Source organism: Bifidobacterium sp. LH_416 (assembly GCF_056357055.1).
The window spans coordinates 241,729-299,399 of sequence record NZ_JBKEVJ010000003.1 but is presented as its reverse complement, the minus strand read 5'-3'; the positions used below and the strand labels follow the sequence as shown (position 1 = coordinate 299,399).

Sequence of the window (57,671 nt, the reverse complement as noted above, 5' to 3'; positions counted from 1 at the left end):
CGGCAGGCACGTGGTGCACAGTACCGTCTGCGAATCGGAACCAGCAATCATCCATACCATCAGGCTTAAGGAAGACGAATGTGCGCCTGCCTGCTCCAGAAGGAGCGATGACGGTAACCGGCTGTGCAGTGGCCGCGAGCAGCGTGACGCCATCAAGATCCATGTTGAACGGAAGGATGCAGTTCTCGCCTTCCGCCAAGCCGATACCGTCGAATTGCACGGTTTCGCCAGAAGCCAGGGTGATGGCAATGGTTTCGCCATGTTTGGCCGGCATGGTGGCATGGTCCTGGAAATTGTTGAGGAATACGAAGCCATGCTCCCCGTCGGTACGCACGCACCAGCGCAAGGTGCCCATATCGGTAGGCGCAATGGATTCCTGCCCCTCCGGCACAACCACGCCAAGCGGGCATAGCCGGTCAGCAAAAGTTGTTGCGAAGTAGTGCACAGCTTTCATGCGGCGATATGATTCACGCGTCTGGCCGAATTCGCCGAGCGCCGCCTGGAAATCATAGGAGATTTTCGGCAGCTGACTTTCGTTCAAATAGATGCCGTCGCCGATGGGATTCGAACCGCCTTGGAACATGTAATAGCCCAGGAAATTGCAGCCGGATGCCATTTTGATATTGCTCATGGCATCCACGGATTTCATGGGAAGCACGAAGCGATAGTTGTAGGAGCTGAACATACCGCCGCCCATCTCACAGCAGGCATACGGCTTGGTTTCCGGCTCGTAGGTCGGCGCGAATTCCTCGCCGCGCGGACAATCATTGGCATGGAAGTTGCGGTACACATATTCATCGGTGACCGGATGCTCACCAGGGCCGGCGTAGAACAACCATGGACGGTATGCGTAGCCGCCCCACAGCGGTAGCACATCGTCAGGGACTGGTGAGCCGCCCCAACCGGTGTTGGTATAGAACGGCACCGAAATGCCTTCCTCTTCGGCGATGCGGCGCAACGCGTGCACATAGGCAAACCCATCGTGGCCACCCGGCACCCATTCATTGGTAATGCCGGTGGTCATCTCCCATGGCGATGAGGAATGCATGTATTCGTTGTCCAGCTGGGCGGCAACAATCGGCCCACCGTCCTTGAAATACAGGCCATCCAGTTGAGCCGCAATGTGGGCGTATAGATCACGAACTTTGTCCAAGAATCCGGGATCCACCGAGCGCACTTCGTATGGTTTGCCATACATCCAATCCGGAATGCCGCCGTTGCGTACTTCGCCGTGATCGAATGGACCTAAGCGCACGATGACTTTGAGCCCATGCTTGGCACACAGCCTGATGAAACGGCGGATATTGCGCCGACCTGTAAAGTTCCATTGATTCTCATGCTCTTCATGGTGATTCCAGAACACATACGTGGCAATAACATTCACGCCGCCGGCCACCATTTTGGCAAGCTGCTCGTCCCAGCGCGAGGGGTCCATGCGAGAGTAATGGAATTCGCCGCAAACGCCGTAGAATGGCTTGCCGCCGAAGGTCATGTAGTAGTTGGTGAAGTCCACGGCGGTGCCGTCCGGCGCCACACCCCAATCATTGCGGGTGATGGGAAATGGCGTAATGGCCTTTGGTTTGAAACCTGTCAGGTCAAGAGTGTGGTTCATGGTAAGTACCTTTCACAACAGAGTGATGTGCCATAGGATGTACGCGGTGCGCATCGTAAGGATTCGGAAATCCAAAAATCCAGAGGGTCAGCCCTTTACCGAGCCAGCCACCAGACCGGCAACAATCCACTTCTGGCAGAAGATGAAGAACAGGAATACAGGGATGAGTGCAATGGTGGTGATGGTCATAAACAGTGGCCAGTTTGTACTGAACTGCCCCATAGCGTTGAACACCTGCAGCACAAGCGTCTGCTTTTCCGTTGAGGAAATGTAGATGTTCGGGGTCATGAAGTCGTTCCAGGTCCACATGGTTTCGAACACCACCACGGTGATGAGAATCGGACGAATCAGAGGCAGAACAATCTGCCAGAAGATGCGGAATGGACCCGCACCATCCAATCGAGCCGCCTCGAACAGTTCTGCGGGAAGCCCGCGCATATATTGCACGATAAGGAAGTAGCAGAACGTTGCTCCAGCCAAGTACAGCACAATCAGACCGAGCAGCGTGTCCACCAAACCGAACTGAGCCTCCAGCTTGTACTGCGGAATCAGCAACGTTTGGCCGGGAATCACGAACGACAGCATCAGGAAAGCACCAATGCCAGCCGTCAGCTTGCTGCGCTTTTGCACCATACCGTAGGCGGCGAGCGCGCCAATGATAACCATGAAGAACACGCCCACCACGGTGACAATCAGCGTATTGATCGTGGCTTGCACCACGGGAAGGTTCTCCAACGCGTAGGCGTAATTGTCCAGCGTAAAGTGCGTGGGCAGTCCGAACGGGTCAGCGGCCATTTCACCGGAGTTTTTAAAGGTGTTGACGACCACCACGTACAACGGCACTGCACAAATCAGGGCGATGGCGATAACCACCACCGAACGAATCGCAGACCGGATGCGTTCCCGCTGGCTGAGGGAGAGCCCATGCCCGGTGCCAGCAGCGCCAGTAGCGGAATCAATTGAGGACGTGTGCTGCGTTGTCATGACAGCCTCTTTTCAATCAGCGAAGTGACGATTTGCTGCAGTGCCACGAGAATCACGCAGCACAGGAAGAACATCACGCCAAGCGCGGAGCCGACACCATAACGGCCTGAGCCGATGCCAGTGACGATGATGGATTGCGTAACGGTGTAGGTGGCATTGCCGGGACCTCCGGTGGTGAGAGTGAATGGCAAATCGTAGACCTTCAGACCACCGGTTAGGAGCATGAAGATGGAGACGCCCATCGCTGGCACCATCTGCGGCAAGGTGATGTGCACGAATTGCTGGGTGCGGGATGCGCCGTCCACTGAAGCCTGCTCGTACAGGTCAGCGGGAATGGCTTGCAAATAGGCCAGATATAGGGTGGCGTGCCAACCCACCTGAGCCCATACTGCGATGAAGATCACGCAGAACTTGGCAAGCGTGGGATCGGAAAGCCACGGTACTGGACTGACGCCGATTTTGCTCAACAGGGTGTTGACTGCGCCGGTACCGAGCGGCGAGAAAATGTATTGCCAGACCAAGCCCAGCACTGCCATCGATGGCACTGAAAAGAAGAAGAACAACGATCGCGCGAAGTTACGCCCGAAGAACTTCCGGTTCAGAGTTACCGCCAGCGGCAATGCAATGACCGTGATCAGTACTGTGGTGGCAACCGTGTAGAGCAGGGTGAATCCGAGTCCTGCAAGCAGGGTCTGATCTTGGAAGATCGCTTGGTAGTTGGCGATCCCGACGAACTTGGCGTTGGCGAAATCGTAGCCGTCATAGTCGGTGAGGCTGAACACGATGCTCTGCAGGAATGGGATGAGCACGATGCCGATATACACGGCGAGCAGCGGCAGCAGGAATTTCACGGAGGTCAGGTTCTCCATGAGATTGCGATGCTTGCGATCTTTGGCGTGAATGGTTTCGAAATCCCGATTGAGGCTGGAGGCCCGAACCGGGGCCGCTTCCGCCGCAGTGCGAGCGGAGGCGGTAACGATTGCGGTTGCTTGCGACATGTCATTCACCTTCAGGACAGCGTCTTCAGCTTGGCGTCCAAGTTGGCGGTTGCCTGGGCCGGGGTGATGGAACCAAGCGCCACCTGCTGAAGCTGGGCGAAGGTTTCAGCGCGTAGTGCACTGCGGCCGCTGGTGGGCCAGCCGAGCGTGTTGAGATACACATTGCCGGTCTTCAGATAGAGGTCGTATGGCTCGGTGAAGGTCTCATCAATGTCAGGCGTGTAGTTTTTGGTGGCCGGAATCAGACCAATGTTGTCTTGAATCAGCTTCAAACCTTCTTCGGAAGACAGGAAGTCCAGGAACGATTCGGCGGCTTCAAGCTTCTTGCCGTCGATTTTGGCGTTGATGGCGTAACCGGAGTCTGCGGAACCAGGCGCGAATGGCGTATCACCCTTATGTAACATGGGCATCCTGCCGAATGCGAAATTGATGCCAGCATCCTTGAACGTGTTCACATCCCAGTATCCGGAAGGCATAACGGCCAAACGGCCAGCTGCGAATTCGGAGCGGACCTGATCATCCGCAAGACCGGTGACTTCCGAACCCATCACACCTGCGTCGAACAGTTTGGCCCATTCCTTGTAATACTTGGTGTAGCTCTTGGCGAACGTGGAGTCGCCGTCTCCGATCTGCGGGTCGATGCTCTTGGACTGTTTGGAAGAGTCATAACCAATCCAGCCTTCTACCAGCGCGCCAAGTCCAGCCTTGGGTTCCAAGTAGGGCTTGTCTACGCCAGCATCCTTAAGCGCCTTAAGCATGTCGATGAATTCATCCCAGGTTTCGGGAATGGAATCGTAGCCGGCTTTGGCCAGCAGATCCTTGTTGTATGCGTAGGCGTTGGTCCATGCAGTGACGGACATGCTGTAGACCTTGCCGTCGATGGTGGATTGCGCTTTGTTCGTATCGCCGACGCGATCCATGAATGGTTCGTCAGTAAGGTCCTTGGCCACACCGTTCTTCACCAGATCGTTCAGCTGTTCCGGCGGAGCTACATAGACGTCAGCAAGCTGTCCGCCAGAAATGCGCGTCTGCAATGTCTGCTGGTAGCCGGCCTGTGCACCGTTGGTCGTGCTGAACTTTACCGTGATATCCGGGTTTGCTTTCTCAAATGCGTCGATAATTGGCTGATAGACGTCCTGCGTATTGTTGGCGAAGAACGATAGCTCAGTCTTTCCGGACGCGCTGCTGGATCCGCAGGCTGTGAGCGATGCAATCATGGCAATTGCGGCACCGGCGCCGATAATGGTTTGCCACGTATGTTTCATGATAATTCCTTTCATCAGGGCATGCTTGCGCCAAGCCTGCTGTATAGGAGACTGCGCAAATCACGCTAAAGGTGGTATGCAAAGCGACTATCGAACTGCTTCGTTCTTATCGCCGCTTTGTTTTTATTGATTTCATACTATTGCGCTATTTGCTTGATTTATCGGCATAAATTGCGCGCAAGTATGAAATTATTGCTATTGATTATGTGAGATTGTTGAGGTGCACTATGCCTTATGCAACGCGATAAGTCGAGCTACATTTTCAGCAGCACGAGCCAAATTTGCATATCCATCGGCGAGCGCTTCTTCCAAAGGTATTGCTCCTGGAACAATGCCGAATATCGCATCAATGCCAAGGTCATAGAGCTGACTGATGTCATCGCCTATATATCCAGCAAGAGCGATAACGCCGATATTCGGATTTCCCTGGCGTACAGCTTGCGCTACGCCTACAGGCGTTTTGCCGTACTGTGTTTGTGAGTCGATACCGCCTTCACCAGTAATGCAGTAGTCGGCGTTCATGGCTCGCTTCGCCAGTTGCACGGTTTGTGCCACAATCTTGACTCCGGATTGCATGCTGGCATGAGCGAATGCCAGGAGCCCTGCACCTAGGCCGCCAGCAGCACCGGCGCCCGAAACTGTGGCCACATCATAGCCGAGCTGGTTTTTGATTACAGCGGCATAATGGGCCAAGTTGGCGTCCAGTTGGCTGACCATCGTCGGCGTGGCACCTTTTTGAGGACCGAATACCGCGGATGCGCCTTGAGGACCGGTCAGCGGGTTGCGCACATCGGATGCAATAAGGATTTCCGAAGCCGCAAGGCGCGAATCGAGTCCGGAGACGTCGATGGTATGTAATCGGTCGAGCCCACCGCCGCCTCGCGAAATCGGGCGTCCTTGGATATCCAGGAAGCGCACGCCTAGCGCTTCGGCCATGCCGGCACCGCCATCATTAGTAGCCGAACCACCAATGCCGATGATGATGCGGCGAGCACCGTCATCGAGGGCCGCGCGAATGAGCTGTCCGGTACCGTATGTGGTGGCGATAAGCGGATTTTCCGTTGCGTCATCCACGAATCCGATACCTGAAGCAGCAGCCATTTCAATGACTGCGGTGTTTACTGTGTTTGCCATGCTTGCATCGTGTGCGGTGCGTGCAGCATTCGCAGCGTCACTTGCATCGCTTTCGCCCAATATGCCGTAGGCAGCGGATACCGGCCTTTGCAACGGGTCGAGCACTGTGGCGTAACGCAACGAACCGCCAGTAGCGTCCACCAGCGATTGCACGGTGCCTTCGCCACCGTCTGCCATTGGTACCAGTTCATATTCAGCGTCGGGGAATACCGCAGCGCATCCGGCGCGTATGGCTTCGGCTGCTTCGCGTGCGCTCATGCAGTTCTTGAACGAATCAGGAGCGATCACGAACTTCATTGCAGCACCTCCCACATCATGTCGTGCGAATTCTCTGTATGTCCATTGTTGGTGGACAGTTTCAGTATGACCGATTATGCATGGTACAGACAACCATTGTTAGGCCATAAAAAACGCAAAATATGCGAATTTGTATAGTACAGGTAACATGTATTCAACGTTGATGTGTTCTCTTATAGAATCCGGCAAAGGAGCTCCAAGATGGAAATCGACCCGCATATCGCCTCGACCATCGTGGAAAATATCAAAGGCGCAATCAGCCATGACATCAATTTTTTCGATACGAATGGCCATATCATCGCCAGCACTGATTCCTCACGCATCGACACCGATCATGCAGCAGCTCGCCTAGCCGCGCGCACGCGCCAAAGCGTGGCAGTAGACGCCGAACACCCATTTGCCGGAGCAAGAGACGGCATCAATGTGCCGGTAATGCACGGCGACTCGGTAATCGCCGTCATCGGTATCACTGGCAATCGAGCCGAGGTGGAACCGTTTGGCAATGTCATTAAGAAAATGACTGAGATTCTGGTGCGTGAAAATCTGGAGCAGGTGTCTCGGTTCGATAAGCGTATGATGGCCGCAAACCTGACGAATCTGCTCATCGCACCGCAGCCGGATACCGGCTTAATCGGGTATGTGACGGACACGTTGAACGTAGATCTTGCCATACCGCGCGTGGTAGCTGTAGGCAGACTGCACATTCCACACGACCAGCGCAATGATGCAATCAATCAAGTCGGCACCACACAGGATGGCACGTACGACATGATCGATCGCATTATGGCCAACCAGTCACAGAGCCTGTATTCGATTTACGGCGGCGAGTTTCGCATGATTCTTACCACCGATAATGCAACTCCTATGCAATGGGATGTGCTTGACCAGATCTCACAAGAGGTTTCCAACACCACCGGTTATCCACTGGTGTTCGGCATTAGTGAGCCGGTGCATGCTATTGCCGATTATCGCGAAGCGTATCTGCAGGCACGCAGTGCCGAATTATGGCTGGCTTACCTGCATCAGCAGCACACTTCGACCAATAGTAGAGATACAGCTCAGCCGGCCACCAGCTCTGTGAGGTATCCGCGCGCGCTGAATTATGACGATTCCGAATTAGGTATGGCCTTGTGCGCAATACGCGATGATATTGCCGAACGATTCTCGAATCGTATACTGAACGGTCTTACCGAAGAGGAAAAAGATGAGGCGGCGTTGTTGTTCGATGTCTATACACGGCACAACGGCAGCATCGGGCATACGGCGGAAGAACTGTTTCTGCATAAGAACACTGTGCAGAATCGACTCAATAAAATAGCGCGTGCCACCGGGTACAATCCGCGGAACTTACACGATTACACCTTGCTAGCGTTGGCTTTTGCACTGCGGCGTTTGCTGGATTTTTGGTGGACCACTCCGTAACGGAAGTGCGCTGGCTCCTGTCCGAGAAGAACGGGAGCCAGCGCGGGAGAGAATCACACCAGGTGACGGTTCATCACCTCATCGGCGAAAAGATTCGCTTGGATATGGCTTGGATCGGCGCTTAACGCTTCGGTCAGGAAACGTTCTGCTTCTTCGCGTTCACCACGCCCGATGTTTGCCAGTCCCATCAGGTATTCGCAGTGCACACGGTTCATCTTCGTGTAGTCGTTCTCGAAGATGAGGAAGTCTGGCAGACTCACGGCAAAGTAGTCGATCTTAGCCTGATCGTCGAGGTGCTGCTCACCATAATCCAGCAGGCGGTAGAAGCGGGCGTTGGCAGGGCCTGCCTCACCGAGCGCCTTGTGGGCCAAGCCTTGGAAGAGAATCATTTCGGCAGGCTGATCGTTGTAATACATGGCCCCCTTAACCTCATCCGGACCAATGGTGGCTTGACGGAATTCGGCTCGAGCCGCCTCCTCGTCGCCAAGATTGCGCTCAGCAACGCCAAGGTAGTAGTGGATGTCGTTGTCCTTCTGACCTTCGAGCTTGCCTTCGCCAAGATTGTGCGGGTATGCAAGGGTTTTCGTGAGCAAATCCTTGGCTTTGACCCAATCGCCTGCAGCCATGGCATCCTTGGCGAGCAGGGTCAGCGCGATGCGATACTGGCAGGTGATTTTGCCTTCGCCGCCCTCCCACGGGTGGAATCGACGCTGGCTCATGAGTTCGTATGCCTTGGCGTAGTGACCGGTCAGATTGAGCACGGTCAGATATTCGATAAATAGGTCGTCGCGCTTGGCCACCACATTGAGATGCTTTTCGAATTCCGTAAGACGCTGAGCATACGTCCAGCCGATTTTGCGATGCAGCTGATCGGTTTCGAGGAATACGCGGGCATCGGATTCGTCAAGCGCATAGGCCTGCTCGATTTCTGCCTTGGCAGCCGCAGCATCGCCTCGCTTGTTGTAATAGGCGAGCGCCAAATTGCGGTGAGCGGTCGGGAAGCTTGGGTCGAGGTCGCGGGACTGTTCCCACAGGTTGATGGCCTGCTCGGCCTGGACCTTGTCGTAATACAGACAGCCGAGATAGTAGGAGGCTTTGGCACCGTTGACCACCGTAATGGCTTCTTCAAGCGGAGCGATATCCTCCAACTTGTTCGGGAAGCAGTAGTCGGAAGGAGCAGTCTCCGCAGCCTCAAACGCCGTGCGCGCCTCCGCCTTACGACCAAGCTGGGCAAGATAGTAGCCCTCGTAATACTTAACCATTGGCTTTGACTGGTCAGCCTGCTCAAGCAACTGGAGCGCCTCATCGTATGCACCGAACAGGGCGTAATCGCGGGCCGCCTGCAGATAGTTCTCGAAGAAGCCTCGCATCACACGTTCCAGTTCAGCTGGCTCGCCGCCGGCAAGCACACGCTCGTTGCCTGAGACGAAATCGAACTCGTCGATTTTGAGATTGTCTTCCAACGCTGCGGCAGCGTCGGATGCGCGTCCAAGTTTGCGGAGCACGACTGCTTTCAAGCCGCGAGCCTTGATGTTCATCGTATTGCGGGTCAGCGCGTTGTTCACATATTCCAGCGCGTCTGCAAAGTCGCCTCGCCGGGCGGCGATGGCAGCCATGTAGAAGAAGGCACGCTCCTTCTGCGTATCATCCCAAGTGGCTTTGAAGAAAACATCGAATGCCTTATCAAACTTGCCTTGGTAGAACAGAGCCAGGCCGAGATTGTAATGCGGTTCAGAATCGTACGGCTGAGTGTTGTGCTTGGTCAGGCGCTTGATTGCCGTACGGAAGTGGTGTTCCGCTTGAGCAAATGCGCCTCGACGCAACAGTAGACGACCATATGCGTTATTGATGCGCGCATCTTCCGGGTCTCGCTTCAGCCCTTCGAGATAGTACGGGTCAGGCATGTACGTGGCGTGGCGGTATTGTTCCAAATGCAGACCAGCGAGCAGCAGCTCCTCATTGGTCAGGATGTCCTCTGGCTCATCGGCTGCCTTGGCCGGCTCGGGCAGTTTCTCAATCTTCTTCGGCTGCGGAGTGTAATCAATGAGCACCGTTCCATCTGCGGCAGTTACGGTGGCGGTGATATCCGTTGCTGCGGCACCTTCGGTCTCAAACTCAGCCTTGACGATGTCGTTCGGGCTGAGCATGCCGGTATAGGAATACAGTGTCTTGCCGCTCGTAGTGGTTACGGTCACGCGAGCGTTCTCGTACACACTTGTTGCGTATACGGTTACGCGCCCCTGGCCTGCGGTTAGACCCTGCGCTTCGATGCCCTCTACTTCACCAGCTGCGCCGAACGTATCCTCAGGACCGATTTCCAGGTTCACGGCGGCTTTGATTGAAGCATTCTTGACTTGTCCCACGGCCTTGTACGGCATGAAATACTGCGTGAAGGTCTTGCCTTCATACGGCTTCAACCAAGTGAAATCAGGCTGATTGTCGGTAAAGACACCGGTCATCAGTTCAACGTACGGGCCGTTGGCGTCGGTCAGGTTGCGGTCCCATGCGCGGCCAAAGTCGCCGTTGCCCCATGTCCACTGTTTCTTGCCGGGGGAAACATGATGGTCGGCCACATGCAGAATGCCTGCGCCGACGCCGAAATCGTAACCGCCGACGAAGTTGTAGTCGGAATGCGCGGCCATATAGCTGGTCGGCACCGGCACGTTCTTATAGCGACCGATATCCACGCCACGTGAGTAATCATGCTTGTAATAGGTGCCAGTGGCAATCGGATAGCGGGAAACATCGCGCTTACCGTGATCCATCACAGCAATCACATCCGGCGGCATCACCGTTTTCGTGTGCTCATTGACCGGAACCGCAGGATTGGCCCACCACAGGAACGTTTGCGGTAACGCGGTGCCGTTGTACAGCTGCGCAGTAATTTCGATGTAGGCCTTTCCCGGATGCAGAGCGATTGTAGTGACCACTTGAGTGCCGTACATCTGGTCGGTGTCATGGCAGAGCACAGCCTTGCCGCCGTCTTCAAGATCCTTGATGTCATAGTCAACCGGCAGGTAGGTGGTCGGGCGATGATGCTGCGGCCAATTGAATTCAATACCACCGGAAATCCACGGGCCAGTCAGCCCTACAAGCGCCGGCTTGATAACATCGTTGCGGTAGACGAAGTCATAATTATTGGTTTTATCCTTGGCGTACTGAATACGGCCGCCCAGCTCGGGCAGCACAGTGATTTCGAGGTATTCGTTCTCGATAATCACGGCCTTGTAGGCCTTGTCGTGTTTGGTATCACTGATGGTTTCGACGACCGGATACGGGTAAACGCGGCCCGAGCTTCCTTGATACACGCGCTTTTCGATGAATTGCGGGTTCTTATCCGCAACCCCAATCTCATACGTGGGAATGGTGATGACAGTGTCTCGAATGGTAACGGACATGATTGCTCCACTTCGTTGTAGTGTTATCGATTTGGTCCTTGTCAATCCACAATCTATTGATTGATTGCCTTCAGTCTATGGCCAGAAATATCGTGAACATCTAGAGTAATTGTTCATTGATATGAAATAATTGCTATCTATAAAGTGCAGGTACAGCGCAAGGAGGCGTCAATGAAACCGGCGGAACATGGCATTACCAATGAGGGCTCTGAGTTCTATATCTACACACCCAGCAAAACAGCATTGCGCACGTTCCTGCACCCGCTGCGCGCGGGGCTCTTCCATTACCAAGCCGGCTATCGGCAGGAACGCAGCGCGTTCGACAGCTTCCTGATTATGGCGATTCGTTCCGGCTCGTTCGACGTGGTATCGAAGTTCGGGGAAAGCCCGCAGCATGCATCCAGCGGTGATTTCGTGCTGCTCGACTGTTACGCTCACCATTCCTACAGCACGAGCGAGGAAAGCGAAGTGCTGTGGCTGCACTTCGACGGGCCCACCGCGCGCGCCTATTACGAACTGATTCACGACAGGTTGGGCACAGTCTTTTCATTACGCGAGCCAGGATATGCGATTACACAACTGACCAAAATCTACGAGACCTTCCATATGGCAGCTCGCATTTCGGAACCACTGATGGCCAAGTACATCACGGATATCCTCACCGAATTTGCTCTTGGAGCCGACGATGCGGCGTCGGATCCGGTAGCTCCGACATCCGGCTTAGCCACATCCTCAGGAGGCGGAACATCAGCGTTATCTGCTCGGCGAGGGCCGCATGCCATTGAAAGCGTGCTGGCGTATATCGCCAATCATCTGAGCGAACCTCTGACCGTGGGCGAATTGGCTGGCTTAGTGTATATGAGCGAATATCACTTTATTCGCGTCTTCAAGAAGGAAACCGGATACACGCCATACGCCTATGTACTGGATGCGCGTATGCATGCTGCCAAATATCGACTGATCAACTCGGATATTTCACTACGGCAGCTGTGCGAGGAGTGCGGTTTTACTGATACCAGTTCATTCTGCGCTGCCTTCAAACGCAAAAATGGCGTCTCCCCCATGGAATTCCGCAAACAGAGCGAGATTCGGCAATGACCTTACGCAATGTGGATAGCTTCGCCAGCTAGAACCACATAGGTCGTTTCAGCCGGACGTGCATACTTCTCATACAGTATGTTCAAGGAACTACGACCACATACCCGAGCAAAGGAGCTCGAATGACTATCGCAACAGTCTCTCTAATCAGCAGTCTTTTTTCAGCTGTGGCACAATCCACACCCAACTAATTACACTTGTCATGTAGTAACATATGTAATTAAATCACAATTAAGTACATATAAGGTGGTGATTGATATGGATATCAAGGAACGCGCGGAAGCGTTGCGGGAAATCGCCACGCCTGGGTCTCGTATTGGACTGACTGAATTATCTCGCTCGAACGCATGGCGCAAAGCACTGGCCGAACGCGGACTCCTTGAGATTGTCGATCGCACTGATACCGCCGGATATCTGGTATCTGTGGATTCCCTGAACGAAATGCTCGATGCCATTAATGCACTGGAATCCGAAGTCGAACGATTCACTATGCAACAGTTGTTCATCGCTCGCGGAGATAAAGAACAGTGGAAAACTGGCTCTGACCTCTCTCAGTCCGCGCAGGAGAGCCTTGCACGGCGCAAGGAAAAGGTTCGAGCATTCCTTGATGGCGGTGAATGATGGCTGTCAGCAATGCCTTATTAGAGCAGGCCATAGCCATCATTGCATCGGTTCGCGGATTGCATATGGATCCAGATACTCTCGCGGATGATGTCATTCTGCTGGCTTACGTTTGGCCCGACGAAGACGAGTTCAAACTCGCAGTCACCAGCGTTCATCGAGCTATGACGCAACTTGTGGAGGGTATTGCAGAAGGGAGCGAACTGAAATATGACTTCGCCGGATGGCATTCCTTACACTTCCAGCACCTCCGAGGCCAACATTCCCGAGCTGATATGCGAATCGTGTATCAACGTGTGGCTGACGGAATCCGCGTAAAAGGTTTCGGTAACCGTCATTTGCCTTCTGATATATACCAACGACTAGCTCAGCTGTAGCAGCCAACTAGCCGGTTGCGACCAACTCCCCGGCTACAGAGAATACAGTGAGAATCACTGCCGAACGGCTGCGGCCAGTTCCTCTAGTCGGGCAGCGAAGCGCGGCCAATCAGTTTTCATGGCAGTCAAGAGCTTGCGGTTGGGTACATCGTCAATCGGAACCCAGCAGATCTCCATGCTTTCGTCATCGTTGGCCTTGGGCTCAACCTGGTGACCGGGTTTTTCGAATGCGAATACCGTGGTGTACGCCCAATTGCCGTGATCCTCACGGTAGGAGCCGACCACCTCGATATCCTCAGGCGTGATATTCGCTTCCTCGTAGCTTTCGCGTAGGGCACCTTCAATCGGCGACTCGCCATCCGCAGTGGCGCCGCCCGGAATGCCCCATGTGCCGCCTTCCGCACTCCACGCCGCGCGATGCTGCATCACCACATGCGTCACCTTGCCGCTGGCCGGATCACGCCGAGCCAGCAAAATGCCGGAAGCTCCATTAGTGCCCCAATGTTTGCGACCGCAGGCGCAGTCCACCCAACCATCACCAGGCTGATGCACATTCTCCACAGGCGGTAAATTATCCTTTCCGGCCATGGCAATGCCAGCAGCATCCGCGGATTCAGGCGCGATTTCACCACGCTGCACATTCCACAAATCTGTCCATTCCACGCCAAGTTCGGCTGCCAGCTTGCGCAGCAGCGGCAGGCTGATGCCGATAATGCCGTGCGGATCGCCCTCGATACCGTCGATGAACGCGCCGCCGAAACCTTCCAAAGTAAAGGAACCCGCTACTTCCAACGGCTCGCGCGTGGCAATGTAGCGCTCAATATCCTTATCTGAAAAATCACCGAAATGCACTGTGGCTCGGCTCGCACCACGAGCCACACGGCCAGTGGCAAAGTCAATAATGCAGTGACCAGTCCACAGTTCGCCACTATTGCCGCGCATTTTACGTAGGCGTTCGCGGGCGACCTCTGCGCTGTGCGGTTTGCCGTAGCATTCGCCATCCATGAGGAACATCGAATCACAGCCGATGATCAGCGGGCCTACCGTGGCGCGCGTCAATCCAGGCTGGAAAGCAATCACATTGGAAATTGGTTCGGTCACGGTCGGCATATCGACACCGGAGAAATCGCGCGTTGTGGCAATGCGGTCTGAAGAATAATCGATGGATGCGCCTGGTTTGATATTCGCCTTGGCATCCTCAGCCTGAACTTCAGCAGCTCGCAGGGGGTATGCAATGACTCGATTACCGGTTGCTGCAGCAGCCGTGTCAGCCACGTTGCGATAGGCGCGGTGCACAACCTGAGCCTTGGCTTCGGCCAGAATCATTACCCGCTGCTCGACGGTCAACTCATCCACGCTGATTCCAGCAGCCTGTGCAGCAGTCTCAAGCGCGGCCGGCTCATCCACGTGCGAGACACGAATCGTGGGGCAAATGCCGGCTGCATACAGCACATCGCGGCGCGGCTTGGACTGGGATGCAAGAATCAGCGGAATAGACATGTTGAGCCTTCTATTGGCTTAGCGGCGTTCGATTTCGACGCCGGCGGTATTGATGGGCAGGTGCAGCACGCGCCAATGGCCAGAGGCGAGCTGCGTAGCGGCCACCTGATCGATGGCTTCACGGGCGTTGCCGTAGTGCAGCACCAGTACGCATGGGCCAGCGCCGGAAACAGCGGCGGCATAGCCCTTGGCGCGGAAGGTAGCAATCAGATCAGCGGATGGCGGCATCAGTGGCGAACGATACGGCTGATGCAGCTTATCTTGCGTGGCAGTAAACAGCAACGCGTTAGCCTGAGCGGCTGCGGTAGCAAATGCGGCCGGAGTTACTTGCGCAGCCCCTGCATTGCCAGCAAGTGCGTCAGCACCGCCTTGTGATGCAGCTTGGGCGAGCACAACCGGGTTCATTGCGGCAGGCAGCAGGCCCACGCGAGACACGTTGTACACAGCGTCCTTGTACGGCAATTCCTTAGGCAGTGCCTGACGAGCCTTTTCCGTAGACAGCTCATAATCCGGCACAAACACGGCTGCGGTGATGGCTGGATCCACCGGATAGTTCACGGTATGGAAGCCGCCATGCAGCGGTTCGCCACCCGGAATGGCTACCGAGCCCACGCCTTCAGCGGTTTCAAAATCCCAGGAAACAGTCAAGCCGCCGAATACTGCCGGAGCAACGTTATCCGGGTGGCCTTCAATCTGTGCCGCCATGTCGAAAATGGCTGGGCGATTCAGGTCACCGGGCTGCGCAAAGGCTGCGGCCGCAGCAATACCAGCCACAATGGCTTCTGCGGAGGAACCCATGCCGCGCGCCTGCGGAATGTTGTTGGTCGCCTCGAGCGTGAAGCCCAAACGGCCGAGACCAAAGGTGGCGCAAGCACGGCGGAAAGTGGAAACCACCAAGTGGGTTTCATCGCGTGGCAGCGTATCTTCGCCTTCACCGTGAATGAACACGTGGGCCACACCGTCGGTGGGGTCCGGATTCAGTGTGAAGGTGAGCTCGTCATGGTAGTCGAGTGCCAAGCCCACGGTGTCGAAGCCGGAACCAAGGTTGGCGGATGTGGCCGGCACGCGCACGCGCACCTGAGTACAAATTGGATTCATGGTTGTTCCTCGTTTTTGGCTCCCTCCGACGAGGGAACTGGCTCGCGTAAGCGAGACTGAGGGAGAAACCATAACTTCTCTCCCCCAGTCGGCCTTGCCGACAGCCCCCTCATCAGAGGGGGCCATAGTTAATCAGTCCAGAACGCGCAGGATGGACGGTTCACCTGTTACGAAGTCGAGCGACTGCACAGCCTTAACGGTTGCGCGCAGCGTCTCTTCATCGGTGGCGTGGGTCACAATACGCAGCTGCTGAATCTCACCGTCATAGCCCGGAGCCTTCAGCGACGGCTTCAGATCCTGGTTCACACCGTTGATAGACACGCCATTCTTAGCGAACTCGGCAGCGATGGCAGCCAGTACGCCCGGCTTATCGTGAATCAGGAATCGCACGGCGAACGCAGCCTTGGAAGCGTTAATCGGAGCCTTGGGCAGGTTCTTGTACAGCGGAATGGATGGACCAGTGCAGCCGGCTGCAATATGGCGCGCCTCGGTCACCACGTCGCCCACTACTGCGGAAGCAGTCGGAGCGCCGCCGGCGCCGCGGCCGTAGAACATCAGATCATCAGCGGCCTCAGCCTTAACGAACACAGCGTTGAAGGAACCGTGCACGGAAGCCAGCGGATGGGTTTCAGGAATCAGAGCCGGGTAAACGCGAGCGGAAACACCAGCCTCACCGTTTTCGACCACGGCCAGCAGCTTAATGACCTTGCCTTCAGCGGTTGCTGCGGCAATATCATCGGCAGTGATCTTGGTGATGCCTTCAACGGACACATCATCGATGGTCACGGACGTGTGGAAGCCGAGAGTCGCCATGATGGCAGCCTTGTTGGCAGCGTCGTAACCCTCGATGTCGCCAGTTGGGTCGGCCTCGGCGTAGCCCTTGGCCTGAGCATCCTTCAACACATCATCGAACTGGAGACCCTTGGTGGTCATCTCGTCCAGGATGTAGTTGGTGGTGCCGTTGACGATGCCGAGCATGCTGGTCACCTTGTCGCCCACAAGCGATTCGCGCAACGGGCGCAGGAATGGAATCGCACCGCCCACAGCAGCCTCGAAGTAGATGTCAACGCCCTTGGCTTCAGCGGCAGCGTAGATTTCCGGACCGTACTTGGCCAGCAGAGCCTTGTTTGCGGTCACCACAGAAGCGCCGGATTCGATGGCAGCAAGCACGAACTTGCGGGCCACGGTAGTGCCACCGATGAGCTCGATCACGATGTCCGAGTTGGTGGCCACGCTCATGGTGTCCGTGGTGACAATGGACTGATCGATCCATGGGAACTTTTCGGTTTCCTTCGGATCGAGGCAGGCCACACCGGTCAGCTCGATTGGACGACCGATACGAGCGGACAGCTCGTCCTTCTGCTCAACAATCAGACGAGCGGTCTGAGAGCCGACCGTGCCGGCACCCAGCAATCCCACACGAATCGGGGTTTCGTTCAGTTCTGCCACTTCAATTCCTTCCCAACAAGCATCGTTATTCCAAGGCCATTGTACGAATTACTTCCTACACCGGCCGGTGAGCGTCCAACAGTTCAGCTCAGTCACTCGCTCACATCGAGCGCGAGCAGATCATTCACGGTCTGGCGGCGCAGCATCACATGTGCACCGGCCTCGCTCACAGCAACTACGGCAGGAATCAGCGCCTGATTGTAGTTGGACGCCATAGTGCGGCCGTATGCGCCGGTAACCGGCACGGCAAGCACATCGCCACGCTTCAGATCAGCGGGCAGGCGGACCTCGTGCACCACAATGTCACCGGATTCGCAATGCATGCCACAGACACGAGCCAGCATGGTCTCATCAGAACCCTTGCGGTTAGCCAGTCGTGCGGTGTAATCGGCACCGTAGAGCGCCGGACGGATGTTGTCGGACATACCGCCGTCCACGGAAACGTACACGCGTTCGCTAATCGGGTTGCCGGCCGAATCCTTCGGCGCATGATCGCCTTCACCGCTCAAATGCACGTGCTTGATAGTGCCCACACGGTACAGGGTCACGCCAGCAGGAGCCACAATGTAGCGGCCCGGCTCGAAGCTGATGGCGGGAGCCGGCATGCCGAGCGCACGATTGGTGGTGCTGACTGCTTCGGCAAGGCGTGCGAGCTCCACGTCGATATCCATCGAATCCTCGCCGTCCGTGTATGCCACGGAGTAGCCGCCGCCCAAATCAATCTCCGGCAGCGTGAACGCATCGGTGGCATACAGGGTTTTGCGCAGCAGCATCATGCGCTTGCCTGCCTGAATGAAGGCGTCGGCATCGTGAATATTGGAGCCGATGTGCGAATGCGCGCCGACCAGTTCGAGCACATCCTGGTTGGCCAGGATGGTTTTCAGCACGGCGATGGCCGGGCCGTCCGCAATGGCAGTCATTGCTGCAGCCAGTGCCTGATCCTTTTCGGAAACCTGCTCATGGCTCAGGTCGTACGGATACTTCACGTCGTACTGCAGCTTGCGTTCGCGCCTATGCTCGTCTGCCTCACCTGCGATTGCGCTATCAGCAGTGTCTGCAACGGGTGCGATGCGCGCATTCGTTACGACCGGGGTTACGTCGGTGAGATTGTTCAGCACAGTGTCTAGTACTGATGCGTCAGCATTGGCCGGCAGCAGCGGTACGCCGAACTTCTGATCCTCGTGAGCAGTGGAAATGTATTCATGTCCGCCTGCGTGCACGCCCACGGTGACGCGCAGCATCACGCGCGCACGCTTGCCCAGTTTGCGGGCGATGGCAGCGATGCGCTCAGGTTCTTCAGGCTCGTCAACCACGATTTTGGCGAAGCCCTGTTCGATGGCGAGGGCGATTTCCTCGTCTGACTTGTTGTTGCCGTGCAGTACCAGGCGGCGTCCGGGAGCGCCTGCTGCCAGGGCGATTTGCATTTCGCCCATCGTGCAGGTGTCCACGTACATCCCGGCTGCGAGCACGAGTCGCACGACTTCCTTGGAGAGGAAGGCCTTGCCGGCAAAGCTCACATGCGTGGTGGAGTTGTTGAACGCATTGGCGGCCGCGCGTACAAAGTGGTGTGCGCGCTCGTTGACCTCATCGGTATCGATGAGGTACAGCGGGGAGCCGAACTCGTCCAGCAGGGATTCAGCCGTACGGCCATGGAATTCAATAGCGCCTTCAGCGTTAACGGCCGTAGCAGCCGGCCAAATTGGTGTAATAGGCATAATCAGATCACATCTTTTCGGGACGGACAGTCCAGTGGACTGTCCGTAGCAGCGAACAGCGATAGCGTCATGAGCGTCGCAGGGTACTGCGATGGCCGAAGGCCATCACATCTTCTCGGGGGAAGAGACGCCGAGCAGGTCGAGGCCGGCGGCAATCACGTTGCGGACAGCATCGTTGAGCTTCAAACGGGCGGCAGCGCGGGCCGGTTCCGGGTTCTTGGCGATTTCCAGAGCCTTACGAGCCTCGTCATCGCCGCGGGTTTCCGGCTCGGTCAATGCCATCGGCACCACACGCTCCACGTTGTACCACTTGTGGTATGCGGCGGCCAGATCCTCCAGATAATGTGCCACGCGATGCGGTGCGCGAGCATCACCAGCCAAAGTCACCAGCGCCGGCCACTGGGCGAGCGCGGCGAGCACTTCGCCGTCTGCCTCGGTATCGAGCAGTGAGAGATCCGCACCCTCGTACGAAATGCCTGCGGCCTCAGCGTTGCGGTCCACGTTGCAGGAGCGGGCGTGCGCGTACTGCACGTAGTAGACCGGGTTGTCGTTGGAGTGGGAAGCGAGCAAGTTCAGGTCGATATCCACCGGCGAGTTGTAGTCGGTGCGAGCCAGCGAGTAGCGGGATGCGTCCACGCCGATGGCTTCAACCAGATCGTCGATGGTCACGACGTTGCCGGCACGCTTCGACATGCGCACCGCCTTGCCGTCCTTCAGCACGTTGACCAGCTGGCCAATCAGAATCTGCATGTTCTCGCCGGGCTTGTCACCGAAAGCAGCGCACATGGCCATCATGCGGCCAATGTAGCCGTGGTGATCGGCACCGAGCATGTAAATGGCGATGTCTGCCGGGTCGGTACTGCGGTGACGCTTGTTCCAGTAGTAAGCAATATCCGCAGCAAAGTACGCGAATTCGCCGTTGGATTTCAAAATCACGCGATCCTTGTCGTCACCATGCTTGGTGGATTCGAACCAAGTTGCGCCATCCTTCTCGTAGATGTCACCGCGTTCGCGCAGTACTTCGATGGCGCGGTCGACTTCGCCGTCCTGGTACAGGCTGTTCTCGTGGAACCAGACGTCGAAGTGCACGCGGAAGTCCTTCATGGACTTGCGAATCTCGTCGAACATCATCGGCACAGCGCGCTTACGGAATTCCTCACGCACTTCGGAATCGGACTCGCCGATCGGCTCACCGTCGTCGTTCAGGCCCTGGTCCTCATGCTGGAGTGCAGTGAGATCCACGCCATCAGCTTCTGCTTCAGCCTGCACGCGGCGGGCAATTTCGTCAATGTAAGCACCCTTGTAACCATCGAACGGAGTTTCGGTCTGGTATCCGGCAGCTCCAAGGTTGTTGTCGTATGCCCAAGCGGCAACCAGCGACTTGGCGAAGCGGTTGATCTGCTCGCCGTGATCGTTGAAGTAGTATTCACGCACCACCTTGGCGCCGTTGGCCTCGAGCACGCGGGCCATGGAGTCGCCGGTGGCAGCCCAACGGGTGCCGCCGATGTGAATCGGACCGGTGGGGTTGGCGGAAACGAACTCAAGGTTCAGGGTCTTGCCGGCCAGGTGATTGTTGCGACCATACGTAGAGATGCCGTTCTCATCGACGGGCGCGTTCAGCACCTGATCCACTACTGCCGCAGCGGAAGCGGAGTCAAGGGTGATGTTGATAAAGCCGGGGCCAGCCACTTCCACGGACTTGATGCCATCCGCCTCGGTGAGGGCGGCGGCGAACGGTTCAGCCAAATCGCGCGGCTTCATGCCGGCCTTCTTAGCCAGCTGCATGGCAATGTTGGAGGCCCAATCGCCGTGCGCGCGGTCCTTCGGACGCATCACGGTCAGCTTTTCAACGGGCGGAATCAGCTCGTCGGTCAATTCGCCGGCTTGACCGGCTGCGACGAGATTATGGGCAATCTTAGAAATCAGTTCACTTAACGCTTCAGGACTCATTCTTCTAAGGATACTGAGAAGAGAGACGTTTGCGGATGGCTGATGGCGTAGCCACCATTGCGATACATACCGCCGCCTTACCTGTTTTCCTGATCCTCTGCCGTATGTACGGGCTCGCCGCACGCCTATACATACCGACCGACGGTATGTATAGTGCGAGCCAGCACGTCACAAAGGAGATCCAGCCATGGCTCGCAACGCACATCCGGAAATCACCGAGCAACGCATCCTCGAAGCCGCGCGTGACCTGTTTATGGAAAAGGGTTATGAGAAAACCTCAATCCAGAACATCGTGGACCGGCTCGGCGACCTTTCCAAAGGCGCAATCTACCACCATTTCAAGTCCAAAGAAGCTATTCTCGACCGACTCAACAGCGCAGATTGGGACTATAGCCAAGGCGAGCGCGACAGAATCATGGCTCGCACAGACCTTACCGGGCTCGAAAAAATGCGCGCAATGCTGACTATCTCTATCAACAACGAAGAGCATCAGAAGCTCAACGAAGTCGCTCTCCCCTTCCTAGACGACCCCACAACGCTGGCCTCCAATCTCAATTTCTGGGCCACCGAGCTGCCCAAGCACTGGCTGCCCATCATCGAGGAAGGCATACAAGACGGCTCAATCCCCACCGAATATCCGCAGGAAGCCGCCGAACTTATCTCACTGTTAGCTAATTACTGGCTGCTCACCCGTTTCTACCCGGCAACCCACGCTGAGCTTAAACATCGCATCCAATGCCTTGCCACCATGCTCGCCTCCATTGGAGTACCGGTTTTCAATCAAGAACTTGTCGACCAAACCTACGTTTTTTATGCATCGTTCACCAGCGAGCGCTGATGGCTCTCCCACAGCTTTCGAATCAATTCGTTCGCTCGAATCGTTGGAATCACTAAGGAATTGCCATGAACTGCAACCGCTCTCCACTCCGCAGCCGTAACTTCGCGCTGCTCGTCGCCGGCCAAGGCATTTCATTGTTCGGCAATCTGATGCTCAGATTCGCCATGGCCATGTGGGTGCTGGACGAAACCGGCTCGGCCACGATTTTCGCCTCGATTCTGGCCGTCTCCATCGTGCCAATGATTGTGCTCTCCCCGTTCGGCGGCGTATTGGCCGATCGCATGAACCGCCGTACCATTATGGTGGCGCTTGACGCCTGCTCCGGCGTACTGGTGTTGGCAAGTGCACTGATTTTCGCTGCGATAGGTTTCAACATCACGGCCATCGCCACTATGCAGGTGGCTCTTGCCGTGCTCGGCGCATTCGAAACCCCGACCGTGCAAGCCGCTCTCCCCCAAATGTTTCGCGATTACGGCCAGAGCACGCTCAGGCAGGCGATGGCTGTAGTCAATCAGGTGCAGCAACTCGGCTCGCTGCTGCCGAGTTTTCTCGGCGGTGTCCTGTACTCGATGGTTGGTATTCGCCCGATGATGGCGATTACTATCGCCAGTTTCGCCTTTGCCGCCATTATTGAATGTTTTATTCAGCTTGCTGCTCCCGACCGTGGTGATGACGAGCTGCCCACGCCTATTGAGGATTTGAAGGCTGGTATTCGATTCTTGGTCAAAGATCGGCCGAATGTGTTCGCATTACTGCTGTTTGCTGCCGCGCTGAACTTTGTGATTATTGGTAATTCTGCGGTCGGTTTCCCGTATATTATTCGCACAGTGCTGGGCTTTGACGCCACTGTGTACGGCATTGCCGATGGTTTGGTTGGTGTTTCCGGGGTGATTGGAGCGTTTGTGGCCGGCTTCTTTGCCGCAAAACTCACCATGCGCAAGTTCCCGATGACGATGGTTGCGTTCGCGCTGTCGCTGCTACCGCAAGGTTTGATATTTCTGATGCCGGTGTCTGCCTGGGTGAAGTTATTCGTGCTGACCGGATTCACGTTCATCACGATGATTGCCAGCTGTTTCTCGAACTTGATTGCGATTCCCACGATTCAGCTCAATACGCCGGACGCGATGACTGGCAAGGTGATGTCAATGACTGCGGCCATCAGCATGTGCGCGCAACCGCTCGGCCAAATGGCATACGGCTGGGCATTCGACCACCTATCCGTCGCCGCCGTACTGCTTATTTCGGCGAGTTTGCTGGGATTAGGAGCCGTGGTCTCCATGCGCCTTACCCAACGATTTGAGCAGTAGCGCAATATTGTGGCTCCCTCTGACGAGGGAGCTGGCAGCGAAGCTGACTGAGGGAGAGAAGCACGGCGACAGCCGTCAGAAAAAGGCATCGGCCTATGGCCGATTCAATTTTCCCGGCGATGATATCGCCTCTACTTCTCTCCCTCAGTCTCGCTTACGCGAGCCAGCTCCCTCATCAGAGGGAGCCACTGTTACGCTTTAGTCGAAGTCTGCACCGAGCGCTTCGAGCTTGCCGCGGAAGTCGGCATAGCCGCGGTCGATCAGGCTGATGCCCTGCACGTTGGACGGACCCTTGGCCGCCAGGGCAGCGATCAGATGGCTGAAACCACCGCGCAGATCCGGCACGTCGATGTCACGGCCGGTCAACGGGGTCGGTCCGAAGATCACTGCGGAATGCTTGTAGTTGCGCTGCTGGAAGCGGCACGGCAGGGAACCGAGGCACTCACGGTACAACTGAATCGTTGCGCCCATCTGCACCAGCGGCTTCGTGAACCCGAAACGGTTCTCGTACACGGTTTCGTGCACAATCGACAGGCCGTTCGCCTGAGTCAGGGCCACCACAAGCGGCTGCTGCCAGTCGGTCATGAAACCGGGATGCACGTCCGTCTCAATGGCCACCGGCTTCAGATCGCCGCCCGGATGCCAGAAGCGGATGCCCTTGTCGGTCACGTCGAACTCGCCGCCGACCTTGCGGAACACGTTCAGGAACGTCATCATCTCCGGCTGGGTCGCACCCTTGACGAAGATGTCGCCATGCGTGGCCAGTGCAGCCGACGCCCAGGACGCGGCCTCGATGCGGTCCGTCAGGGAGGTATGCGTGAAGCCCTTCAACTCCTTGACGCCCTCGATACGGAACGTGCGGTCCACGTCCACGGAAATAATCGCGCCCATCTTCTGTAGCACGGCCACCAAGTCCATAATCTCCGGCTCGATTGCAGCGCCAGACAGCTCGGTCTTACCCTCGGCCAGCACGGCGGCCAACAGCGTCTGCTCAGTAGCGCCTACGGACGGGTATGGCAGGTGAATCTTCGCACCATGCAGGCCGTCTGGTGCGGTGATATGGATACCGTCCTTATGCTCCTTGTCCACCGTGGCACCCAGCTTGCGCAACGTCTCCAAATGGAAGTCGATCGGACGGCCACCAATCGCACAACCGCCCAAAGCCGGAATGAACGCCTCGCCCAAGCGGTGCACCAGCGGACCCGAGAACAGAATCGGGATACGCGAGGAGCCAGACAGCGTGTCCACATCAGCTACATCCGCCAGCTGCACGTGGGAAGCATCAATTGTCACAATGCCGTTCGCACCGTCCACATCCACGTCCACGCCATGCAGACGCAGCAGATCGGACACCACATGCACGTCACGAATTTCCGGCACGTTCTTCAACACGGACTTGCCCGGCGCAAGCAACGCGGCCACCATGGCCTTGCTCACGAAGTTCTTCGCGCCACGCACCTTGATGGTACCGTTCAGCGGCTTACCACCCTCAACATGCAGCACATCATTCGTATTCTCAGCCACGCCACTCTCCTATATACGGTCATGCGATAGGTTCCTATGCAATGAAGGCACAACGCCACTTTGCATGAAACCTTGCGGTTCATCAACGCTATCGTCTAGTTTGCCATAACCCATGTGCGCACTCGGTGAAATGCGCCTGAAGCCGAACTTTGCAGAGCTTTCGTGAACATCATCACCAAATCTCATCAGCAAAGTCACCCGAGTTCAATCCATACCGCAAATGTAACCTACCTCACATTCCCAGACGCGAGGTTCTCCACCCCTCTACGCTACGATTCGAGGCAGGGCAATTGACGCCTCGGCCACAAGCAAAGGAGCATTTATGACCACCGTCGCCGTTATCGGCTGTACGCACGCCGGCACATTCGCCGCCACTTCAATTCTTGCCGAACATCCTGATTGGACTGTTCACGTTTTCGAACGCAATGGCACACTATCTTTCCTCTCCTGCGGTATCGCATTGTGGGTGGGTGATCATGTCTCCGATCCAAAGAAGATGTTCTATTCCTCTCCGGAAGCTTTAGCCCAGGCCGGCGCAACCATGCATATGCGCACTGATGTGACCTCTGTGGATCCGGTTGGTAAAACCCTCACCTATCGTTCGTTGGAGAACACCGACGCTCCCGAGGAGACACTCTCCTTCGATAAGCTCGTCGTCACCACCGGCTCCCGTCCAGTAATCCCGCCGATTCCCGGTATTGACAGCCCGCATGTACTGCTGTGCAAGAACTGGGATCACGCTATCGCCATCAAAGAAAAGGCGAAAATCGCCAAGTCCGCTGTGGTGATTGGCTCCGGCTATATTGGCGCGGAAATTGCCGAACAGTTCAGCTTGACTGGCGTTCAGACCACGCTGGTCGATGGTCTTGACCGCCCGCTGGCCAATAACTTTGATAAGTCCATCACCGACCAGGTCGCCGCCGCATTCGAAGAGCATGGTGTGACGCTGGCACTCGGTCAGAAAGTGGTGGAGTTCCGCGATAACCCGGATAACACCGTTACCGTGGTCACTGAAAAGGGTGAGTACACGGCTGAGATGGCGATTCTGGCTGTGGGCTTCCTGCCGAACACCGATTTGCTCAAGGGCAAGGTGGATATGTTGCCGAACGGCGCCATCATCGTGGATGATTACATGCAGGCCTCTGTACCAGATGTGTACGCAGCTGGCGACTCTGCCACCGTGTTCTACAACCCCACCGGCAAGCATGACTACATTCCGCTGGCCACCAACGCCGTGCGCCAAGGTCTACTTGTGGGCCGCAATATTGAGAAACCGACCGCAAAGTACATGGGCACGCAGGCCACTTCCGCAGTGCAGCTGTACGACCTGTCTCTTGCGGCTTCCGGCTTGACTCAAGCCGGTGCTGAGCGCCGCGGCCTGACTGTGCATGAGACTGAACTCACTGAGGATTATCGCCCGGACTTCATGCTCACCACTACTCCGGTCACTTCCATCCTTACCTGGGATCCTGAGACCCGCAAGGTTAAGGGTGGCCAGTTCTGCTCCAAGGCAGATATTTCCGGTGCCGCAAACGTGATTTCCATGGCTATTCAGGCTGGTTTCACCATTGATCAGCTTGCCAACGTGGACTTCCTGTTCCAGCCGAACTTCGACAAGCCCGTTTACTATGTCGGCGCTGTTGCCATGAAGGCTGCTGCAGAAGCGTAAACATCTGCTGATGTGCCCGGTTGAAGTCGTGCTTCAACCGGGCACAAGTCATCTATCACGCATTCGCGATTACAAGTTTGCCTTGATCTTGCGTGCCAGCTCGGCATCCCACATGGCTCCGGTGGCAGACATCACGGAATCCGCGCCCGCAGCCTTGTATGCCTGGTAATCTTCGGGCGAAACCACGCCGCCTACACCGTTAATGGCAAAGTCTAGGCCCAGACGCTCACGCAATGCGGCCAGTCGACGCACCATTTCAAGGCCTGCGCCACGAATCGCACTGCCGCACACGCCAGAGCGGTCACGCCCCGCGCCCGGCAACGCCTGGTTTCCGTCAGCATCTACCAGACGCGCGGAAATCGTGTTAATAGTGCTGAAGCCTTGAACAGTACCGCGCCCCACGGTGGAACGCACCATCAATTCCAAATCATCATCGCTGGGAATGAATGCCAGCTTAATCATGAGCGGTGTGTCACCAATCTCGTTTTTCACTGCTTCAGTAATACGGCCCACCAGCAGCGGATTATGGCATAGCAAGCGGTTATGCCCCTCATTCGGGCAACTGGTGTTCATAACCATGAGCTTCGCACCGGTTTCCTTTACCAAACGAGCCGTGGTGGCATGATCGGCAATGTAATCTTCCTCGCTCATGCCGTCCACACGTGAGCCTTGGAAGCTTGGTGCCAGCACTTGACCCGGTCCGGCAGCGGCAATGGCATCGCACATATCCGGCTGCCAGACATCCGGCTCTTGAGAAGGCACACCGAAGCTGTTGGAGATGGAGATTGGCAGCTCATAATTGGTGTCCGCCAGAACACCCTCGTCCAATTCGGCACTGCCCGGGGTCAATGAGCCATCTGCAGAACGGGGGTGCACTGCCAGTACGTTCGGGAACGGATTGCATCCCCAGGCACGCGAACGCACGGTTTTATAGGTAGCCAAATCAAATCCCATGCGGAAAGCCGCCGTGGTGTAGCGGCTATTGAGCAACGGACCTGCCGGAATACCAAACGCCAGATTTACCGGCTGCCCCAAGAACGACTCGCTCCTCTTCCCTGGCTCCCCCTCATAGGGGGAGCTGTCGGCTATGCCGACTGAGGGGGTTCCCTCCGAGGAAAGCACCTCAGCAAACGCCCCGAATGGTCCTTGAGCATAGTTGTCTTCATAGGTGCGGTTTACATCATAAAACGGCTCAAAATCACTCATAATTCAACGATAAGCCATACCGCGAACCTGACACTGCAGGCATATATATAGTGAAGCCCGCTCCTGCATAACACAGGAACGGGCTTCACACTATGCATCAATCAGCTCGGGAAATTACTCAGCACAGCAGTCGCAACTATCCCTCGCCGATGAGCAGCTGATTACGCGCGATTACGGCGTGCAACCAGCATTACCACAGCACCAGCAATCAGTACTGCTACAGCCAGCAGGATATACACCACGGATGCACCGGTATCAGTCAGAGGGTTCTTGGATTGATTCTTCGTGGAATCAGTCTTCTGATCGCTCTTGTTCTGATCAGTGCTGGTGGAAGGCACCTTCTTCTGCAGCTTGGCTATTGCATTCTCCAGCTGCTGCTGAGCGGCATAACGTTCAGGCTCTGTGGAGTTCGGATCGTTCAGCACCTTGCTGGCGTTGTCACGAGCCTGCTCGAACTGCTTCCAGGAGTCTGCCGTGTAGTCGTTCTCGTTCAGCTTGTTGGCCTGGTCAACCGCCTGCTGCAAGCCATCCTTTGCGGACTTGACAGTCACCTTGCGCACAACGCTGGCAATGTTGCCAGCCTTATCCGTAACCGTGTAAGTCAGCTCGTAGGTGCCAGCCGTCTTGGTGTCCACAGTGCCGGAGATTTCCACCGCAGCAGTCAAATCACCAGAGACTGCATCCCAAGCAAGCACTCCTGCCTTGGCGTCGAAGGTGTCGCCATAGTTCAGCGTGACATCTTCAATACCGGAGAACAGTGGCTTGGTCTCGTCCTTAGCGAGCGCAGCCTGAGCATCGGTGAGCTTCTTGGCAGCGGCGTCAATGGCAGCCTGAGTGGCCCGCGCATTGCCGTTCACCTTGATGGCTTCGTCCAGAGCCTTGATCAGTGCAGTCCAAGAATCAGTAGTGTACTGGTACTGGTCAAGTCCCTGAGCTGCAGTGATTGCAGCATCCAGTGCAGTACGGTCGGCATCCTTAACGGTAACCGTGCGCTCCACAGTGGCGGTATTGCCAGCCTTATCGGACACGGTGTAGGTCAGCGTGTATTCGCCAGCCTTGTTCACATCCACCGAACCTGTGACCACGATGGCAGCAGTCACATCACCGGAAACATCATCCTTGGCAGTTACACCGGCCTTCGGATCGAATGCTGCACCGAAAGCAACTTCGGCGTCATCAGCACCGGAGATAACCGGAGCAGTCGTGTCCTTGACCAGCGCATCCTGAGCCTTGTTGAGGGCATCAAGAGCGTCATTGATGTCGGCCTGAGTAGCATCAGACTTCTTCAATACAGCCTCAGCCTGAGCAAGTGCGTCAGCGAATGCCTTCCACGAATCCGGGGTGTAGTCGTTCTCGTTGAGCTTGCCAGCCTCTTCCACGGCCTGCTTCAAAGCGTCAGCACTTGGCTTGACAGTAACCTTACGGGTTACGGTTGCCTTGTTGCCTGCCTTGTCGGACACGGTGTAGGTCAGCGTGTACACGCCATCCTTCGTAGTGTCCACAGTGCCGGAGATCTGGATGGCAGCGGTCAAATCGCCATCTACATCATCCGTGGCAGTCACGCCATCCTTCGGATCGAACGCAGTGCCCACTGCGATGGTCACATCGTCAGCACCCTTGATCACCGGCTTGGTCTTGTCGAGCTTCTTCAACGCCTTCTGTGCGGCGGTCAGACGCTCGGTGGCCTTGTCAACTTCGGACTGCGTAGCGTTCTTGTTAGCTAGCACGGCCTGCGCGTTCTTGCGAGCGGCAGCGAATTCGGCCCAGCCATCGGCAGCGTAATCGTCCTCCTGAAGATCAGCAGCTGCATTCACGGCCTTTTGCAAGGCAGCGGTATCAGCAGCGGTCACGGAGACCTTACGAGTTGCCGTAGCGGTGTTGCCAGCCTTGTCTGACACGGTATAGGTCAGCGTGTATTCGCCAACCGTGTTGGTATCCACAGTGCCGGAGATCTGGATGTTAGCAGTCACGTCACCATCCACATCATCCGTGGCAGTCACACCGGCCTTCGGATCGAAAGTACCGCCAACCTTGACGGAGGCATCTTCCACACCGGAGAACACTGGCTTGGTGGTGTCAGGCTGTTCGCCAACGGTGACCACACGCTTGGCTTCAGCCTTATTACCGGCCTTATCAGAGACGGTGTAAGTCAGCGTGTACTCACCAGCCACAGCAGTATTCACCGAACCGGAAATCACGATGGAATCCGTCAGATCGCCGGAAACATCATCAGCAGCGGTCACGCCAGCCTTCGGATCGAAGACCGCGTCAAAGTCAACAGTGATGTCATCAGCACCGGAGATAACCGGAGCAGTGGTGTCCTTGACCAACGCACCCTGAGCCTGAGCCAGCTTGGCCTGTGCAGCATCCAAGTCAGACTGCGTGGCGCTGGCATTGGCCAGCGTATCCTGAGCATCCTTCAGTGCAGCAGCGAAAGCAGCCCACGTATCAGTGGTGTACTGGTACTGGTCGAGCTTGGAAGCTGCCTCAATGGCAGCCTTCAAGGACTTGGTATTGGTCTTAACCGTAACCTCAGTAGTGGCGGTAGCCGTATTGCCGGCCTTGTCCGAAACCGTGTAGGTCACAGTGAAGGTGCCACTGTTGGAAACCTTGCCGTTGCTCAGCACCAGACCGCCGAGGTCAACTGCGATGCCGGAGGTAAGGTCACCATCCACGTCATCCTTGGCGGTTACGCCAGCCTTCGGATCAAAGGCATCGCCCACGGTCAGAGTGACGTTCTTCTTCGCGCCGGAGATGACCGGAGGCACAGTGTCCTTCGGGGCAGACTTCGGGCTCAGCTTCAGCGTGGCCTTGAGATGGTCGATAACGCTCGTGCTGCTGTTCTTCGGCTTGAGGTTCATGTCGTAGTAATACGTGACTGTCGCCTCGCCGGTCAGACCGGTGAGCTTAGTGCCATCAAGCGTGGCGCCCACCACGTTGCTGATCTTGGAAGCGTCAATCCACGGAACCACGCTCTCCAGGTCGAAGCTGCCGGTCGCCTCGTCATAGGTACCGGTGTAAGGCTCGGCTTCAATGGCCTGCGGAGTCTCCTCGACACCGCCCATGCCTTCCACAATCGGATGCTGAGTAGAAGGCTGGTAGCCCGGGTAAGCGCTCACATTCAGACCCGTATTATTGCCGTTGGCGTTCACCGCCAGCAACGGGTTGCCTGACACAGTCACGTAGCTGGAAATGTAACTCTCCGTGCTACGCGGTGACACCGAACTTGGAATATTGAGCGATGTCAGCTTGTTACCAGCCAAGCTGAGATTATCAAACTTGGCGTTATCTGGAATGGTGATATTGCGAATATCGTTATCCGAAAGATCAACGCCGGAGACGTTGCTGCCTGACAGGCCAGCAACGATGCTGTTGGCTTGATCATCTGTGATGCCGTTGCCGCCGAGAATCACCGTGTACGCGGTTCCCGCAAACCTGCTTAGGCTCGTAATTTTGGTTCCACCAAGTCCGAGCTGGCCGAGCTTGACATCCTTCAGAGCAGCCACAGTGGACTCATTCACATTGGTGCCGCCCAAATCCAAGGTATTCAACTTGGTGTACTTGCCAAGATTGAGTTGGTTCACGTCGGCAGGAACTCCGTACAACAGCAAACGAACCAAATTCGCCTGATCACTGATCTTCAGGGACTTCAAACTGGTATCACCAGACAGTGCCAGCGATGTCAGCGCCGTGTACCCCGACAAATCAGCAGACTGCAGGTTCGTTGCGTCGCGCAGAGACAAGTCCTCCAGCTTCTGCGGGTTGGGAATGTTGGGGAGCGCCACTCCATTCCATCCGTTTATGCTCAAGCTGGTAAGGCCAGAAGCCTGAGAAAGATTCAGATCAGTAAGTTGAGTATTACCATACAAGCCCAGTCGCTGAATCGACGCTGGCACGGACAATGCCGTAACAGCAGTGTTGCTGAGAGTCAGATCTGTCAAGGCTGGGAATAACGAAAAATCAAACGAGTCAAAAGATCCGTCATACAGAGCTAACCCGCTGAGCTTAGGCAAAAGCTCAAGGCCCTTAAGGGAAAAGACTGAATTGAGATACAGATACGTGATATTGTTCAGCTCATCTTCGCTCAAAACACCATCTTGATTGGGATCACAATTATACGAGCTCAACGCCGCGCGCACATTGGCATCCGGGAAGTTGGTCTCGTTGATAGCCACGCCGCTCGGCTGAGTCGGTTCTTGATCGCCACCCAGCGCTGCCAGTGCCTCGTCAACGGTTTGGTTCTTTCCAGTTACGGATTCACCCTGATAGCTGTTACCAATCTCGAGCACAGCAATGGTGGCACCCGCATATTCACCACTTTGCACTTTGGCTACACCGAAACCGGCAATATCAGCGAGTGGGCTCACCTCGGTCAGGTAATGTCCATAGCCTTGACGGTCACTACCCGGCTGAGCGCTTAATTCGCTGTACCACAATGTCACCGGATTATGAGCATCGCTGCGATCCGGGTAACCCAACGCCTGGTTTTCAGGACCGAACATGATGGTTCCACTTTGATACTGAGCCGAGTGGAACAGGTTCTGATCATATTCAGAGTGCACATACCAGCTCGGCACGCCGTTGTACATATTGGCGTGCGCATCCAAATTACCGGCAGCAGCCAGCTCGTTAGCGCGAGTCTGCGCCCACTTCATCAGGTCATTGTTGACTTTGAGTGCCGGCACCGCCTGGCCGTCCGCCGTATTGGCGGCAACCTGATCGACAGTTATTTTGGCATTGTTGTCGGCATTCTGCGCATCGGCGATCTGCTGCGCAGTCAACGGCGTGCGGTCAGTACGTGCACGCAAATCATTGAGCTGCTGCAAGTACTGCAACGATTGCTTAATATTTGCAGTGGCGTTGGCATCAGGTCCAACGCTGTCAGCGGCGTTGGCGGTCAATGCCGTCACACCCATGGTGAGCACAGTCGCGGCAGCGGCCAGCACACCCACTATTTTCTTGGTTATTGTCATGGCGGTTTCCCCTCTTCTCCGCCACTGTGCGTACACACATCCCCGCATCCGAGTCGGAGAATGATTTGAATACTCTCCTACGGGTTGACGCTACCCCCCCCCCATGGATTTTTTCCAGCAAAAAGACAGGAATTTACAAGGGATTACGGGAAATGTCACATCAATGTGACACCCAAATCACCGCCACCACCATTTGACTGTCGGATTTCCAACACCAACTGCAGGATTTCTGACACTGACTGTAGGTATTCCAACACCGACTGTAGGTTTTCCAACAGATTCCGTCGGAAAACCTACAGTCAACGTCAGAAACCCTACAGTCAGTGACCAAAAACCGACAGTCAGTGTTGGAAATCCGACAGTCAACCGCAGTACCATCGCTGCTTTACCAGCACATTGCTGCTTTACCAACGTCAGTGTCAGCACCAGCACATCCAAATTACCCTCAAGCAGACAGCGCTTCGACCAGCAACAGCACTGTCAATCCAAGGTTGACCACCACGAACGCAATGAATACCGGCGAAGTCCAACCAGCATACGTATCCGGAATACTACGGTTCTGCATACGGTACTGCTTCAGCCCACGGCCATACAGCACAAGTGCCACAATCGCACCCACTAGGCCAATCAACGTGAGCACAATCGTATACACCGTGTACTGCGAATCGTTGAGCTGACCAGCAAACCAAGTATCAATAACGCCAGACAGAATCGCGTTATTGAAAATATGCAGCGCAATCGACCACACCAGCGAATATTCCATCGCCACAAATCCAAGAATCAAACCAAACAGGAAAGCAAATGTGCCCTGCACAAAGTCGTCATGGAACAGACCAAAAGCAAACGCAGAGGTCACAATAGCGAAGTTCTTACCCAGCGGCTTCAGCTCCTTCATCAGCACACCGCGGAACATGACTTCCTCACAAATCGGCCCAAACAAGCCAATATACAGCCACATAGTCACCGTGTTGGAGGATTCATTCAGACTTTCTGAAGTTGGAGAAATCAGGTCGGCGCCAAACATTGAGACGCCTATTTGCGCCACAGTAACCGCACTCTGCACACCCAAGCCCAACAGAACGAAAATAAGGAACCATTGAGGGCGCATCCTTCCGCCACCGTATTGGCTGACGCGACCAATCTGATTAGGCTCACCATACGTATCCATATGCGAGCCGCCGAACCAGAATTCGCGGGTCAAGATATCGCGATGCCGCATGATGAGCAGGAATCCCATCGCAAACACCAGTGAGGCAAGACTGAAAATGCCGTCGCCTCCATCAGGGCTGTTGGCAACGTTCACCGCGAGGATTCCGATGATGACACTCATCACGATAGTGCCCGCGTACATCATGGCTTCGTAAGCGAATGCAAGCCCCATCGCGCGATTCACTACGCGCCTGCGCCAAGTGTTCCAAGCTTGACGCAGGTTGACCATCATGACTGGAGGCTGTGCCGGCACCGCGGCATATGTCTGGAATTGCGGAGTGTACGGCTGGTGTGCAGCATACGGCTGAGATTGCGCAGCGTATTGGGCCGCTGGATGTACTGGAATCTGCGGATGAGGAGCCTGCTGAGGCACCGATTGCGCTGCGTACTGCGGCTGAATTGGTTGAGATGGCACTGGCTGAGGGGCAACTGATGGTGCCGCATATGGCTGTGCAGCTGCGGGATACTGCTGCGTTTGCCCAGATACTGCAGCATAGCGCGGTTGCTGAGGGTACGCAGGCGCGGCTGGTGCAGCCGCAACGTATGGCTGCGCAGTCTGATAGTGAGGAGCCGTATACTGCGGCTGCGCTGCAGACTGCTGAGTCACCGCCGGCGCGCTCGTGTATGCAAATGACTGCTGTTGCGGATGCGCAGATAGTGCAGACGCAGGTGCAGTTCCCGGCTGAGCAGCTGTATACGACTGCGTCTGGAATGGATACTGAGGCGCCGGTGCCATTGGTACAGACGGCATAGGCACAGTCTGCGGAGAATAGTGCTGTTGTTGATACTGCTGATATTGTTCAGGCTGTGCCGGTATCGGTGCAGACTGCTCCGTTTGTGCCACTGGCTGCGATTGCGGCTGCTGCTCATTCATGCTCATGAGCCTCAACCTATTCGCCATTTCTGAACAATTCGTGACTATGTCCACAAATATTGGCGAATACCATCACTAAGCATTGCGATTAGAGCATGAAAGCTCACTATTTCCTAGGACGCTGACGCCTTGCAACTGCTAGAAGAATTCCTGCAAGTACCAGCAATACTGCTACAACACCAACAATGCTGGCTACGTTTACTCCTGTAGCAGCAATGATGCCGACTTGACTTGCAATCATGGCCATGAACACCAAGCCCCTTTCGATCCCGTCATTGGGATGCATGCAGAAGGCGACTATGCCTTCCACACATCGTTCCAGTGCAACAGCATTCAAGTATAGGGGGTATACGGGTGTACACACCCATCAACATGCCATACCCCCCCTAAAAATAATTTGGCTCTGTTGCGTCAATGTTGATTGATGCAACAGAGCCAATAATGTGAGGTTGCTAGTCAATGGACCCGGTCCGGCAATTATGGACTCGCTCTACGAGCGAGGCTCAATATTGGCCGGTCCACTGTCGTGGCCCGGCGCAGGCCCTGTCGAGAGCCCACTGGGCTCTCTCCGGGCTGATCTCGGCTAGATGATGCCTCGATCAGCCAACGGACCTGCCCAATTACCCTCTTCAGGCTCGCGAGCGGATTGGATTTGCTCTTCGGGCCAGTGCTTGGCAGGGATGGTCTTGGGCTTGAACGGGAACTTTTCGGCGCGCATCTTCTCGTATGCGGCGATGTCGTCCTCATGCTGCAGCGTCAGGTCGATGTCGTCGTAGCCGTTCATCAAGCGCCAACGGGTGTAATCGTTCACCTCGAACGGGAGGGTCACGTCACCGCAAGTCACCGTGCGGGTTTCCAGCGAAACAGTCATTTCGCGGCCAGGTTCCTCTTCGAGCAGCTTCCACAGCAGCTCGACGGATTCCTGCGGCATAATCGCAGCCAGAACGCCATTCTTAGCGGTGTTGCCGTAGAAGATATCAGCGAAGCTGGGTGCAATCACCACGCGGAAGCCGTAATCATGCAGCGCCCACACGGCGTGCTCACGGGATGAGCCGATGCCGAATTCAGGGCCGGCCACCAGAATCTGACCCTTACCAGCGTATTCCGGCTGGTTCAGCACAAAGTTCGGGTCGCGGCGCCATGCGTAAAACAGGGCGTCATCAAAGCCGGACTTGGTCACGCGCTTCAGGAACACAGCTGGAATAATCTGATCCGTGTCCACATTGGAGCGGCGCAGCGGCACGCCCACGCCGGTCAAAGTAGTGAGTTTTTCCATAATTAAAAGTCCTTTACAGATCAGCCGGGCTGGAAATCGTGCCGCGGATTGCGGTAGCGGCGGCAACGGCCGGGGAAGCCAGGTGCGTGCGCGAACCCTTGCCCTGACGGCCTTCGAAGTTACGGTTCGATGTGGAGATCGAGCGCTCGTTCGGCACCATCTTGTCCGGGTTCATGCCCAGGCACATCGAGCAGCCAGCGTTACGCCATTCAGCACCGAAGTCCTTGAATACCTTGTCAAGACCTTCCTTCTCCGCTTCAAGACGCACGCGGGAGGATGCTGGTACTACCAGCACGCGGTGAATCGAATCAGCCTTATGATGGCCCTTCATAATCGCGGCAGCCTGGCGCAAATCGTCAATACGACCATTCGTGCACGAACCGATGAACACCGTATCCACGGCAATATCCTTAATCGGCATGCCCGGCTTCAAGCCCATGTACTTGATTGCGCGCTCAGCAGCGGAACGCTCAGTAGCATCGGCAATCTTGGCGGGGTCCGGCACATCGGCGGTAATCGGCAAGCCCTGGCCAGGGTTGGTGCCCCAGGTCACATAGGGCCCAAGCTTGGTGGCGTCAATGTCCACTACCTTGTCGAATACGGCATCATCATCGGTCTTCAGCGTCTTCCAGTACGCCACGGCCTTGTCCCACAGCTCACCTTCCGGCGCATGCGGGCGACCCTTCAGGTACTCGAACGTGGTCTCGTCCGGGGCGATCATGCCAGCGCGTGCGCCTGCCTCAATAGACATGTTGCACACGGTCATGCGCTCATCCATAGTGAGGTTGCGGATGGCCTCGCCGCGGTATTCAATCACGTAACCTTGGCCGCCACCGGTACCGATCTTGGCAATAATCGCCAGAATAATGTCCTTGGCGGTCGCGTCCGACGGCAGCTTGCCGTTGACATTGATGGCCATGGTCTTGAACGGCTTCAGGCTCAGGGTCTGCGTGGCCATCACATGTTCCACCTCGGACGTACCGATGCCGAATGCCAGCGCACCGAACGCACCGTGAGTGGAGGTATGCGAATCACCACAGACGATGGTCATACCAGGCTGAGTCAAGCCCAGAATCGGAGCGAACGCATGCACGATACCCTGATCGGCGTCGCCCAACAGGTGCAGTCGCACACCGAATTCCTTGCAGTTCTTCTCCAGCGTGCTCAGCTGCAGTGCGCTGGTTTTGTCCGGATTCGGACGATCGATATCCACAGTCGGGGTGTTGTGATCCTCAGTGGCGATGAGCTGATCGACATGACGCGGCTTACGGCCGGCAAGACGCAGGCCCTCAAATGCCTGCGGACTGGTGACCTCGTGCATGAGCATCAAATCGATGTACAGCAGATCGGGAGCGCCGTCGCCGCCCTTGCGCACCAGATGATCGGCCCAGACCTTCTCGGCCAGTGTCGTTCCCATAGTGTTCCTCCAAAAAATTCCGCGCGAAGTATTGTATTCGCGCCTTGTTCGTGGTATAAGCCTATGTGGTCGTGTTGGGCTCAGCCCCACGCAGGCCGGATATTGAGATAACCGAGTTAATAGATATTTCCGACCGTTTCCGTCAGCTTCTTCGCTGTCCGTAGATACCTTATATACTGTGTCAGTCTGCTTCATGTATGAGGGTTCCACGCTGATTTCATTCAGATTTCTACCATAGTGGATAGCGTTTTGGACCACGACCACCAAGTGAGACACTTCCTCGATTTGGTATTTCACTATGTGAGATGGCATAATCGCATGTATTATGACTGATTCCCAAGAAGAACCTTTAGAGTCCGGCACCACCGCGCCAGAACCGCTTGAGACTACCCCTGTAGCAGCGCCTACTTCCGCATCCGATGGGGAGATTCATTCCGGCGTCGGCGTGCTTGATAAGACTGTAAAAATTCTCGACGCGCTCGAGTCCGGCCCGTCCACGCTCGGCCAGCTCGTGGCCGCTACCGGTCTGGCTCGTCCGACCGCTCACCGTTTGGCTATTGCTCTTGAGCGCCATCGTTTTGTACTGCGCGATCAGCATGGCCGATTTGTACTCGGCTCCCGCTTTGCTGAGCTCGCTGCTGCAGCCGGCGAGGATCGACTGCTGACCGCAGCTGGCCCGATTCTGCAGACTCTGCTCGATCGCACTGGCGAATCTGCACAGATTTACCGCCGTCAGGGCGATCAGCGCGTGTGCATCGCCGCAGTGGAGCGAGTCTCCGGTCTGCGCGATTCCATTCCGGTTGGCGCCATGCTCTCTATGGAGGCAGGTTCTGCAGCCCAGATTCTGCTGGCTTGGGAGGATTCCGAGCGACTTCACCAAGGTCTGCGCCACGCCAAGTTCACTGCAACCAAGCTGGCTGCCGTCCGCAAGCGCGGCTGGTCCGAGTCCGTCAACGAACGCGAAGAAGGCGTGTGCTCCATCTCCGCTCCGATTCGCAACGCTTCCGGTCAGGTGATTGCTGCGATTTCCATTTCCGGTCCGACTGGTCGTATGGGTGCCGCCCCCGGCCGCCGCTACGCGCCGCTGGTAATGGCCGCCGGCAAGTACCTCACCGAGGCACTGGTTAAGGCAGTCCGCTAAGTTCAGCTGCGATTGTATGCAATTGTGAGCGATAAGGAATCGGCTTTCGGCCGATTCCTTATTTTTTTATTTAAAGAGTCCGGTCAGCTTGCTCCACAGCGTCGGTTTGCGCAGCAAATCATCGCCTTCTCCCTCTCCAGGAGTCGCTTGGTTCAGCGCATACGTGTAAGCCTGCTTGGAGCTAGGCTTGCTACCAACCAATTCGCCGAATTCCAGCAGCTGCGTGCGCGGTTCGTAAGGATGACGAATATCAAACTCAATGAGTCGCGTCGCGCGCTTTGCCGGAGCCGGGCCGTATGTGTTGAAGCCACAAGTCGGCGTGGCAATCAAGGTCAGCCCTTCATATTCCCCGACAAATCCATTGCGATGATCATGCCCCGCAGCCACAGCGAAATACCCGCCGCTCTTGCACAACATCTCAAATTCATTCGACTTATCTGGGCAGGAAATGCCTTCTCCCAAGTACCCGCCTGGCTGTGTGCATTCCTCGTCAAGAATGTAATAGGTATCGGCATGATTGCGATAGCCCTGCATCGCATAAGCCGTGTTCGCCGGCACTGGCTTGAGCACGTTGTAATACTCAGGCAGCGGCATGTGCTGGAACACCATTGATTTGACGGCATGCTTCTCCGTGGAAGTGGAAGTTGCATCCGACTCCATATCCGCATCACTCATCAGTTCCGGCACCCGGCGCAGAAAATCAATCGCCCGCTCCGAAGGCACGCCAAAGCCACCGCCGTGAGCGTAATCACCAGAGTCCAGAATCACCAAGCCCAGCATATTGCGGCTGTTCTCCACATCGCGTACCGGCAACGCCAACGTGCCCGGTTCACAGGTATATATAGCCTGCTCAGGCAACAGCGAATCCGCCGAATTAATGCAGCCGGAAAACTCACGATAGATGGTATCAAGTTCAGCATTGCTCAACCCGCATTGGAAATCATGATTGCCATACGTTATTGTCCACGGCACTTTGCGGGCTTCGAGCGGCGCCACCAACTGGGCCGTCGCCTGACGTACCAGTTCACGCGTTTTCTCCAACGCGCTTTCGCTAATGGATTCCTCGCTCCAGCGGCGTTTGCGGAACGTGCCAGCAAACGACGGACCAAAACCGGCAATCTGGTTACCGGAGAAAATCACCAAATCAGGGCGCGTGGCATCAAGACTGGCTTCCAATAGCGAAATCGTGTCTTTGGCGATTTTCGGGCCATCCTGAACATCGGCAACCTGCAGTACGCGGAATTTGCCGGAATGATGGAATTGCAAGCGTCCAAGACGCGCGGAAATAGAAACCGGACGATCATCCCCTGCATCGGCTGGCTTAATACGGGGCTTCGAAGACAGCCCCTCAGGCGCACGTTGTATTTCCGTCATATTCTCCACTGTACACATAAAAGAAAAGGCCCACCGGAGTGGGCCTTTCTACAAGTTCAACTTTACGAGCAGAATCTCTGCACAACATCATCGTTGCAACGGTAAGTCTTTCCAATGCCCGTCCAACGTAACAGTCCTCGTGACCATACACTACTTGTGGGCTCTGCTCTGTTCAGTTGTTCTTGTACCTCATAATCTATTCACGAGCTTCCAATACTGCAAGCCGCACACCGGAGTTGTGCGATTTTTTTCGCAACTGTTCAATCGAACTTAGGTAAATCCAATAAACGAATACTTACGTTTGATTCGAACCCGTCCAATGTTCGCTTCTGTGCACTTGCGGCAGTTTTCCGGCGTGTCGCAGTCAACTTCAACACCAATATGAACGGAGTCTGAACTCTGGCGCGTAACCGCAAATCCGGCCACACCAAAGCCTACGATGTAAGCTATGGCACAGATATTTGACGCACCCTCAAAGGCAATTCTGCGAAGCCAAATCGCAGAGCACATTGCCGAAACTGACAAGAACGACCGCCGCGTCGATAAGGAAGGCGAAGCTCCGCTGCCCAAGGACCGCTTCTTCGACCGCGAACTGAGCTGGCTCAAGTTCAACCAGCGTGTGCTGGAGCTCGCCGAGAACGAAGATGTTCCGCTACTCGAGCGCGCTAACTTCTCCGCGATCTTCGCTTCGAACCTTGATGAGTTCTTCATGGTTCGTGTCGCCGGCCTGAAGCGCCGTATCGATTCCGGCATCGCAGTCCCCTCTGCCGCAGGCCTCAGCCCGCGCCAGCTGCTGCGCGCCATCAGCGAAACCGCACATCGTCTGCAGGATGAGCACGCACACTACACCATCAATACCATTCTTCCTGAGCTGGAGAAGGAACACATTGTTCTGCTGACTTGGGATAAGCTCACCCCGGCCGAGCAGGAGCGCCTCTCCCGCTACTACCGCCAGCAGGTCTTCCCCGTGTTGACTCCGCTCGCAGTGGACCCGGCTCACCCGTTCCCCTACATTTCCGGCGGTTCCATCAACCTCGCCGTGATTGTGGAGAACCCGACTTCCGGCAAGTCGCACTTCGCCCGCGTTAAGATTCCGGGCAACCTGCCGCGCCTTGTGCCGGTGGACGACATGACCGACGAAGAGTCCAAGGACGAGCGTTACGGCTTCATCACCATGGAGAAGCTCATCGCCGCTCACCTGGAATCCCTGTTCCCGGGCATGATCATTAAGGAAGCCCGCTCCTTCCGCGTGACTCGTAACGAAGACATCGACGTGGAAGAGGATGACGCCGAGAACCTGCTCAACGCTATGGAGAAGGAACTGCTGCGTCGCCGCTTCGGACCGCCGATTCGCCTCGAAATCACCGACACTACCAGCCCGTTCCTCTCCCAGCTGCTTGCCGACCAGCTCGGCGTGAGCCAGGATGAGGTCTACCGTCTGCCCAGCCCGCTGGACATGACCGTGCTCTTCGAGCTCGGTGCCGTGGACCGTCCGGACTTGAAGAATCGCCCGTTCGTGCCGACCACGAACCGCCAGATCGCTGAAGTCGAGTCCTCCCGTGCACAGGACATTTTCGCCGCCATCCGCGAGCGCGACATCCTGCTGCACCACCCTTACGACTCCTTCTCCACGTCGGTGCAGGCCTTTCTGGCACAGGCTGCGGCAGATCCTAAGGTCCTGGCTATCAAGCAGACGCTCTACCGCACCAGCTCCAACTCGCCAATCATCGACGCACTGATTGACGCCGCACACGCAGGCAAGCAGGTGCTGGCCCTGGTGGAGATCAAGGCTCGTTTCGACGAGGACGCCAACATTGCTTGGGCTCGTAAGCTCGAACGCGCTGGCGTGCACGTGGTCTACGGCATCGTGGGCTTGAAGACCCACTGCAAGCTCATCGAAGTGGTGCGTCAGGAGGCCGATGGTCTTCGCCGCTACTGCCACGTGGGCACCGGTAACTACAACCCGAAGACCGCTCGTCTGTACACCGATCTCGGCCTGCTGACTTGCGACCCGGTTGTTGGCCAGGATTTGACCCGCCTGTTCAACCAGCTGTCTGGTTACGCTCCGAAGTCCAGCTTCCACCGTCTGCTGGTGGCTCCGCGTACCGTGCGCACTGGTTTGATTCAGCGCATTCGCCGCGAGGAGGATGCCGCACGTGCCGGTAAGGAAGCTTGGATCAAGATCAAGGTCAACTCCATCGTGGACGAGAAGACCATTGACGCCCTGTACCGCGCTTCGCAGGCTGGCGTCAAGATCGATATCGTCGAACGCGGCATTTGCGCTCTGAAGCCTGGTGTTCCGGGACTTTCGGAGAACATCCGCGTGCGTTCCATCCTCGGTCGCTTCCTGGAGCACTCCCGCATTTACGCCTTCTGCAATGCCGATGGCCCGCAGATTGGCGAAGGTCCGGCTTCCGGTCCGGAAGTGTACATCGGTTCCGCTGATTTGATGCACCGCAACCTCGACCGCCGCGTGGAGGCCCTGGTTCGCGTCACCGCACCGGAGCAGATCGATGAGCTGATCAAGTATGTGGATCTGCAGATGGCTGACTCCACTGTCAGCTGGCACATGCAGCCGGATGGCACCTATGTGCTGCACACCAAGGACGACGAAGGCCGCCCGCTGGTGGACAGCCAGGAGTACCTGATTCGCAAGCACTCCCGCCGCCGCACTTCCCACAACTGAGGTTGCCGGTTCAGCGGCACCCCAATGTGAACGCTAACGCAAAAACTGGTACACTAGTCTGCAGGACAGATGATGACTGATGCCCGGTTTCTCGCATTCGTACGAGAAACCGGGCATCGTCGTTTCATAAGCAAAAACTACGTAGCGGCAACGGTTTTGCCCTACAATAGCCAGTGATGGGTAGCAATAATATGAGGCATGTCACAGAAGCCGCCGGCGGAATCATCTACCGGTGGAAGACCGCCGAGAGCTCTGCCGTTCAAACGCTCAGCACCCCGGAACCATCCGATTCCGACGAATCCAACGAATCATACAGTGCAGCAGAAGCACAAGCACTGTCGAATTCATCGCACAACGTACTCAGCCAAATCGAACTGTGCGTAGTGCATCGCCCTAAGTACGACGATTGGAGCTGGCCTAAGGGCAAGCTCGATCCCAATGAATCTCATAGGCACGCTGCCGTGCGCGAAATGGGCGAAGAAAGTGGCCTGCCCGTGGCACTTGGCGCATATTTGGGAGACGTCACATATCCAATCGCCGAAGAAGGCGCCAAGCATCGGCATACTAAGAACCTTTCTTCGGACGGCAAGCATGTGATGTTCTGGATGGCCCACCCCATCAGCGCACTCGATAATTTGCGCCGCACGCACGCGTTTGGCCCGGTGCACCGCGCCGATGAAGGTGAAATCGATGAAGTACTGTGGCTCACTCCTCTGGAAGCGCGCAAAAAACTGACGCATTCCACAGATAAAGACATTCTGGCGCTCTTCGCTGACCGTGTTCAGGAAGGCGCGCTCAATGCGCAGCCGGTGATTATTGTGCGCCACGGTAAAGCAGAAGCTCGCAAACTGTGGAAAGGCACTGATGCCAACCGTCCGATCACTCCGCGCGGTGCGGCAGCAGCATACGCATTGAACCCTGAACTGGCTTGCTTCAATCCGATTCGACTGGCTACTTCGCCATGGCTGCGCTGCCAGCAGACTTTGGAAACCTTCGCCTGGGAAACCAATAGCGAAATGGTCAAGCTCGATGAGCTCACTGAAGATGCGTTCGCCATCAATCCGGAAGCAGCGTGGGAAAGCATGCTGAGTGAGATTGATTTTGCACTGGAACGCAAGCAGGCAACGGCAATATGCATGCATCGCCCGGTAATCGGTGGCATGTTCGAGCATTTGCGTACCATGTGCCGACCGGCCGCGCTCGGCAAGCGGCTTATCGCGAAAACGCCATTTATGCCCACCGGCACGGCGGTAGCATTATTCGTTGTCAGTACTCCGGATGGACCGGAAATCATCGATATCCAGAAAGTGCAACCGCTTGTCTACTAGGCCCGCATACCCCGATTCTTCGAATTCCTCCGCTGCCGCAGCCGCTGCGCACGCTTCCGCACATGGTGGTTCTGGATTAGGCCCCGGTTTCGGCTCGCTGCGAGCAGCCGGCGCGGCTTTCAGCCCTGCTCGCATGGGGTCGCTGCGTCCGTCTCGGCCCGCGCAACTTGACCCAGCTGTTGCTGATGGTTTGGCCGGAGGCATGGATCCGCAGGCCATTAGCGAAATGAGCCACTTGTCTGCGGCCGCGCTGCTTGATCGTGTGCGCCATAGTGAGGATCCGGAAGTCGTGCAACGCGTGCTTACTTTGGTGGAAACAGTTGGCGTGGATGAAATCGCGGAACTGTGGAGCGACGCTGAGCCGGATTCGCTGCCGGGTGTGTTGTGGCGACTGTATATGCTGCGCACTTGGATGCGGAATAATCGCGATTCGATTGCTCAACTGTGGCGCTTAGGCGAGCCTGTGGCTACTACGGCTTCTGCCATTGCTGGAGTCGATCAGGCACCAACTGAGGATGATATTGTGCGGCTTGCGGATTCGATTCTGTCTGGCGCGTTTGTTGGTGATTTTGCCGTGGCATTGGAGCGTGCTGCCGCGTTTACTGATGTGGTGGCGCTTGGGCTTCGTGTGGAGGCGCGTCGCCGCGTCCAGCGGGTCACAGCGAATGGCGGTTCAGATATTGCAGATGAACAGCGTGCACGCGCCCAGGCGGCCAAGCTGATGCATACCGGAGCTAACCTGATGACCACCACGCGCACATTCGAACAGGGCGCACACCTCTGGCGCCGCGGTCGCCTAGAGTAAAACGCTCCGGCAACTTTCTTCGGCTCCCCTTGAAGGACATTGCCGGAAGCAAACAGCAGAGCTGTTTGTAGGCAATGTGCGAGACGACAGTCGAGCCAGCAAAACGCAGGCGAAGCCTGTCTGTAATTGCTGCAGAGCTGTCAACCAAAGGTTGACTGAGGGGTAGTTCAGGCGGCTAAAGCCGCAACAAACAGTATCGGCTTTAGCCGATTCCAACTTCCGGCGTGCCAACGTCATCTATCCCGCTATACTGGGGAGTCGCGTCGGGCCGTGCTTAAGCCCCGGGCTCCATTTTTTGCCGCCGCGAGCGGCCCTTGCGCCGACAGGCGCTTTCGCGGCTCGACGCTTTTTAAATCGCTTACGCGCCCAGAGTCGCAATTGGTACAACCAGAATTCCATCGTTGCGACGATACGCCTTACTTCCCCTGCCGGTGAGGAACATCATGAATTCGGGTTCACGAACCTGCGCCATGGGGTTGCCGCAGATTTTGTCGTGGAAAGATTTGAGCTTATCAGCATTGCCATCAGTCACCTTGAGATCGCTGAGCTTGATTTCGATGGCACCCCATCGGCCGTCAGACAATTCGATAATGACATCGACCTCAAGTCCCTTATCATCGCGGTAATAGACAATGCGATTGTTGGTACCCGGCATAGCTGACAGGTACACGCTCAAATCACGAATACACAGCGTTTCAAACAAATCGCCGAGCGTCTGAGTATCTCGCATCAGAGTATTCGGAGAAGCGCCTAAAACCGCAGCAGGCAACGAAGGATCCACAAAATACCGCTTGGGTTTGGTTCGCACACGATTTTTAGCTCGTAGCGGCGGCTCCCAGCCCTCCAAATCCGTTAGTAGATACAGGTCCTTGAGCATTTCCAAATAGCTCTTTACTGTCTGCGTATCCGGCTCACGACGCTCATCGCCATATGCCATATCCGTAGCAAGCGTTGCATATTTTGGAGCCTGTGAGATATTTACGGCGAGAGCACGCATTAGTGCACGCGCAGTCTCGGGGTTCTTATTCATCTTGGGCACGCTAATATCGAGCACACTCTTGATGTATTCACTTGGAATTTCCAAGGCGAACTCATCATCCAGGGTAAGATTCGCAGGCCATCCACCTCGGCAGCACCATCTGGCAATATCTTCGATACTGGTCGCGCATTCTGCAGGCTCAAATTTTCCATCGAATAGACCGGACAAACTGACCGAGCCCGTGGACTGTCCTGATTCGGCCAAGCTCATTGGCCACATACGTAAACGAGCAATCCGGCCAGTACCGCTGTGGTGAATCGCCTCTCGATCTTTGGGAATAGCCGAACCAGTAAGAATCAACTGACCTTTACGATTGCCATTATCATCTACATGCCGTCGTGCAGCATCCCAAATCTGAGGCACATCCTGCCATTCATCCACCAAATGAGGCTCGTTACCCATCAACACCAATGCAGGATCTGTTTGGGCGGCAGCAAACGTGGCGGCATCATCAAGACGATCCGCACTGCGCGATTTGGAAAGTGCCGTCCAAGTTTTTCCGCACCATTTCGGGCCAATAATTTCCACCGCACCAAACGCATTCAACAGTTTCGCGAGACGACTATCCACTATGCGCGGTCGGTATTCAGGCATGGCTAACGTATCAATTCGACTGTTTGAATCGCTCATATTTCAGCCTCCGCCAGATGCTTGATTAGATAATACCGATTTTACACCATTTCCATTCCCTGTTTTACGCCATCTGTATTCCCTGTTTTATACCATTTTCATTCCCTGTTTTACGCCAGCAATGCTCTTTGCCGGGCCTATCAGGCTTAGTCAAATGAGTTGTAAAAGCAAGCATGAGCCGAACGCAGCATCAGCGATTCGGCGGGTCGGGATTCATGGACTAGGCTTAGGAGCTATGGAACTTCACGTTTTGAACCATCCGCTGGTTGAGCACAAGCTCACCGTGCTGCGCGACAAGAACACCCCGTCCTCCACCTTCCGCGAGCTCGTTTCCGAGCTTGTGATGCTTGAGGCTTACGAAGCCACCCGCGATCTTTCCGTTGTGGCCACACCGATTGAAACCCCGGTTGCCCCGATGACTGGCAAGAAGCTCGCCGAGCCGCGCCCGATCATCGTGCCCGTGCTGCGTGCAGGCTTGGGCATGCTCGACGGCATGACCCGCCTCCTGCCCACTGCTGAAGTCGGCTTCCTTGGCATGAAGCGCGATGAAGAACACCCCACTCAGCAGATCACTTACGCAAACCGTCTGCCCGATGACCTGTCCGGCCGCCAGTGCTTCCTCATCGACCCGATGCTCGCCACCGGTGGCACCCTGGTAGCCGCCACGCATTACCTGGCTGAGCGCGGTGCCAAGGACGTGACCGCCATCAACATCATCGCCGCTCCTGAAGGCATTAAGTACGTTGAAGAGCACATCGATCCGTCCATCGACTTCAAGGTCGTGGTATGCGCGGTTGATGAGAAGCTCAACGAGAAGTGCTACATTGTGCCGGGTCTCGGCGACGCCGGCGACCGCCTCTATGGCGTAATCGATTAATGAAGTGTCCTCGGCGTTGCTCCTCAGTCGCGGTACCTTATGTACTGCTTCCTTCGGTGCGCCTTGAGGACACACACATTAAACGATTCCGCAGCGTTTGACAGCTCCCGCTAGCGGTGTCCCCGCCAGCGGGAGCGAATTATTTGGAACATATATGCAAATTGACATTATTGCGCCGGGACGTGTGAAGGAACGCTATCTTCGCGACGCCATCGACGAATATTCCAAGCGACTTTCACGCTATTGCAAACTCAATATCATCGAAGTCGCGGATGAAAAGACGCCCGAACATGCATCTGAAGGCGTCGAGCGCCAAATCAAGGCCAAGGAAGGCGAGCGCATCGCCAAGCATTTGCGAGATAGTGCCTTTGTTATCGCTTTGGCGATTGACGGTAAGCAACTCTCCAGCGAGGAATTGGCCGCAAAAATCAATGATTTAGGATTGCGTGGCACTAGTCATATTCAGCTGGTAATCGGCGGTTCAATTGGCCTTGATGATGCGATTTTGCGTCGCGCTGATTTTAAACTCAGCTTCTCAAAAATGACTTTCCCGCATCAGCTGATGCGTGTGATTCTGCTTGAGCAGATCTACCGCGCCTATAAAATCAACGCCGGCGAGCCATATCATAAATAATCATCGTTTGGCTCCCCTCAGAGAGGGGAGCCAAGTCAGCCCTATTGCGCGTCGGGAACGAACGCTTCGAAGATGTGGCGGTCGAAGTATTGGTCGCACTGGGCAAGTTCATCGCTGCTGCGCACAGTCCACGAGACCGGCATTGCACCCATTGCGCGAGCTAATCGTACTTGAGGAGAAGCACCGCCAGTCCAGTCATAGGCCACGAAATCCGGGCGGGATAGCCAGTCGAATACCAGCAAACCTGCCGCCCATTCCACAGGACCATCCTTGGCGAGCTTGGCAGGCCAGCTGAGCTGACCGCGGCACACCTCAGGGTGATGCTCCTTGTACCAGTTCACGGCACCCGGGTGGAAGGACTCAATCACATACGGGCCCTCATACGACTCGAGCAGCGCATGACCCTTTTCCATCAGCTCTTCAGTACGAGCATCCCAAGCGCTGTTATTGCTGAACTTATATTCCACAATCAGCGGAGCGCGACCGGCGACTACTTTGAGCACGTCGGAGAACAGCGGCACATGCTGATAGTAGCCATCAGGAGCTGCGGACGGCGTGACCACCAACGGCGGATTGGTGTCCGCGCCGGGCAGAGGCTTGGCCTTCAAATCACCGGGCTTGGAGCCAGGGAACAGTGGAATGCGCGTGAGCTCGTCATAGGTCAGGTCTTCCACGCGGCGCGGATCGCCAGCCACACGCAGCAAATCAGCGTCATGCACTACAACAACCTGACCGTCAAGAGTCAACTGCAAATCAAGTTCGATGCCATAGCCAGCCTCGCAGGCAGCGGCAAATGCGGCAAGTGAATTTTCCGGAGCAATCGGACCTGTCACATCCGGGCTGCCATAGCCAGCCTTCATAGCCATGCGGCGAGCGAGTGCCACATAATCAGCGTTCTCGGCAATCGATGTGCTCGCAGCATCAGCAGCAGCACTAATAGGATTATCGCCGGAGTAATCATCCACGTCGCTCGGGTTCACCAAGCCAGAACCGGCATCGTGCAGACCACGGTGAGCGTACCAGACCTCAGGAATGGACGGCACAAAGTTGCGGCGCTTATCGTTGAACGTGCGCGGAGCCACAGCCCATACGGCGGCACCGGCTGCGGCAGCGCCAGCCAGCGCAACATTTCTTAACAGTTTTGAAGACATTGGAATCCTTCCCGTTAGTGGTATCAGATTACCGCTGCACACGCGTTTCAGGGGAACAGAATCCCATGAACATCTTGTGAATTTGACCGTGAGTCTACAATGCTTCCGCCAACCATTGAGGAGTATTGGGATCATCGGGGTCAAGAGCACGGTCCAAATGATCGGCATGCAAAGGCTCCCAGCTGAAATCATCCAGCAACTCAGCAGCCGCGCATGGCTCTGAAGTTGGGCGAAGTCGCAGTAGCCAAGCACAAAATCCAATAATCTGTTCAGGTTGTACGCCGCGAGCGCGCAAAGCACCCATGTCTAGCGAGCGTTCACGTTTGGCTAGGCGGCGGCCGGCTGCATTGTCGATTAATGGCAGATGCGCGTATTCGGGGTTGGCGAGGAACCCGCATTCCGGCTGGAATCCTCCGGCAATCAGGCACTGGTGAATCCACATTTGCAACGCGGTGGAACGGAGGAGATCACGGCCGCGCACAATATCGTCGACGCCCATGTCTAAATCATCCACGACTACGACTAGTTGATAACCGAATAATCCATCCGCGCGACGGATTACCGAGTCGCCAACCTCACGCGGCAAATCATAGTGCTGCGGGCCAAAGATGCGGTCATCGAATGATGCAACAGTAGTCAGCTCACTGGCTTTTGGCATGGCGATTCGGACAGAATGCTGATTGCCACGAGCCAAACGGGCTTGCACTTCTTCGGTGTGTTCGTGCAGCAGGCGACGGCATGTGCCGGGATACACCATGAAGCCATCGCCCTCATTGGGGGCGGAGGCTGCGCGAATATCAGCGCGGGAACAGAAACATGGGTACAGCACGTTCTGCGCGCGCAGGCATTCAAGCGCATACTCGTAACGCTCAGTGCGGCGAGACTGGTACATTGGCGCATCTGCGTTGTCCCAGTCAAGGCCGAGCCAGCGCAAATCATCCATCATGAGTTGATCGGCGCCGGCAATCACGCGCGGCTTGTCCACGTCCTCAACGCGAAGCAGCATGCGCTCGCCCTGAGAACGGGCAGAGAGCCAGGCGGCCAGCATGGCATACACATTGCCGATATGCATGCGGCCCGACGGCGTGGGCGCAAATCGTCCGGTCATCGGGCCCTCCTTTTATGAATTCAGCACCATAGTAGCGAAACTGGCTCCCCTCAACGAGGGGAGCCAGTGATATAACGTCACTTGTCTTCGGAGACCTTGCCGACCTTCACGTCCGGATCATTGCCAACGAGCTGGTCGCTGGCCCAGGCGGAAAGCTCCAAGTGCTCGCCACCGGTCTGGTCAACCAACACGGTGTCGCCGTCGTGAACCTTGCCGGCCAGCAGCATACGTGCCAGCTGGTCGCCAACCTCGGTCTGCACCAAGCGGCGCAGCGGACGAGCACCATACGCCGGATCGTAACCGGTGTTGGCCAACCACTCGCGGGCCGAATCGGTCACATCGAGCGTGATACGGCGATCGGTCAGGCGCTGAGCCACGCTCGCCACCTGAATGTCCACAATGCCGCCGAGCTCTTCGCGAGTGAGCGGGTGGAACATCACGATGTCGTCCAGACGGTTCAGGAACTCAGGCTTGAAGTTCATGTGCACGGCGTCCATCACGGCCTTCTTCTTGGCGTCCGCATCCAGGTCTTCGTTCACCAGGAACTGCGAGCCAAGGTTGGAGGTCATGATCAGAATCGTGTTCTTGAAGTCCACGGTCCTGCCCTGACCATCGGTCAGACGGCCATCGTCGAGTACCTGCAGCAGTACGTCGAAGATCTCCGGGTTGGCCTTCTCAACCTCATCGAACAGCACCACCGAGTATGGGCGACGACGCACAGCCTCGGTCAGCTGGCCACCCTGCTCGTAACCCACGTAACCAGGCGCGGCGCCAATCAGACGAGACACGGACGCCTTCTCCATGTATTCGGACATGTCGATACGTACCATGGCCTTCTCGTCGTCGAACAAGAAGTCCGCGAGCGCCTTGGCCAGCTCGGTCTTGCCCACGCCGGTCGGGCCGAGGAACAGGAACGAACCAGTCGGACGGTTCGGGTCGGAGATGCCGGCACGCGAGCGGCGCACAGCGTCAGACACAGCCTGAATGGCTTCTTTCTGGCCGATTACGCGCTTGCCGAGGTAGTCCTCCATGTGCAGGAGTTTCTCGTTTTCGCCCTGCATCAGGCGGCCCACAGGAATGCCTGTCCAGTCGGAAACGATCTCAGCCACAGAGTCGGCGTCCACACGGTCCGGCACCATCGGCTCGTTGTCCGGGTTGGTGGAGCCGGTGTCCTTGGACTCGGCGTCCGCGTTTTCAGCTGCGGCAAGCTCCTTCTGAATGGAAGGAATCTCGCCGTACAGGATCTTAGACGCCTCAGCCAGGTTGCCCTCGCGGGTGAACTTGTCTGCCTGCACACGCAGGTCATCGAGCTTGGCACGCAAATCGCCAACCTTGTTGTGGCCGGCCTGTTCCGCATCCCAACGCGCCTTGAGGCCGCTGAGCTTCTCACGAGTGTCCGCGAGTTCAGCCTGCAGCTTGCCCAAGCGCTCCTTGGATGCCGGATCTTCAGCCTTCTTGAGCTGCATTTCCTCCATCTCAAGACGGGTCACCTTACGCTGGAGCTCATCGATCTCCTCCGGAGAGGAGTCGAGCTCCATACGCAGGTGGGCAGCGGCCTCATCCACCAAATCGATGGCCTTATCAGGCAGCTGGCGGCCGGAAATGTAACGGTTCGAAAGCGTTGCGGCGGCAACCAGAGCGTCATCACCAATCGTGACCTTATGGTGCGCCTCGTAACGCTGCTTCAAGCCACGCAGAATGGCAATCGTGTCTTCCACAGAAGGCTCGCCCACGAACACCTGCTGGAAACGACGCTCAAGCGCCGGATCCTTCTCAATGTTCTCGCGGTATTCGTCCAGCGTCGTGGCACCGATCAGGCGCAGCTCGCCACGGGCCAGCATAGGCTTGAGCATATTGCCGGCGTCCATCGAACCCTCGGCAGCGCCCGCGCCCACGATGGTATGAATCTCATCAATGAACGTGATGATTTGCCCGTTAGCGTTCTTGATTTCGTTCAGAACAGCCTTCAAGCGCTCCTCGAATTCGCCACGGTACTTGGAACCCGCCACCATCGAGCCCAAATCAAGCGAAATCAGCTTCTTGCCTTGCAAGGTAGTCGGCACATCGCCGGCCACGATACGCTGGGCCAAGCCCTCAACCACTGCGGTCTTACCGACGCCAGGCTCGCCAATCAGCACCGGGTTGTTCTTGGTACGACGGCTCAAGATCTGGATGACACGGCGGATTTCCTGATCACGGCCGATCACCGGGTCAAGCTTGCCTTCCTTGGCGGCGGCGGTCAGGTCGGTGGAGTACTTCTCCAGCGCCTTGTACGAGCCTTCCGCATCCGGGCTGGTGACCTTCGCGCCACCGCGCACGCCAGGTACGGCCTTGCGCAGGGCGGCGGCAGTCACACCGTTCTTCTCCAGGATTTCAGCCGATTGGTTCGGCTTGCTGGCTGCGATACCGATCAGCAGATGCTCGGTGGAGACGTATTCATCGCCCATGGCCTGCATTTCCTTTTCGGCCTGCGCGATGGCGGCGGTCAGCTGACGGCTGGCCTGCGGCTGCGAAGTCGTGGAACCGGATGCGCTCGGCAGCGCGACCAACGCGTTGCGCACGGCAGCACCGATGGCCTGCGCGTTGCCACCTGCAGCTTCAATCAGCGAGCGCACCACGCCGTTTTCCTGGCGCAGCAGCGCATCCATCACATGCAGGGTTTCAACCTGCGCGTTTCCAGCGGCGGACGCACTCTGAATCGCGTCGCCGACGGCCTCTTGGGCCATGGTGGTGAACTTCTGTTCCATAATGTGTTCCTCCCAAAGTCTTCTTGTATGTCTGCTTGTCGTGGCCAGCGTCAACTTCCGCCGTGCACCCGCAAGTAGGCATTCGTGTCATGTTCTGACTCGTTCAACCAGCTCTGCACTCATTCTATTCCCAAAACTTGAGTGAAGGTGACTCAAGTTTTGAATCCGCATCAAATTGAGTCAAATTGAGCAGGGCAGCTCCTATTGTGGGCATCGTTCGCGCCACTTATGCTGCGCGAATATTCCCCGAGGGACAAGAAGAAGTTTCATGATTTTCCAAGCCGGCGCACTCCTGCTCGCCATTCTCGGCACCTATGCGCTCAAACATTTGCACATCTTCGGCGAGCGCGACTATAAAGTGGCGCAAGGTCTCGTTTTCAACCTGACGCTCCCCTGTGCCATCATCCTTTCGTTCGCCACTAACAAGCACGATATGCGCATGCTCTGGATCGTGCTCTTCGGCTTCTTCGCCTGCGCGATTCCACTGTTCGTGGTCTACTTCGGCTCGCGCGGCGACGAACGCAACTACCGTGCCTTCCAAATGCTCAATGCTTCAGGCTTGAATTTGGGCGCGTTCTGCCTGCCTGTGGTGCAGACATTCATGGGCCCGTCCGCTGGCTTGCCCATCATCATGCTCGATATCGGCAACGCCACCGTGGCTACCGCTGGATCCTTGACCATCACGCGAACACTGCTGCACATGGACGAGAATTTCAAATCGTTGCCGCTGAGTTTGCGGCTGCGCAATATCGCGCGCGATTTTCTGGGTTCGATTTCGTTCGACATCTACATGCTGATGTTGGTATTCATGTTTCTGCACATCACGATTCCGCAGCCCATCGTGACGCTAATCACCCCGTTCGCCAATGCGAACGCCTTCTGCGCTATGGCCATGATCGGCTTGATGATGGAGATTCCGGACAATCGCAAGGATCGTATGGAACTGCTGAAGGTGATTGGCTGGCGCACGGTATTCGGCACCATTATTGCCGTGGCAGCTTGGTTCCTGCTGCCGTTTGATATGCGTATCCGCGAGATTATTGTGCTGGGCTCCTTTGCCCCAATCACGATTTTCTCCACTAAGTTCACTGATTCGCTGACCGGCAACGCTAAGCTGGCTGGTTTCTCGCTGACGGTGACCGCCATCATCAGTTTGGTGGTGATGACCGCGTTGCACGCCGCTCTTCCGGGAGCGTAGCGGTCTGGCCGGCTGATTGTCGGATTGCTGCATCATTATGTACGCGGCTCAACGACGCAGCCGCAAACATAATGATGATTCCAGGGTCAAAACCGTCACTATGTTTGCGGCTTGTTCGCCCATCCGCGTACTTAGTGATGATTTCGGATACAAAAACGTCATTATGTACGCGAGTACTTCGTTGAGACGCGTACATAATGACGATTCAGCGTATAAGCGGCAGAACTCGGGACGGGCCAGCGAACAGCCCGGCCCCGAATCAGCCTCAAATCAGGCACGCACGATTACATTGCGCAGGGAACCGATACCCTCAACGTGCACAATGGCCTCGTCACCCGGATCCAAGTGACCGGAAGCATTCGGAGTACCGGTCATAATCACGTCGCCGGGCAGCAGCGTGGAGAACGAGGAAATCGCAGCGATCTGCTCCGGAATGCCGTGAATCAGGTTCGCGGTGGTGCCGGATGCCATTGGCACATCCTCACCGTTCAGCGTGAAGGAGATCTTGGTGTCCTTCCAATCGAGATCATCGCGCATGACGATCCACGGTCCGAGCGGGCAGGACGTGTCGAAACCTTTGGCGCGCGTCCAAGTCGGGTCGAGACCTTGCAGGTCGCGCAGGGTCACGTCGTTCACGCAAGTGAAGCCGAGCACATAATCCATGGCCTTTTCGACCGGCACATTCTTGGCGATGCGACCCATCACCACGGCCACTTCAGGCTCGAAGTTCATGTCCTTCGAGCACGCCGGGTACACAATCGGATCGTCAGGACCAATCACCGAAGTGGACGGCTTGGTGAAAATCACCATATTCTCCGGAGCATGCGCAATCTCAGAATGGCCAGCCTCATGCATGAACTGAGCGTGAGCTTCATAATTCTTAGCCAGGCCGTACACCTTGGAAGGAATGACCGGGGCGAGCAGACGGACGCCGTCCGCATCCACCGCGTAACGATTGCCCGTGGGCTTGACCTGGTCGCCGGCCAGCGGGTGACCGTCCAGTTCGATGAGGTAGTCTTTGCCGTCAACCGGATCCTTCTGCACGAAGGCATAGCGCGGCGCATCATTCAAAGAAAATCGTGCAAGTCTCATAGCTTCTAGCCTACTACGGCATGCTATGCCGGAATCATCTCACCGCTGATTTTCAAAAGCAGTGGCGTTGTTACCGCCCTGATATTGCTCGAACAGGTCATCGAAATCATCGTGTGAACCGCCGTTCGTGCCAGAGTCGAGGCCAAAATCAAAGTCATCGAGATCACGATCATGACCGCTGCCCGAGTCCCCAAAACTGTACTCATACGAATAACCGTCTAGCCCGCCATTGTGCGACTCATGCTCAATCCAGCTGCTAATCCCTATGATTAAGGCGATAATCAGAATGATGTCGGCAACGATTTTTACAGCGCCAATTACGATTCCGGCAATGGCTAGGCCGCGACCCTTGCCGCCTTGTTTCTTGATTTCGCTAAGACCAATAACGCTTAATACAATGCCGACTATCGAAACGAAGAACGATGCAACAAAGCCGCCTACAGCAAAACTGTTGTATCGCTGAGCCGCATACGGGTTGACAGTTGCATACGGATTGGCTGGATTCACCGGATTAGTCGGATTCATCGGATTCACCGGATTCTCATATGGCGGCACTCCTGGATTACCCGGAGCGGCATACTGAGCATACGTATTTGCCTCCGGCGTCTCTCCCAAGTTCTCCTGTTCATTCGCACTCATTGGACTCCCCTTCTATACAGTGCCGGCAACCGGATAACAAGTAGAGCGTTGGCATGATTCGCATCACGCAATTCACGCCAACGCAGAATCGATGAAATGCTACTTCACGAGCAGTGGGGCGACTTGCTCCTCATAGGCGGTGAGGGCGGTGTCGATGACCTGGTGCATGTCGTAGTACTTGTACGTGCCGAGACGTCCGCCGAACACGGTCTTCGGCTCGGCTGCGGCCTTCGCCTCGTACTGCGCGTACAGCGTCTTATCCGCGTCCGTGTTGATCGGATAGTACGGCTCGTCGCCGCGCTCGGCGAAACGGCTGTACTCCTCCCACACGACGGTCTTGTCCGGGTTCTGGGATGCCGCGCGCTCCGGGTTGAAGTTCTTGAACTCGATGGCGCGGGTGTACGGCACGTCCGCGTCCGAGAAGTTCATGACCGGGCAGCCGAAATGGTCGCCCTCGTCGTAACGGACCTCCTTGAAGTCCACCGTGCGCCACTTCAGATCACCCAGCTCGTATCCGAAGTAACGGTCGATCGGCCCCGTGTACACCACCGGCACGCCAGCCGCCTGCAGGGCGGCCTTGTTGTACGGCTGGGATTCATCGAAGAAATCAACACCCAGCGAAACGGTGATGCGCGGGTCGTCGATCATACGCTCGAACCACTTCGTGTAACCGTCTGCGGGCAGACCCTCCCACGTATCCTTGAAGTAGCGGTTGTCATAGTTGAAACGCACCGGCAGACGCTTGATGATCGAGGCCGGCAGCTCGGCCGGGTCGGTCTGCCACTGTTTGCCCGTGTAGTTCTTGATGAACGCCTCGTACAGGGGACGGCCGATCAGCTGGATGCCCTTATCGTTGAGGTTTTCCGGATCCGTGCCCGCCAGCTCGCCCGCCTGCTCGGCGATCAGCTTCTGGGCCTCGGCCGGCGTGTAATGCGCGTGGAAGAACTGATTGATGGTGCCCAGATTGATCGGCAGCGGGTAGACCTCGCCGTCGTGCGTGGCATACACACGGTGCACGTAGTTCGTGAACGAGGTGAAACGGTTCACGTAATCCCAGACGCGCTTGTTGGATGTGTGGAACAGGTGCGCACCGTAACGGTGAATTTCCGCGCCGGTTTCCGGATCCATATAGCTGTATGCGTTGCCGCCGATATGGTCGCGCACGTCGATGATATGTACGCGCGCTCCCGCATGCTCCACCGCCTGCTGTGCGACCGTCAGGCCAAACAAGCCAGCACCAACAACCACCAAATCCGGGTATTCAAATGATTCAGTCATTCGCATTCCTTTGCATTCAGCGTTTTCCGAAAGGTTCCGAAATGATGCGCTACCCAAGCATTCACAACGGCGATCTGCCTCAATGATACTCACAGCTCACCAAGAATATATGCCATACTGTGATTGTCCACATAACACGAAAAGAAGAAAACACCGACACTATGACGCAGTCCACGACGAAAAACCAGCAGCCGCTCATCTCCATTATTGTGCCGGTGTATAACGCCGAGGATTATCTGCATTATTGTGTGGATTCGATTCTGGGGCAGTCGTACACGAACCTTGAGGTGATTCTGGTGGACGATGGCGCTAAGGATTCCAGCCCCGCCATCTGCGACGCGTATGCCGCCCAGGATCCGCGCGTGAAGGTGATTCACCAGACCAACGGCGGCATTTCCAAAGCACAGAACGCCGGGCTCGACTCCGCGCACGGCGAATACATCGCGTTCTCGGACAATGACGATATTCTTGACCGCTGCAATATCGAATATCTGCTCCATGCGCTCGTGAGCACTGGCGCAGATATGAGTAAGGCACGCTGGCGTCAGTTCGGCGTTTCCCAGTTGGAATCGGTAGCCGCAGAGGCCGCACAGGGCGCTGCCGAGCCCGGCAAAATCACCGTGTTCGAGCACCCACTAGCAGCATATCAGTCTGTGTTCTGTAAGAGTCTGCGACTGATTGGCGACAAGCTCGGCCGCAATACTGAGGCTCGATACTTCAACGAGGCCAACTG

At 56.3% G+C, this 57,671-nt stretch carries 41 protein-coding genes and 1 pseudogene (2 of these 42 only partly in view); 16 read left to right on the top strand and 26 right to left on the bottom strand.

Annotated features, from left to right (window positions below):
- The 5 genes from AC1AY0_RS08230 to AC1AY0_RS08210 all read right to left on the bottom strand — a co-directional run.
- Positions 1–1,612 carry the 5' portion of a beta-galactosidase gene (locus AC1AY0_RS08230; RefSeq protein ID WP_476524650.1) on the bottom strand. It extends 680 nt beyond the left edge of the window, so the window shows 1,612 of its 2,292 coding nt (coding positions 1–1,612); its start codon is at positions 1,610–1,612; the stop codon falls past the left edge of the window.
- 87 nt (positions 1,613–1,699) lie between these two features.
- On the bottom strand, positions 1,700–2,596 hold the full coding sequence (locus tag AC1AY0_RS08225) for a carbohydrate ABC transporter permease (RefSeq protein ID WP_476524648.1): 897 nt from the start codon (positions 2,594–2,596) through the stop codon (positions 1,700–1,702).
- Complete coding sequence (locus AC1AY0_RS08220; RefSeq protein WP_476524647.1) at positions 2,593–3,594, bottom strand: carbohydrate ABC transporter permease; 1,002 nt, start codon at positions 3,592–3,594, stop codon at positions 2,593–2,595. The genes AC1AY0_RS08225 and AC1AY0_RS08220 overlap by 4 nt, the downstream gene beginning before the upstream one ends.
- An 11-nt stretch (positions 3,595–3,605) precedes the next feature.
- The gene (locus tag AC1AY0_RS08215; protein WP_476526181.1) at positions 3,606–4,859 is read right to left on the bottom strand and encodes an ABC transporter substrate-binding protein; all 1,254 of its coding nucleotides are present in this window, start codon (positions 4,857–4,859) and stop codon (positions 3,606–3,608) included.
- Positions 4,860–5,084: 225 nt separating this feature from the next.
- Entirely contained in the window at positions 5,085–6,290 is a 1,206-nt protein-coding gene (locus AC1AY0_RS08210) for a glycerate kinase family protein (protein WP_476524643.1), read from the bottom strand.
- 201 nt (positions 6,291–6,491) lie between these two features.
- On the opposite strand from AC1AY0_RS08210, the gene AC1AY0_RS08205 reads away from it, so the two are divergent.
- Entirely contained in the window at positions 6,492–7,712 is a 1,221-nt protein-coding gene (locus AC1AY0_RS08205; RefSeq protein WP_476524641.1) for a CdaR family transcriptional regulator, read from the top strand.
- A 53-nt stretch (positions 7,713–7,765) separates the two neighbouring features.
- On the opposite strand, the gene AC1AY0_RS08200 is transcribed toward AC1AY0_RS08205, so the two are convergent.
- On the bottom strand, positions 7,766–11,110 hold the full coding sequence (locus AC1AY0_RS08200; RefSeq protein WP_476524640.1) for a DUF5107 domain-containing protein: 3,345 nt from the start codon (positions 11,108–11,110) through the stop codon (positions 7,766–7,768).
- Between the two features lie 171 nt (positions 11,111–11,281).
- Here AC1AY0_RS08200 and AC1AY0_RS08195 point away from each other — a divergent pair, with 171 nt between their 5' ends.
- From AC1AY0_RS08195 to AC1AY0_RS08185, 3 genes are all read left to right on the top strand, one after another.
- Positions 11,282–12,208: a helix-turn-helix domain-containing protein gene (locus AC1AY0_RS08195; protein WP_476524639.1), complete on the top strand. Its 927-nt coding sequence runs from the start codon at positions 11,282–11,284 to the stop codon at positions 12,206–12,208.
- Positions 12,209–12,466: 258 nt separating this feature from the next.
- A complete protein-coding gene (locus AC1AY0_RS08190; protein WP_476526179.1) occupies positions 12,467–12,829 on the top strand; it encodes a hypothetical protein in 363 nt (120 codons plus the stop codon).
- Positions 12,826–13,206 (top strand): hypothetical protein, encoded by a 381-nt coding sequence (locus AC1AY0_RS08185; RefSeq protein ID WP_476524635.1) that lies wholly within the window; start codon positions 12,826–12,828, stop codon positions 13,204–13,206. Before AC1AY0_RS08190 ends, AC1AY0_RS08185 begins: the two co-directional genes overlap by 4 nt.
- A gap of 54 nt (positions 13,207–13,260) precedes the next feature.
- Here the strand turns inward: AC1AY0_RS08185 and AC1AY0_RS08180 are convergent, their stop codons facing one another.
- From AC1AY0_RS08180 to argS, 5 genes are all read right to left on the bottom strand, one after another.
- Positions 13,261–14,706 carry a Maf family protein gene (locus AC1AY0_RS08180; RefSeq protein WP_476524634.1) on the bottom strand — a complete coding sequence of 482 codons (1,446 nt, stop codon included), beginning with the start codon at positions 14,704–14,706 and terminating at the stop codon, positions 13,261–13,263.
- An 18-nt stretch (positions 14,707–14,724) separates the two neighbouring features.
- A complete protein-coding gene (locus tag AC1AY0_RS08175; protein WP_476524632.1) occupies positions 14,725–15,804 on the bottom strand; it encodes a homoserine kinase in 1,080 nt (359 codons plus the stop codon).
- A gap of 132 nt (positions 15,805–15,936) precedes the next feature.
- Complete coding sequence (locus AC1AY0_RS08170) at positions 15,937–17,253, bottom strand: homoserine dehydrogenase (protein ID WP_476524630.1); 1,317 nt, start codon at positions 17,251–17,253, stop codon at positions 15,937–15,939.
- A gap of 92 nt (positions 17,254–17,345) precedes the next feature.
- Positions 17,346–18,968: a diaminopimelate decarboxylase family protein gene (locus tag AC1AY0_RS08165; protein WP_476526177.1), complete on the bottom strand. Its 1,623-nt coding sequence runs from the start codon at positions 18,966–18,968 to the stop codon at positions 17,346–17,348.
- A gap of 105 nt (positions 18,969–19,073) precedes the next feature.
- A complete protein-coding gene (argS, locus tag AC1AY0_RS08160; RefSeq protein WP_476524626.1) occupies positions 19,074–20,918 on the bottom strand; it encodes an arginine--tRNA ligase in 1,845 nt (614 codons plus the stop codon).
- 187 nt (positions 20,919–21,105) lie between these two features.
- On the opposite strand from argS, the gene AC1AY0_RS08155 reads away from it, so the two are divergent.
- A complete protein-coding gene (locus AC1AY0_RS08155; RefSeq protein ID WP_476524624.1) occupies positions 21,106–21,756 on the top strand; it encodes a TetR/AcrR family transcriptional regulator in 651 nt (216 codons plus the stop codon).
- 65 nt (positions 21,757–21,821) lie between these two features.
- Entirely contained in the window at positions 21,822–23,063 is a 1,242-nt protein-coding gene (locus AC1AY0_RS08150) for an MFS transporter (RefSeq protein WP_476524622.1), read from the top strand.
- A 198-nt stretch (positions 23,064–23,261) separates the two neighbouring features.
- Here the strand turns inward: AC1AY0_RS08150 and murA are convergent, their stop codons facing one another.
- Complete coding sequence (gene murA, locus AC1AY0_RS08145; RefSeq protein WP_476524620.1) at positions 23,262–24,587, bottom strand: UDP-N-acetylglucosamine 1-carboxyvinyltransferase; 1,326 nt, start codon at positions 24,585–24,587, stop codon at positions 23,262–23,264.
- A 322-nt stretch (positions 24,588–24,909) separates the two neighbouring features.
- On the opposite strand from murA, the gene AC1AY0_RS08140 reads away from it, so the two are divergent.
- Positions 24,910–26,256 (top strand): NAD(P)/FAD-dependent oxidoreductase, encoded by a 1,347-nt coding sequence (locus AC1AY0_RS08140; RefSeq protein WP_476524619.1) that lies wholly within the window; start codon positions 24,910–24,912, stop codon positions 26,254–26,256.
- Between the two features lie 69 nt (positions 26,257–26,325).
- Here the strand turns inward: AC1AY0_RS08140 and AC1AY0_RS08135 are convergent.
- The 3 genes and pseudogenes from AC1AY0_RS08135 to AC1AY0_RS08125 form a co-directional block, all read right to left on the bottom strand.
- Positions 26,326–27,300, bottom strand: a pseudogene (locus AC1AY0_RS08135) (diguanylate cyclase); the annotation flags it as partial.
- A 323-nt stretch (positions 27,301–27,623) separates the two neighbouring features.
- Positions 27,624–32,435, bottom strand: coding sequence for an immunoglobulin-like domain-containing protein (locus AC1AY0_RS08130; protein ID WP_476526175.1), 4,812 nt, complete (start codon positions 32,433–32,435; stop codon positions 27,624–27,626).
- Between the two features lie 445 nt (positions 32,436–32,880).
- Positions 32,881–33,876, bottom strand: a complete 996-nt coding sequence (locus tag AC1AY0_RS08125; protein ID WP_476526174.1) for a lysostaphin resistance A-like protein — start codon at positions 33,874–33,876, stop codon at positions 32,881–32,883.
- A 29-nt stretch (positions 33,877–33,905) separates the two neighbouring features.
- Between AC1AY0_RS08125 and AC1AY0_RS08120 the strand changes: the two genes are divergently transcribed.
- Positions 33,906–34,397 carry a hypothetical protein gene (locus AC1AY0_RS08120; protein WP_476524614.1) on the top strand — a complete coding sequence of 164 codons (492 nt, stop codon included), beginning with the start codon at positions 33,906–33,908 and terminating at the stop codon, positions 34,395–34,397.
- Positions 34,398–34,624: 227 nt separating this feature from the next.
- Here the strand turns inward: AC1AY0_RS08120 and AC1AY0_RS08115 are convergent, their stop codons facing one another.
- The 3 genes from AC1AY0_RS08115 to leuC all read right to left on the bottom strand — a co-directional run bounded on the left by AC1AY0_RS08115 (position 34,625) and on the right by leuC (position 37,211).
- Positions 34,625–34,765, bottom strand: a complete 141-nt coding sequence (locus tag AC1AY0_RS08115; protein WP_476524613.1) for a hypothetical protein — start codon at positions 34,763–34,765, stop codon at positions 34,625–34,627.
- Between the two features lie 336 nt (positions 34,766–35,101).
- Positions 35,102–35,794 (bottom strand): 3-isopropylmalate dehydratase small subunit, encoded by a 693-nt coding sequence (gene leuD, locus AC1AY0_RS08110; RefSeq protein ID WP_476524612.1) that lies wholly within the window; start codon positions 35,792–35,794, stop codon positions 35,102–35,104.
- Between the two features lie 13 nt (positions 35,795–35,807).
- Positions 35,808–37,211 (bottom strand): 3-isopropylmalate dehydratase large subunit, encoded by a 1,404-nt coding sequence (gene leuC, locus AC1AY0_RS08105; RefSeq protein ID WP_476526172.1) that lies wholly within the window; start codon positions 37,209–37,211, stop codon positions 35,808–35,810.
- Positions 37,212–37,536: 325 nt separating this feature from the next.
- On the opposite strand from leuC, the gene AC1AY0_RS08100 reads away from it, so the two are divergent.
- Positions 37,537–38,352 carry an IclR family transcriptional regulator gene (locus AC1AY0_RS08100; RefSeq protein ID WP_476524608.1) on the top strand — a complete coding sequence of 272 codons (816 nt, stop codon included), beginning with the start codon at positions 37,537–37,539 and terminating at the stop codon, positions 38,350–38,352.
- Positions 38,353–38,418: 66 nt separating this feature from the next.
- On the opposite strand, the gene AC1AY0_RS08095 is transcribed toward AC1AY0_RS08100, so the two are convergent.
- Positions 38,419–39,726: a metallophosphoesterase gene (locus tag AC1AY0_RS08095; protein WP_476526171.1), complete on the bottom strand. Its 1,308-nt coding sequence runs from the start codon at positions 39,724–39,726 to the stop codon at positions 38,419–38,421.
- A 448-nt stretch (positions 39,727–40,174) separates the two neighbouring features.
- Here AC1AY0_RS08095 and AC1AY0_RS08090 point away from each other — a divergent pair, with 448 nt between their 5' ends.
- The 3 genes from AC1AY0_RS08090 (at position 40,175) to AC1AY0_RS08080 (ending at position 44,545) form a co-directional block, all read left to right on the top strand.
- The gene (locus AC1AY0_RS08090; protein ID WP_476524605.1) at positions 40,175–42,412 is read left to right on the top strand and encodes an RNA degradosome polyphosphate kinase; all 2,238 of its coding nucleotides are present in this window, start codon (positions 40,175–40,177) and stop codon (positions 42,410–42,412) included.
- A 176-nt stretch (positions 42,413–42,588) separates the two neighbouring features.
- Positions 42,589–43,740, top strand: a complete 1,152-nt coding sequence (locus AC1AY0_RS08085; RefSeq protein ID WP_476526169.1) for an NUDIX hydrolase — start codon at positions 42,589–42,591, stop codon at positions 43,738–43,740.
- Positions 43,730–44,545, top strand: coding sequence for a hypothetical protein (locus AC1AY0_RS08080; protein WP_476524601.1), 816 nt, complete (start codon positions 43,730–43,732; stop codon positions 44,543–44,545). The genes AC1AY0_RS08085 and AC1AY0_RS08080 overlap by 11 nt, the downstream gene beginning before the upstream one ends.
- A gap of 358 nt (positions 44,546–44,903) precedes the next feature.
- Here AC1AY0_RS08080 and AC1AY0_RS08075 read toward each other — a convergent pair whose 3' ends face one another.
- On the bottom strand, positions 44,904–46,214 hold the full coding sequence (locus AC1AY0_RS08075; protein WP_476524600.1) for an ATP-binding protein: 1,311 nt from the start codon (positions 46,212–46,214) through the stop codon (positions 44,904–44,906).
- A 235-nt stretch (positions 46,215–46,449) separates the two neighbouring features.
- Here AC1AY0_RS08075 and upp point away from each other — a divergent pair, with 235 nt between their 5' ends.
- Together upp and rlmH are read left to right on the top strand one after the other, a co-directional pair.
- On the top strand, positions 46,450–47,091 hold the full coding sequence (upp, locus tag AC1AY0_RS08070) for a uracil phosphoribosyltransferase (RefSeq protein WP_476524599.1): 642 nt from the start codon (positions 46,450–46,452) through the stop codon (positions 47,089–47,091).
- Positions 47,092–47,245: 154 nt separating this feature from the next.
- Positions 47,246–47,725: a 23S rRNA (pseudouridine(1915)-N(3))-methyltransferase RlmH gene (rlmH, locus tag AC1AY0_RS08065; protein ID WP_476524597.1), complete on the top strand. Its 480-nt coding sequence runs from the start codon at positions 47,246–47,248 to the stop codon at positions 47,723–47,725.
- Between the two features lie 41 nt (positions 47,726–47,766).
- Here the strand turns inward: rlmH and AC1AY0_RS08060 are convergent, their stop codons facing one another.
- From AC1AY0_RS08060 to clpB, 3 genes are all read right to left on the bottom strand, one after another.
- Positions 47,767–48,876: a glycerophosphodiester phosphodiesterase family protein gene (locus AC1AY0_RS08060; protein ID WP_476524596.1), complete on the bottom strand. Its 1,110-nt coding sequence runs from the start codon at positions 48,874–48,876 to the stop codon at positions 47,767–47,769.
- Positions 48,877–48,970: 94 nt separating this feature from the next.
- On the bottom strand, positions 48,971–49,984 hold the full coding sequence (gene gluQRS, locus AC1AY0_RS08055; RefSeq protein ID WP_476524594.1) for a tRNA glutamyl-Q(34) synthetase GluQRS: 1,014 nt from the start codon (positions 49,982–49,984) through the stop codon (positions 48,971–48,973).
- Positions 49,985–50,061: 77 nt separating this feature from the next.
- Positions 50,062–52,731: an ATP-dependent chaperone ClpB gene (gene clpB / locus AC1AY0_RS08050; RefSeq protein ID WP_476526167.1), complete on the bottom strand. Its 2,670-nt coding sequence runs from the start codon at positions 52,729–52,731 to the stop codon at positions 50,062–50,064.
- Between the two features lie 268 nt (positions 52,732–52,999).
- Between clpB and AC1AY0_RS08045 the strand changes: the two genes are divergently transcribed.
- The gene (locus AC1AY0_RS08045) at positions 53,000–53,929 is read left to right on the top strand and encodes an AEC family transporter (protein WP_476524591.1); all 930 of its coding nucleotides are present in this window, start codon (positions 53,000–53,002) and stop codon (positions 53,927–53,929) included.
- A 270-nt stretch (positions 53,930–54,199) separates the two neighbouring features.
- On the opposite strand, the gene AC1AY0_RS08040 is transcribed toward AC1AY0_RS08045, so the two are convergent.
- The 3 genes from AC1AY0_RS08040 to glf form a co-directional block, all read right to left on the bottom strand.
- The gene (locus AC1AY0_RS08040; protein ID WP_476526166.1) at positions 54,200–55,021 is read right to left on the bottom strand and encodes a fumarylacetoacetate hydrolase family protein; all 822 of its coding nucleotides are present in this window, start codon (positions 55,019–55,021) and stop codon (positions 54,200–54,202) included.
- Positions 55,022–55,060: 39 nt separating this feature from the next.
- The gene (locus AC1AY0_RS08035) at positions 55,061–55,660 is read right to left on the bottom strand and encodes a DUF4190 domain-containing protein (protein ID WP_476524587.1); all 600 of its coding nucleotides are present in this window, start codon (positions 55,658–55,660) and stop codon (positions 55,061–55,063) included.
- Positions 55,661–55,759: 99 nt separating this feature from the next.
- Complete coding sequence (gene glf / locus AC1AY0_RS08030; protein ID WP_476524586.1) at positions 55,760–56,938, bottom strand: UDP-galactopyranose mutase; 1,179 nt, start codon at positions 56,936–56,938, stop codon at positions 55,760–55,762.
- A gap of 161 nt (positions 56,939–57,099) precedes the next feature.
- Between glf and AC1AY0_RS08025 the strand changes: the two genes are divergently transcribed.
- Positions 57,100–57,671 carry the 5' portion of a glycosyltransferase family 2 protein gene (locus AC1AY0_RS08025; RefSeq protein ID WP_476524584.1) on the top strand. 475 nt of this gene lie beyond the right edge of the window, so the window shows 572 of its 1,047 coding nt (coding positions 1–572); it begins with the start codon at positions 57,100–57,102; its stop codon lies off the right edge, out of view.

Bases quoted from the DNA above. Each gene is read 5' to 3' on its own strand.
- AC1AY0_RS08225 (WP_476524648.1), bottom strand. From the start codon at position 2,596: ATGACAACGCAGCACACGTCCTCAATTGATTCCGCTACTGGCGCTGCT.
- AC1AY0_RS08220 (WP_476524647.1), bottom strand. From the start codon at position 3,594: ATGTCGCAAGCAACCGCAATCGTTACCGCCTCCGCTCGCACTGCGGCG.
- AC1AY0_RS08215 (WP_476526181.1), bottom strand. From the start codon at position 4,859: ATGAAACATACGTGGCAAACCATTATCGGCGCCGGTGCCGCAATTGCC.
- AC1AY0_RS08210 (WP_476524643.1), bottom strand. From the start codon at position 6,290: ATGAAGTTCGTGATCGCTCCTGATTCGTTCAAGAACTGCATGAGCGCA.
- AC1AY0_RS08205 (WP_476524641.1), top strand. From the start codon at position 6,492: ATGGAAATCGACCCGCATATCGCCTCGACCATCGTGGAAAATATCAAA.
- AC1AY0_RS08200 (WP_476524640.1), bottom strand. From the start codon at position 11,110: ATGTCCGTTACCATTCGAGACACTGTCATCACCATTCCCACGTATGAG.
- AC1AY0_RS08195 (WP_476524639.1), top strand. From the start codon at position 11,282: ATGAAACCGGCGGAACATGGCATTACCAATGAGGGCTCTGAGTTCTAT.
- AC1AY0_RS08190 (WP_476526179.1), top strand. From the start codon at position 12,467: ATGGATATCAAGGAACGCGCGGAAGCGTTGCGGGAAATCGCCACGCCT.
- AC1AY0_RS08185 (WP_476524635.1), top strand. From the start codon at position 12,826: ATGATGGCTGTCAGCAATGCCTTATTAGAGCAGGCCATAGCCATCATT.
- AC1AY0_RS08180 (WP_476524634.1), bottom strand. From the start codon at position 14,706: ATGTCTATTCCGCTGATTCTTGCATCCCAGTCCAAGCCGCGCCGCGAT.
- AC1AY0_RS08175 (WP_476524632.1), bottom strand. From the start codon at position 15,804: ATGAATCCAATTTGTACTCAGGTGCGCGTGCGCGTGCCGGCCACATCC.
- AC1AY0_RS08165 (WP_476526177.1), bottom strand. From the start codon at position 18,968: ATGCCTATTACACCAATTTGGCCGGCTGCTACGGCCGTTAACGCTGAA.
- argS (WP_476524626.1), bottom strand. From the start codon at position 20,918: ATGAGTCCTGAAGCGTTAAGTGAACTGATTTCTAAGATTGCCCATAAT.
- AC1AY0_RS08155 (WP_476524624.1), top strand. From the start codon at position 21,106: ATGGCTCGCAACGCACATCCGGAAATCACCGAGCAACGCATCCTCGAA.
- AC1AY0_RS08150 (WP_476524622.1), top strand. From the start codon at position 21,822: ATGAACTGCAACCGCTCTCCACTCCGCAGCCGTAACTTCGCGCTGCTC.
- AC1AY0_RS08140 (WP_476524619.1), top strand. From the start codon at position 24,910: ATGACCACCGTCGCCGTTATCGGCTGTACGCACGCCGGCACATTCGCC.
- AC1AY0_RS08130 (WP_476526175.1), bottom strand. From the start codon at position 32,435: ATGACAATAACCAAGAAAATAGTGGGTGTGCTGGCCGCTGCCGCGACT.
- AC1AY0_RS08125 (WP_476526174.1), bottom strand. From the start codon at position 33,876: ATGATGGTCAACCTGCGTCAAGCTTGGAACACTTGGCGCAGGCGCGTA.
- AC1AY0_RS08120 (WP_476524614.1), top strand. From the start codon at position 33,906: ATGTCTGGAATTGCGGAGTGTACGGCTGGTGTGCAGCATACGGCTGAG.
- AC1AY0_RS08115 (WP_476524613.1), bottom strand. From the start codon at position 34,765: ATGGCCATGATTGCAAGTCAAGTCGGCATCATTGCTGCTACAGGAGTA.
- leuD (WP_476524612.1), bottom strand. From the start codon at position 35,794: ATGGAAAAACTCACTACTTTGACCGGCGTGGGCGTGCCGCTGCGCCGC.
- leuC (WP_476526172.1), bottom strand. From the start codon at position 37,211: ATGGGAACGACACTGGCCGAGAAGGTCTGGGCCGATCATCTGGTGCGC.
- AC1AY0_RS08100 (WP_476524608.1), top strand. From the start codon at position 37,537: ATGACTGATTCCCAAGAAGAACCTTTAGAGTCCGGCACCACCGCGCCA.
- AC1AY0_RS08095 (WP_476526171.1), bottom strand. From the start codon at position 39,726: ATGACGGAAATACAACGTGCGCCTGAGGGGCTGTCTTCGAAGCCCCGT.
- AC1AY0_RS08090 (WP_476524605.1), top strand. From the start codon at position 40,175: ATGGCACAGATATTTGACGCACCCTCAAAGGCAATTCTGCGAAGCCAA.
- AC1AY0_RS08085 (WP_476526169.1), top strand. From the start codon at position 42,589: ATGGGTAGCAATAATATGAGGCATGTCACAGAAGCCGCCGGCGGAATC.
- AC1AY0_RS08075 (WP_476524600.1), bottom strand. From the start codon at position 46,214: ATGAGCGATTCAAACAGTCGAATTGATACGTTAGCCATGCCTGAATAC.
- upp (WP_476524599.1), top strand. From the start codon at position 46,450: ATGGAACTTCACGTTTTGAACCATCCGCTGGTTGAGCACAAGCTCACC.
- rlmH (WP_476524597.1), top strand. From the start codon at position 47,246: ATGCAAATTGACATTATTGCGCCGGGACGTGTGAAGGAACGCTATCTT.
- AC1AY0_RS08060 (WP_476524596.1), bottom strand. From the start codon at position 48,876: ATGTCTTCAAAACTGTTAAGAAATGTTGCGCTGGCTGGCGCTGCCGCA.
- gluQRS (WP_476524594.1), bottom strand. From the start codon at position 49,984: ATGACCGGACGATTTGCGCCCACGCCGTCGGGCCGCATGCATATCGGC.
- clpB (WP_476526167.1), bottom strand. From the start codon at position 52,731: ATGGAACAGAAGTTCACCACCATGGCCCAAGAGGCCGTCGGCGACGCG.
- AC1AY0_RS08045 (WP_476524591.1), top strand. From the start codon at position 53,000: ATGATTTTCCAAGCCGGCGCACTCCTGCTCGCCATTCTCGGCACCTAT.
- AC1AY0_RS08040 (WP_476526166.1), bottom strand. From the start codon at position 55,021: ATGAGACTTGCACGATTTTCTTTGAATGATGCGCCGCGCTATGCCTTC.
- AC1AY0_RS08035 (WP_476524587.1), bottom strand. From the start codon at position 55,660: ATGAGTGCGAATGAACAGGAGAACTTGGGAGAGACGCCGGAGGCAAAT.
- glf (WP_476524586.1), bottom strand. From the start codon at position 56,938: ATGACTGAATCATTTGAATACCCGGATTTGGTGGTTGTTGGTGCTGGC.